This window comes from Enterococcus sp. 2201sp1_2201st1_C11_2201SCRN_220225 (assembly GCF_040925905.1).
GTDB lineage: Bacteria > Bacillota > Bacilli > Lactobacillales > Enterococcaceae > Enterococcus_C > Enterococcus_C asini_A.
Window position 1 is genome coordinate 1 of sequence record NZ_JBCOJC010000015.1, and the last position, 51839, is coordinate 51839.

Annotated in this window: 55 protein-coding genes and 1 riboswitch; of the genes, 22 read left to right on the top strand and 33 right to left on the bottom strand. The window is 42.0% G+C overall.

What is annotated here, in order from left to right; all coding sequences use genetic code 11:
- A partial coding sequence (locus AB5754_RS05655; RefSeq protein ID WP_368259506.1) for a winged helix-turn-helix domain-containing protein occupies positions 1–169 on the top strand: 169 nt, incomplete at its 5' end.
- Between the two features lie 4 nt (positions 170–173).
- Positions 174–1490 carry a sensor histidine kinase gene (locus AB5754_RS05660; protein ID WP_368251653.1) on the top strand — a complete coding sequence of 439 codons (1317 nt, stop codon included), beginning with the start codon at positions 174–176 and terminating at the stop codon, positions 1488–1490.
- 74 nt (positions 1491–1564) lie between these two features.
- Here AB5754_RS05660 and AB5754_RS05665 read toward each other — a convergent pair whose 3' ends face one another.
- From AB5754_RS05665 to gnd, 11 genes are all read right to left on the bottom strand, one after another.
- Positions 1565–2521, bottom strand: coding sequence for a Gfo/Idh/MocA family protein (locus AB5754_RS05665; protein ID WP_368251652.1), 957 nt, complete (start codon positions 2519–2521; stop codon positions 1565–1567).
- 339 nt (positions 2522–2860) lie between these two features.
- The gene (gene uxuA / locus AB5754_RS05670; protein ID WP_368251651.1) at positions 2861–3931 is read right to left on the bottom strand and encodes a mannonate dehydratase; all 1071 of its coding nucleotides are present in this window, start codon (positions 3929–3931) and stop codon (positions 2861–2863) included.
- 158 nt (positions 3932–4089) lie between these two features.
- Positions 4090–4758, bottom strand: a complete 669-nt coding sequence (locus tag AB5754_RS05675; protein WP_368259502.1) for an HAD family hydrolase — start codon at positions 4756–4758, stop codon at positions 4090–4092.
- Positions 4759–4822: 64 nt separating this feature from the next.
- Positions 4823–5269, bottom strand: coding sequence for a PTS sugar transporter subunit IIA (locus tag AB5754_RS05680; protein ID WP_368252304.1), 447 nt, complete (start codon positions 5267–5269; stop codon positions 4823–4825).
- On the bottom strand, positions 5266–6162 hold the full coding sequence (locus AB5754_RS05685) for a hypothetical protein (protein WP_368252305.1): 897 nt from the start codon (positions 6160–6162) through the stop codon (positions 5266–5268). The genes AB5754_RS05680 and AB5754_RS05685 overlap by 4 nt, the downstream gene beginning before the upstream one ends.
- A gap of 129 nt (positions 6163–6291) precedes the next feature.
- Positions 6292–6795 (bottom strand): PTS sugar transporter subunit IIB, encoded by a 504-nt coding sequence (locus tag AB5754_RS05690; RefSeq protein WP_311834039.1) that lies wholly within the window; start codon positions 6793–6795, stop codon positions 6292–6294.
- A 20-nt stretch (positions 6796–6815) separates the two neighbouring features.
- The gene (locus tag AB5754_RS05695) at positions 6816–7679 is read right to left on the bottom strand and encodes a PTS system mannose/fructose/sorbose family transporter subunit IID (protein ID WP_311834038.1); all 864 of its coding nucleotides are present in this window, start codon (positions 7677–7679) and stop codon (positions 6816–6818) included.
- A 21-nt stretch (positions 7680–7700) separates the two neighbouring features.
- On the bottom strand, positions 7701–8528 hold the full coding sequence (locus tag AB5754_RS05700) for a PTS sugar transporter subunit IIC (RefSeq protein WP_311834037.1): 828 nt from the start codon (positions 8526–8528) through the stop codon (positions 7701–7703).
- A gap of 18 nt (positions 8529–8546) precedes the next feature.
- A complete protein-coding gene (locus AB5754_RS05705) occupies positions 8547–9650 on the bottom strand; it encodes an iron-containing alcohol dehydrogenase family protein (protein ID WP_368252306.1) in 1104 nt (367 codons plus the stop codon).
- A gap of 38 nt (positions 9651–9688) precedes the next feature.
- On the bottom strand, positions 9689–10690 hold the full coding sequence (locus tag AB5754_RS05710; RefSeq protein ID WP_368252307.1) for a D-isomer specific 2-hydroxyacid dehydrogenase family protein: 1002 nt from the start codon (positions 10688–10690) through the stop codon (positions 9689–9691).
- 6 nt (positions 10691–10696) lie between these two features.
- Positions 10697–11602 carry a phosphogluconate dehydrogenase (NAD(+)-dependent, decarboxylating) gene (gene gnd, locus AB5754_RS05715; protein WP_368252308.1) on the bottom strand — a complete coding sequence of 302 codons (906 nt, stop codon included), beginning with the start codon at positions 11600–11602 and terminating at the stop codon, positions 10697–10699.
- A gap of 135 nt (positions 11603–11737) precedes the next feature.
- Here gnd and AB5754_RS05720 point away from each other — a divergent pair, with 135 nt between their 5' ends.
- On the top strand, positions 11738–12625 hold the full coding sequence (locus tag AB5754_RS05720; RefSeq protein WP_368252309.1) for a MurR/RpiR family transcriptional regulator: 888 nt from the start codon (positions 11738–11740) through the stop codon (positions 12623–12625).
- A gap of 16 nt (positions 12626–12641) precedes the next feature.
- Positions 12642–13262 (top strand): bifunctional 4-hydroxy-2-oxoglutarate aldolase/2-dehydro-3-deoxy-phosphogluconate aldolase, encoded by a 621-nt coding sequence (locus AB5754_RS05725; protein WP_368252310.1) that lies wholly within the window; start codon positions 12642–12644, stop codon positions 13260–13262.
- 120 nt (positions 13263–13382) lie between these two features.
- Here the strand turns inward: AB5754_RS05725 and udk are convergent, their stop codons facing one another.
- Positions 13383–14012 (bottom strand): uridine kinase, encoded by a 630-nt coding sequence (gene udk, locus AB5754_RS05730; RefSeq protein WP_368252311.1) that lies wholly within the window; start codon positions 14010–14012, stop codon positions 13383–13385.
- 74 nt (positions 14013–14086) lie between these two features.
- Positions 14087–14803, bottom strand: coding sequence for a 16S rRNA pseudouridine(516) synthase (locus AB5754_RS05735; protein WP_368252312.1), 717 nt, complete (start codon positions 14801–14803; stop codon positions 14087–14089).
- A gap of 298 nt (positions 14804–15101) precedes the next feature.
- Here AB5754_RS05735 and AB5754_RS05740 point away from each other — a divergent pair, with 298 nt between their 5' ends.
- Both AB5754_RS05740 and AB5754_RS05745 read left to right on the top strand, forming a co-directional pair.
- Positions 15102–15716, top strand: a complete 615-nt coding sequence (locus tag AB5754_RS05740) for a 50S ribosomal protein L25/general stress protein Ctc (RefSeq protein ID WP_368252313.1) — start codon at positions 15102–15104, stop codon at positions 15714–15716.
- 135 nt (positions 15717–15851) lie between these two features.
- Positions 15852–16169 (top strand): DUF960 domain-containing protein, encoded by a 318-nt coding sequence (locus tag AB5754_RS05745; protein WP_311833969.1) that lies wholly within the window; start codon positions 15852–15854, stop codon positions 16167–16169.
- A 155-nt stretch (positions 16170–16324) separates the two neighbouring features.
- Here the strand turns inward: AB5754_RS05745 and AB5754_RS05750 are convergent, their stop codons facing one another.
- The 4 genes from AB5754_RS05750 to AB5754_RS05765 all read right to left on the bottom strand — a co-directional run bounded on the left by AB5754_RS05750 (position 16325) and on the right by AB5754_RS05765 (position 19643).
- Entirely contained in the window at positions 16325–17719 is a 1395-nt protein-coding gene (locus tag AB5754_RS05750; protein ID WP_368259503.1) for an oxaloacetate decarboxylase subunit alpha, read from the bottom strand.
- Between the two features lie 11 nt (positions 17720–17730).
- On the bottom strand, positions 17731–18135 hold the full coding sequence (locus AB5754_RS05755) for an acetyl-CoA carboxylase biotin carboxyl carrier protein subunit (RefSeq protein WP_368251564.1): 405 nt from the start codon (positions 18133–18135) through the stop codon (positions 17731–17733).
- 14 nt (positions 18136–18149) lie between these two features.
- The gene (locus AB5754_RS05760; protein ID WP_368251565.1) at positions 18150–18485 is read right to left on the bottom strand and encodes a hypothetical protein; all 336 of its coding nucleotides are present in this window, start codon (positions 18483–18485) and stop codon (positions 18150–18152) included.
- A gap of 129 nt (positions 18486–18614) precedes the next feature.
- Positions 18615–19643: a helix-turn-helix domain-containing protein gene (locus tag AB5754_RS05765; RefSeq protein WP_368251566.1), complete on the bottom strand. Its 1029-nt coding sequence runs from the start codon at positions 19641–19643 to the stop codon at positions 18615–18617.
- Positions 19644–20052: 409 nt separating this feature from the next.
- On the opposite strand from AB5754_RS05765, the gene AB5754_RS05770 reads away from it, so the two are divergent.
- A complete protein-coding gene (locus tag AB5754_RS05770; RefSeq protein WP_368251567.1) occupies positions 20053–20511 on the top strand; it encodes a hypothetical protein in 459 nt (152 codons plus the stop codon).
- 183 nt (positions 20512–20694) lie between these two features.
- Here AB5754_RS05770 and pnp read toward each other — a convergent pair whose 3' ends face one another.
- Both pnp and rpsO read right to left on the bottom strand, forming a co-directional pair.
- On the bottom strand, positions 20695–22800 hold the full coding sequence (gene pnp / locus AB5754_RS05775; protein ID WP_368251568.1) for a polyribonucleotide nucleotidyltransferase: 2106 nt from the start codon (positions 22798–22800) through the stop codon (positions 20695–20697).
- Between the two features lie 203 nt (positions 22801–23003).
- Complete coding sequence (rpsO, locus tag AB5754_RS05780) at positions 23004–23273, bottom strand: 30S ribosomal protein S15 (protein WP_010754582.1); 270 nt, start codon at positions 23271–23273, stop codon at positions 23004–23006.
- A 281-nt stretch (positions 23274–23554) separates the two neighbouring features.
- On the opposite strand from rpsO, the gene AB5754_RS05785 reads away from it, so the two are divergent.
- The 3 genes from AB5754_RS05785 to AB5754_RS05795 all read left to right on the top strand — a co-directional run bounded on the left by AB5754_RS05785 (position 23555) and on the right by AB5754_RS05795 (position 24879).
- Positions 23555–23755 carry a CsbD family protein gene (locus AB5754_RS05785; protein WP_311833962.1) on the top strand — a complete coding sequence of 67 codons (201 nt, stop codon included), beginning with the start codon at positions 23555–23557 and terminating at the stop codon, positions 23753–23755.
- 197 nt (positions 23756–23952) lie between these two features.
- Positions 23953–24576: an NAD(P)H-dependent oxidoreductase gene (locus AB5754_RS05790; RefSeq protein WP_368251569.1), complete on the top strand. Its 624-nt coding sequence runs from the start codon at positions 23953–23955 to the stop codon at positions 24574–24576.
- A gap of 132 nt (positions 24577–24708) precedes the next feature.
- Complete coding sequence (locus AB5754_RS05795; protein ID WP_368251570.1) at positions 24709–24879, top strand: hypothetical protein; 171 nt, start codon at positions 24709–24711, stop codon at positions 24877–24879.
- 78 nt (positions 24880–24957) lie between these two features.
- Here the strand turns inward: AB5754_RS05795 and AB5754_RS05800 are convergent, their stop codons facing one another.
- From AB5754_RS05800 to AB5754_RS05820, 5 genes are all read right to left on the bottom strand, one after another.
- The gene (locus AB5754_RS05800) at positions 24958–25107 is read right to left on the bottom strand and encodes a hypothetical protein (protein WP_368251571.1); all 150 of its coding nucleotides are present in this window, start codon (positions 25105–25107) and stop codon (positions 24958–24960) included.
- An 87-nt stretch (positions 25108–25194) separates the two neighbouring features.
- Entirely contained in the window at positions 25195–26586 is a 1392-nt protein-coding gene (locus AB5754_RS05805) for a glycoside hydrolase family 1 protein (protein ID WP_368251572.1), read from the bottom strand.
- A gap of 104 nt (positions 26587–26690) precedes the next feature.
- Positions 26691–27659 (bottom strand): LacI family DNA-binding transcriptional regulator, encoded by a 969-nt coding sequence (locus AB5754_RS05810; protein WP_368251573.1) that lies wholly within the window; start codon positions 27657–27659, stop codon positions 26691–26693.
- 182 nt (positions 27660–27841) lie between these two features.
- Positions 27842–30151: a glycoside hydrolase family 3 C-terminal domain-containing protein gene (locus AB5754_RS05815; protein ID WP_368251574.1), complete on the bottom strand. Its 2310-nt coding sequence runs from the start codon at positions 30149–30151 to the stop codon at positions 27842–27844.
- Complete coding sequence (locus tag AB5754_RS05820) at positions 30144–31478, bottom strand: PTS sugar transporter subunit IIC (protein WP_368259504.1); 1335 nt, start codon at positions 31476–31478, stop codon at positions 30144–30146. Before AB5754_RS05820 ends, AB5754_RS05815 begins: the two co-directional genes overlap by 8 nt.
- Positions 31479–31766: 288 nt before the next feature.
- Between AB5754_RS05820 and def the strand changes: the two genes are divergently transcribed.
- Complete coding sequence (def, locus tag AB5754_RS05825; RefSeq protein WP_311833954.1) at positions 31767–32330, top strand: peptide deformylase; 564 nt, start codon at positions 31767–31769, stop codon at positions 32328–32330.
- A 106-nt stretch (positions 32331–32436) separates the two neighbouring features.
- Here def and AB5754_RS05830 read toward each other — a convergent pair whose 3' ends face one another.
- The 3 genes from AB5754_RS05830 to AB5754_RS05840 are packed head-to-tail and all read right to left on the bottom strand — an operon-like array spanning position 32437 to position 34527.
- Positions 32437–32955, bottom strand: coding sequence for a transcription repressor NadR (locus tag AB5754_RS05830; RefSeq protein ID WP_368251576.1), 519 nt, complete (start codon positions 32953–32955; stop codon positions 32437–32439).
- Between the two features lie 20 nt (positions 32956–32975).
- A complete protein-coding gene (locus AB5754_RS05835; RefSeq protein ID WP_368251577.1) occupies positions 32976–33818 on the bottom strand; it encodes a chorismate mutase in 843 nt (280 codons plus the stop codon).
- Positions 33819–33831: 13 nt separating this feature from the next.
- Complete coding sequence (locus AB5754_RS05840) at positions 33832–34527, bottom strand: NAD-dependent protein deacylase (protein ID WP_368251578.1); 696 nt, start codon at positions 34525–34527, stop codon at positions 33832–33834.
- A gap of 180 nt (positions 34528–34707) precedes the next feature.
- On the opposite strand from AB5754_RS05840, the gene AB5754_RS05845 reads away from it, so the two are divergent.
- From AB5754_RS05845 to AB5754_RS05855, 3 genes are all read left to right on the top strand, one after another.
- On the top strand, positions 34708–36168 hold the full coding sequence (locus AB5754_RS05845; protein WP_368251579.1) for an ABC transporter substrate-binding protein/permease: 1461 nt from the start codon (positions 34708–34710) through the stop codon (positions 36166–36168).
- Positions 36161–36883 carry an amino acid ABC transporter ATP-binding protein gene (locus AB5754_RS05850; RefSeq protein ID WP_368251580.1) on the top strand — a complete coding sequence of 241 codons (723 nt, stop codon included), beginning with the start codon at positions 36161–36163 and terminating at the stop codon, positions 36881–36883. The genes AB5754_RS05845 and AB5754_RS05850 overlap by 8 nt, the downstream gene beginning before the upstream one ends.
- 239 nt (positions 36884–37122) lie before the next feature.
- Complete coding sequence (locus AB5754_RS05855; protein WP_368251581.1) at positions 37123–38397, top strand: MATE family efflux transporter; 1275 nt, start codon at positions 37123–37125, stop codon at positions 38395–38397.
- Positions 38398–38441: 44 nt separating this feature from the next.
- Here AB5754_RS05855 and AB5754_RS05860 read toward each other — a convergent pair whose 3' ends face one another.
- Positions 38442–39359 carry an EamA family transporter gene (locus tag AB5754_RS05860; protein WP_368251582.1) on the bottom strand — a complete coding sequence of 306 codons (918 nt, stop codon included), beginning with the start codon at positions 39357–39359 and terminating at the stop codon, positions 38442–38444.
- Between the two features lie 150 nt (positions 39360–39509).
- On the opposite strand from AB5754_RS05860, the gene AB5754_RS05865 reads away from it, so the two are divergent.
- The 5 genes from AB5754_RS05865 (at position 39510) to AB5754_RS05885 (ending at position 45778) form a co-directional block, all read left to right on the top strand.
- Positions 39510–39806 carry a hypothetical protein gene (locus AB5754_RS05865; RefSeq protein ID WP_311833946.1) on the top strand — a complete coding sequence of 99 codons (297 nt, stop codon included), beginning with the start codon at positions 39510–39512 and terminating at the stop codon, positions 39804–39806.
- Positions 39807–39941: 135 nt separating this feature from the next.
- Positions 39942–40113: riboswitch (Lysine riboswitch) on the top strand.
- A 122-nt stretch (positions 40114–40235) separates the two neighbouring features.
- Positions 40236–41834: an ABC transporter permease subunit gene (locus tag AB5754_RS05870; protein WP_368251583.1), complete on the top strand. Its 1599-nt coding sequence runs from the start codon at positions 40236–40238 to the stop codon at positions 41832–41834.
- A gap of 11 nt (positions 41835–41845) precedes the next feature.
- Complete coding sequence (locus AB5754_RS05875; RefSeq protein ID WP_368251584.1) at positions 41846–42589, top strand: amino acid ABC transporter ATP-binding protein; 744 nt, start codon at positions 41846–41848, stop codon at positions 42587–42589.
- A gap of 171 nt (positions 42590–42760) precedes the next feature.
- Positions 42761–44104 (top strand): branched-chain amino acid transport system II carrier protein, encoded by a 1344-nt coding sequence (gene brnQ / locus AB5754_RS05880; RefSeq protein WP_368251585.1) that lies wholly within the window; start codon positions 42761–42763, stop codon positions 44102–44104.
- Positions 44105–44278: 174 nt separating this feature from the next.
- Positions 44279–45778, top strand: a complete 1500-nt coding sequence (locus AB5754_RS05885; RefSeq protein WP_368251587.1) for a helix-turn-helix domain-containing protein — start codon at positions 44279–44281, stop codon at positions 45776–45778.
- Positions 45779–46174: 396 nt separating this feature from the next.
- Here AB5754_RS05885 and AB5754_RS05890 read toward each other — a convergent pair whose 3' ends face one another.
- Genes AB5754_RS05890 through AB5754_RS05905 form a run of 4 tightly spaced genes read right to left on the bottom strand, consistent with a single transcriptional unit; the run spans position 46175 to position 48402 of the window.
- Positions 46175–46720 carry a cysteine hydrolase family protein gene (locus tag AB5754_RS05890; protein WP_368251588.1) on the bottom strand — a complete coding sequence of 182 codons (546 nt, stop codon included), beginning with the start codon at positions 46718–46720 and terminating at the stop codon, positions 46175–46177.
- A gap of 35 nt (positions 46721–46755) precedes the next feature.
- Entirely contained in the window at positions 46756–47451 is a 696-nt protein-coding gene (locus AB5754_RS05895; RefSeq protein WP_311833940.1) for a 5'-methylthioadenosine/adenosylhomocysteine nucleosidase, read from the bottom strand.
- A 38-nt stretch (positions 47452–47489) separates the two neighbouring features.
- The gene (macP, locus tag AB5754_RS05900) at positions 47490–47831 is read right to left on the bottom strand and encodes a cell wall synthase accessory phosphoprotein MacP (protein WP_368251589.1); all 342 of its coding nucleotides are present in this window, start codon (positions 47829–47831) and stop codon (positions 47490–47492) included.
- On the bottom strand, positions 47824–48402 hold the full coding sequence (locus tag AB5754_RS05905; RefSeq protein WP_311833938.1) for an NUDIX hydrolase: 579 nt from the start codon (positions 48400–48402) through the stop codon (positions 47824–47826). The genes macP and AB5754_RS05905 overlap by 8 nt, the downstream gene beginning before the upstream one ends.
- A gap of 270 nt (positions 48403–48672) precedes the next feature.
- On the opposite strand from AB5754_RS05905, the gene AB5754_RS05910 reads away from it, so the two are divergent.
- The 3 genes from AB5754_RS05910 to AB5754_RS05920 are packed head-to-tail and all read left to right on the top strand — an operon-like array spanning position 48673 to position 50897.
- A complete protein-coding gene (locus AB5754_RS05910) occupies positions 48673–49344 on the top strand; it encodes a 5-bromo-4-chloroindolyl phosphate hydrolysis family protein (RefSeq protein ID WP_311833937.1) in 672 nt (223 codons plus the stop codon).
- Positions 49345–49387: 43 nt separating this feature from the next.
- Positions 49388–50587: a toxic anion resistance protein gene (locus tag AB5754_RS05915; protein WP_368251590.1), complete on the top strand. Its 1200-nt coding sequence runs from the start codon at positions 49388–49390 to the stop codon at positions 50585–50587.
- Between the two features lie 31 nt (positions 50588–50618).
- Positions 50619–50897, top strand: a complete 279-nt coding sequence (locus AB5754_RS05920) for a hypothetical protein (RefSeq protein WP_368251592.1) — start codon at positions 50619–50621, stop codon at positions 50895–50897.
- Between the two features lie 175 nt (positions 50898–51072).
- On the opposite strand, the gene AB5754_RS05925 is transcribed toward AB5754_RS05920, so the two are convergent.
- On the bottom strand, positions 51073–51839 hold a 767-nt coding region (locus AB5754_RS05925), incomplete at its 5' end, for an APC family permease (protein WP_368259505.1).

The following is a 51839-nucleotide window of genomic DNA, read 5'->3' on the forward strand; positions in this document are numbered from 1 at the left end:
TACCAAAGAGCAAATTTTTGATCGCATTTGGGGTTTTGACTCTGAAACTACGATTACGGTGGTAGAAGTCTATATGAGCCACTTGCGAAAACACTTAAAGCCTAGTGGCATGGATCAGCATTTTAAAACCTTGCGCAATGTGGGCTATATTTTACAAGCAGAGGAGTGAGTGGATGAATAATGAGCTTTCTCGACGACAGCGCCTCCGCTTCTTTTTCCTAAATGTGGCCGCCTTTGCCGCAATTTTCTTAGCTTTAGGCTTTATTACCTTGCAAATTTTGCACAGCTCCGCCTACCGCCAAACCGATGAGGACTTAAAACAAATCACCCCCGACAGCCCTAGGATTACTATGGAAATCCAGCGCTATCAAGCCGACGATCCCTTTTTAGGCCAAAATACCCTCAAACCGCCTTTAGATGAAAATGACCGCGGCAATCACTTTAACAGTCAAATCATCCTGTGGTCAAAAGAGGGGCAGATTTTAAATAAAGCTGCATTAGGAGGACGCTTTAATGAGCTGCAATCCTTAAGTTTGGATACGAAAAAACTAAACACTGTAAAAGAAATCAACTTAGCCAGCAGTGACACCAGCGATCAATTGACCTTTCACTCCATTACATTAGCGGTGAGTAGTCAGCTAGATGAAGAAATTGCTTATGTACAAGTTTTGGAAAACACGGACCAAATCAGTCAATCCATGGCTACTGTGCAGACCATTTTGATTCTCTGCATGATTTTCTTCTGGCTTTTATCCATTGGGATCAGCTATCTTCTTTCCAAACAAAATATGAAACCTATTTTTGCCGCTTGGAAAAAACAACAAGAATTTGTGGAAAATGCTTCCCATGAATTGCGAACGCCATTGACCATTATCCAAAACAGCTTGCAAAGACTGTTCACCAAGCCGGAACACACCATTTTAGATGAATCAGAAACCATCGCCCAAGCCTTAAACGAAACTCGGCGACTAACGGGTCTGACCAATGATCTTTTAACCATTGCCCGCAGTGATTCCAACGAGGCCGTCTTAGACAAGCAACCTCTAAATCCAGAGTTGATGATTGCTAATTTGGTCAAGCCTTTCCAAGAAATCGCCCAAATGGATCAAAAGACTTTTATTTTGGAAAACTTTGCCAAACAAACCGTCACCGTAGACGAAAAGAAAGTGCACCAACTTTTGGTGATTCTTTTAGACAACGCCTTAAAATATACCAGTGCTGGGGATAAAATCGTCTTACAATCAGAAATCTCCGGAGACTCTTGGCTCTTAGAAGTCAAAAACTCCGGCCCAAACATCCCTGATGAAGAAAAGAAACAAATCTTTGAACGCTTCCACCGCATGGACCCTTCCCGGACTAAAGAAAGTGGCGGCTACGGCTTAGGTTTAGCCATTGCCAAACAAATTGTCGCGGACCACAAGGGAAAAATTGCCGTCCAAGATTGGCAACCAAAAGGCGTTATCTTCCGGATTAAGTTGCCGGTAAAATAAAAAGAACGAAAACTCGCCGATTTAATGGCAAGTTTTCGCTCTTTTTTTTGACTGTATTCATTTTGGGGATTGCATCAGACCTTTTTATGCCACTCTTTTTGCAAATTTTCCATCCGCTCAATAGTCGAAATGGTCAATTCTGGTGTCACCACAGGACTGGTCAACAATCCTTCACTTAAACACTCATTGACGTGTTCGATTTCATAAACAAACTCACTGGCAAAAGGGAAAAAGAGTTTTTCTTGTCCCCCAGCCGTAATGATTTGCCCTTGGTCGCCCCGCCAGAAATTCGGCACAAAGATTTCTCCTTTAGTACCGTAAATATGAATCCCTCTAGGCAAATCCAACTGCACCGTCAAAAAAATATTTGCCGTGGTAGCTGGACCTAAATTTAGGGCCAGTTCTGCTTGCATATCGCTTTGACCTGCAGGAATCAGCGCAGTGCCTGATAACGCTGTGATTTGTTGTCCCGTGATAAATTCCATATACTGCAATGGATAACTCCCAGAACTGTACAAGACGCCTCCGCCAGCTTTGGGATCGCGAAACCAGTCGATATGGTCAATATTCAAATACGCCGTTTGGGAAACCATTCGCCGCACTTCCCCGATTTTATCGGATTCAATCAACTCTTTAACCGCTAATGTCATCGGCAAAAATAAGGCTTTTTGAGCTTCCATTAAAAAGACCCCTTGCGCTTTTGCCAAATCAAAAAGTTCTCTCGCTTCTACCGACTTCAACGTAAATGGTTTTTCCAAAAGCACGTGTTTGCCTGCTTTGAGAGCTTCTTTAGCCGCAGCATAATGTCCTTTATTGTAAGTGGCGATATAGACAATATCCACTTGAGAATCTTGATACAATTCCTGATAACTACCATAAGCTTGCGGAATTTCCAAATCCTCTGCCATTTTTTGGGCTTTTGCTAAATTACGAGAAGCAATTGCCACCACTTCTCCTGCACTGCTCTCATTGACCCCCGCCACAAAGCGCGGTACCACTTGAGCCGTACTAATAATACCGTAACGAATCATAAAAACACCTCCAAAGCCAGTATAGCAAGACCGACTAAAAGAAGACAAAGAAAAAATCTGGGACTCTTCCTACTTGCACCTTTTCCTTAGCGTGGTGAAAGCAACAATGTAAAAATTCAATCTGATTTTGAAGACAAAAAAAGCAACGAGCACCTAAGTACTCGTTGCCTTACCCAGTATCGTTTCCGATAGAAGAAAAAGTCGTCCACTACTCTTCTTCCGACACCCTGCAAATCCGGCAGGTGATTAAAAACTCTCGTGCCTCTGGTTGATTGACCGAAAAAATTCGGCCCATCGACTCATCGCATGTTGCTTACTATAACAGGATTTTTAAGATTGTCAACTATTCTTTTGTTCCCGCAAGACTGCTTCGTGAAGTCCTTGCATATAGGTTAAGCCTAGCGCCCGGTCGTACAAGCCGTAGCCCGGCATCGCCACTTCACCCCAGATGGTACGCCCATGATCGGGACGAATGACCCCATCAAAACCTGCATCCACTAAAGCTTTCATCATACCGTACATGTCCAATGAACCTTCTGAAGTTGGATGAGCCGTTTCTTCAAATTTCTTCTCACCCATAAAGAGCACATTTCTAAAATGTACAAAATTAATGCGATGGCCCACGGTACGAATGATTTCAATCATATCGTTATTAGGATCAGCACCTAAAGCCCCGGTACACAGGGTTAACCCATTGTAAGGCGAGTCCACGATACTTAAGATTTTTTGCAAATCAGCCAAGTTCTTCGTAATCCGTGGCAAGCCAAAGATTTCCCAAGGTGGATCATCCGGGTGAATTCCCATTTTCACATCGCACTCTTCACATACCGGAATAATGCGTTTTAGAAAATAGCTCAAGTTTTCAAATAAATCTTCTTCGGTAACGCCATCATAGAGAGCCAACAGCTCATCTAATTTTTTCAGACGTTCTGCTTCCCAACCTGGTAAACGAAAACCCTTTGATTGGCTGTGAATCAAAGTGTACATATCTCCCGGTTCCATATTGTCCACCACAGCTTGGTCGTACAATAAAGAGAAACTGCCATCTTTGTTTTCGTAATTCAGTGTGGTTTTTGCCCAACCAAAAATTGGTTTAAAGCTGTAGCAAATCAAATGAACCCCACATTGGGAAAGGTTGCGAATCGTTTGGATGTAATTGTCAATATACTGATCCCGTTCGTCCGTTCCCGCTTTAATGGCATCGTGAATCGCTACACTTTCAATGCCCAACAACTCAAGATTGCCTTTTTCCACGGAATCTTTCAGTTCTTGGATTTCTGAGACTTCCCACACATCCCCGGGAAGCTTGCCTAGGAGGGTACCAACCACTCCTTTAATACCGGGAATTTGTTCCACGTGCTGCAACGGAATTGCATCACTCTCGCCGTACCATCTAAAAGCCCACTTCATTCCATGACCTCCTTGATTTAACTTTCTTCTCCGATAAAAAATATTTTTTCTAACAAACTTATTATAACGAAAAATGTTTTTTATTTCAATAGAAAACGCTATCTTTTTCTAACAAATTACTCTTTTCACATAAAGTGCTCCTTAGTGTACTGCCTGAATCAGCTTTCCTTGAGCCACTCCAGTACAGCTCCTAAACTTTCCATCACTGCTAGTAAATTTGGAAAAGGATTGGGAATAGGTGGGGCACTGGACGCACTTTTATCGGGTACTAAAATAAAAGGAATCCCACCTCTAGAAGCTGCACGTCCCCCTACTACCGAATCTTCCAACACTAAGGTTTTATCTTTTTCAGTCTGTAATTGACTGAGCACTTGCAAATAAATTTCTGCATCTGGTTTGACCCGATTCACTTGATCTCCTGCCACCACCACATCAAATAAATCATGAAACTTATAGTGGTCAAACATTCGTTGAACCCGACCTTGGTAGCTAGACGTGGCTAATCCGGTTTTCACTCCTTCTTGCCGTAAAAAATGAATCAAATCAAAAAAATAGGGTTTAACTGGAATTTCATCTTGATCCAATTGCTCATAAAAATAAGCTTCTCGTTCCTTGCGAATTTGGCTAATCAGTTCGTGATCAAAACCTGCTGTTTTTAAAGCATTAATATTATCATCTACACTGCGACCCGCGGCACTTTCCACAAAGCCTTCAGGTAATTGAATGTTTTTTACAACGGCGCCTTTTTGCCACCCTTCGGAATAAACTCGCTCCGTGTCTAAAATTAAGCCGTCCATATCAAAGATTACTGCCTGCACATTTCTCATAGGTTGCTCCTTTTTAATAGACAAACTCCCCCAAAGAAAGTAATTTGGGGGAGTCAACTATCATTTAAAAATCTTCTTCTTCCTCTTCGTCGCTCCCGCTATCACTAATTTGCCAGCTGGCGATACCATTTTTTCCTTGCTCCATAATCAATGCCACAGCATCGGCAATTTCGGTACCGATTAATTGGGCATTAATGGCTTCTAAAAGCATGGGGAAGCTAATTCCTGAAACCACGTAAACTTGTTGGGCTAACGCTTCAGACAAGCCACTAATGGCAAGGACGGATTGATTATACGGACTTGCACTTAACAAGTCGGTTAAAACAATGACACCCTCGCCTTGGCTGACTTCACCAATAGCGGTGGCAATTTGTTCTCCTAATAAGTCTACAGAGTCCCCTGGGTTTAAATTCACCGTGGCGATATTTTCCGTTTGTCCTACTACCACTTCAGCAGCATCTTTAAAACCATCTGATAGCTTGCCGTGAGTTGCAATTACAATTCCAATCATTTCTTTTTCCCTCTTTCCAAATTTGCCAAATATTCTTTAAGTAACAGGAAATTTTCTTCATTTAATTCATTAGCGGCTAATGCTTCCTTGCTGAGAAACAACTTTTTAGCATCAGCATCACTGTTGGTTGTCACTAAAAACAATTTTGTTTTCGGGCCTAAGTCACTGACTTGCTGGTTGACAATACCTGGCAAACTCGCTTTTTGGCGATTCGGCGTTGCACATAGCAATTGCCCTTTTGCTCCAATACAATCCAATAAAATCAGCTGTTGTCGATTTAAATCCAGCTTGTTGGCAACTTTTTGGATACTGGTTTTTCCTTGCACACCGTTGTCATAAAACACAAAGGCTAGCGTGGAGTTGGGATTATCTTTTAAATAATCCAAAACCAATAACAAGGAAGAAGTATTGCGTATCAAGGTTTTGCCACTGGGCCAGCCTTTGGTCATGCGACCAAAAATTAAAAAGTAAATAAAATATCCCAGTGCAATGAAAACTAAGCGCCAAGTCAAACCTTGTGCTAGAAAAGGAATGGTGAAAAAGTAAGTCACCAAAAGTCCTATTACTAAAAGCAAGCCGCCTAATGCCAAAATGGGGACGGTAATGGCTTTTTTTTGTTTTTCAAGATCGAAATAGCAGTAATCACCAGTGGTAACAGCGGAAGTATCATAGTAAGTGGCTACTACAGTGTGGGCTTTTTTCAAGTCCCCTACTACCACATGAAGACTATCTTTATCCGCTTTGTCTTTACGCAATGATACTTCATGGCCTAATGCCGAAAGATCTGCGGCCAAACTGTTTAAAAAGCGTTTCTTCTGATTTTTGCTATACCGTTTTTTGAGCATATGGCCATAGCGCAATACCCAATCTTCAAACAATTCCGAGTCCATCATGAGCCTTCCCCCTCAACCAAGCTGTCAAAGTTGCTACAGCGATTCTTTAACTAAAAACACAGCTTTTCGTCTATAAATAATTCTGAGCCCTATAGAGGACTCAGAATCACTCAGCCTGATAAAGACTGCTTATTTAAATTTTGCTAGTACATCATCTAGAGAAGATTTTGGTGCCGAAGGAGTTGCTTGGAAGTAAATATCTGTCACACCATAATCATCTCGTAATTCTTTTAATTTCAGCGCATCTTCTTTGTTCATGTAGACCGATTTAGTAACTAAAACATCTTTTTCAGGATCTTTTTGGGCAATACCCCCTACATTGACTTCTTTCATGGGAATCCCGTATTTCACTAAGTCATAAATCACGTCAATGGTTTTAGTAACCAAGATACAGCTGTATTCTTTAAATTTAAATTCATCCCAATAATATTTACATTTGTCTTTGGTCATGACGATGGTTTTTTGACCTGTCCGGCCCCCGGCGCTCTTGTACAAATCCTTCATAAATTTGTCTTTGGCTACCACATCATCCACCACAAAGATGGAGTTAACTCCTGATCGTTGTGATAAGGTCAACATTACTTGTCCGTGAATCAGACGTTCATCTACTCTGGCTAAATTAACTACTCCCATGTTACTTCCTCACTTTCTTTTTACAGAATTCCAATAGCTGCTAAGACGATTAGGATGCCGGTTAACCAAAGCAATGCTCGGGTAACTTTTAATCCCTTCTTAACAAAGTATAAATAAACACCCATTACTGTGGCAAGTGGCAAGATTCCTGGTACGATCTTGTCCAGTATTTCTTGAATGACGAATTCTTTTCCAGAAATCGTAAAGGCCAGTGACGAGGTAACGGTAATGTAGTTGCCGGCTAAAACCCCCATCATAAACAGCCCCAAAATGGACATCATGTCAATCATGTTCTTAATTCCAGAGCTTTCCATTAAACTAGTAGCATTGCGCCCCATGGAGAACCCTTGGCGAGCAAAGAACAATCCGATGGCAAATTGATACAAAGCAAAACCGATGAATGGGAACAATGCCCCCATAGCGTTTCCTTCTTGGGCCCAAGGGACCGCAATGGCAATAAAGATATATTGAATCGTCCCTGAGTCAATGGCATCCCCAATCCCGGCTAGAGCACCCATTAAACCGGCTTTGGTATTGTACATCAAGTCGTCGGTCATGGTGATTTCTTCCCCGGCATATTCTTGACGGGCCCGTTCTTGTTCCATGGAAGCCATCAAACCAGTGATGATCCCACCACCCCAAGTTAACTGAGTGTTGAAGAACAACAATTGACGTTTGTAAGCTGCTTTTAAGCGATCTGGATCTTTGTATAGTTTCCGCAAAATTGGCATCATCCCATAGAGCAATGCAGGGGCGATATAACGTTCAAAGGAATGCGGAATTTCATTGGCAAAATGCCATTTTAAATAAGAACTACGGACATCTTTTTGCGTAATTTCTTCCGGTTGTCCCGGCATAGTAGTATTTACTTGATTCTCAGCCATTTCTTACTCCTCCATTCACTATTAAAAATCATCATCGTCATCATCATCAAATGTGGCTCCATCAGATGAGGACACTTGTGGTTTATCAGCAGCTTGACCTTTGGCTAAAACAAACATCGCTGCAATCAATGTACCTAAGATTGCATAAGTTACCATGGTCACGCCTAAAGTCTTGAAAATCACACTTAAGAAATAAGCTAAGAAGAAGAAGACCAAGTAATCTTTCCGACCAATTACATAAATGGTTGTGGCAATCCCGATAGCAGCTAGCCCACCGCCCACAACTTCCAAGATGTGGATAACAACGGTTCCTTCTAAAGCTGCAATTACATCTGCGATTACCGGAGCGCCCCAGTATAATGCGATGAAAATTAATGGCACGAATAATACAAAGGAGGCAATGGTTGGCAACGTGATAATCGAACGTTTAATTGCTCGGTCATCCATAGACTCAACTGCTCGGTCTGTATATTTCCCTAAGAAGGTATTAATAAAGAATCTAAATTGGTATAAATAGCTACCTAGCAAACCAACTGGCACAGCTACCGAAATTGCAGCTTCGGGTTTCAGGCCGCCTAATAAGGCTACGGGTACAGCCACGGCTGCGGCTACAGCGGGTTCAGATGGCATGGAACCTCCGGGAGAGAAAACCCCCATGTAAATCAATTGAATCGCGGCGGTTACGATCATGGCTTGTTTCACGTCTCCCATGACAATCCCACAGACTAAACCGGTCATTAATGGGGAGAAGCGCAATGTCAGTGTCGCCCCCCCACCTAACCAACGGGACATGACAGCAGCGACCCATAGTGCAATGATTAGACTTTGTACCACTGTTAGTGTATCCAAAATAATTCCTCCTTACTCCTATTTGACTAGAATATAATTTTCAAGATCCTCCATTGCTCGTCCTAATTTTTCAGGACTGATCTCAATGGGAATCAAATGAACCTTGTCCTTGCTGTTGATAAAAGCGACAATCTCCTCTTTTTCAGCTGGTGTTGGCGCTAAGCCCATATCGGCTAATGTACGAGGCAAATGTAATTCTTCATAAAACGGTAGCAAGTCATCAATCATGTTCCAGCGTTCTTCTAAAGCCAACTGGTACAAAATTCCGTAAGCCACTTTTTCACCGTGAAGGTATTCATGGCTCTTTGGTAAATACTTAGAAATGGCATCGTGCATGGCGTGAGCCGCAGCGTTTCTGGCGTATTTATCACCTAAGCCCCCCACCAAACCGGCAATGGCAAAGACGATTTCTGAAAGATTGACAAAAGCATCAGTAACTTGACCTGCTTCCATATCTTTAATGGCTTGACTGCTAGCGGATAAAATTGAGTCTTTACATAAAATCGTCGTTTCTTTTGCTAGTTTTAAAAATGGATAATCCAAAAGCTCTGGTTGGTTCAAAATCAAATCTGATTCGTACCATTTGGCAATGGTGTCCGCAAGTCCAGCGATAAAGTATTCTACTGGGGAATCAATCACCAAGTAAGGATCTGTGATGAAAAAGGCTGCTTGGCGTAAGTAGTGTTCACTTTTTCCTTCTGATTCACCACTTTCTTTGTACATCACAGATAAAGGAGTCCAGGGCGCACAGTTGCTCGCCATGGTCGGAATCACTCCGCAAGGCACATTGTTTACATGAGCAGCGTATTCTACCAAGTCAACTAATTTTCCACCACCAACACCGATGATAAAATCAATACCTTCTGCTTGAACAATGTCTGTGATTAAATCCGTTCCATAATAGCTGCATTCTCCGGTGTATTGATGATAGAAAAATTGTTCTGGACCATCCTTTACAAACCCTAAATAAGGTTTTGCTTTTTCCCAAGAAACTTTTCCGTGAACAATTAAGACTTTTTGCGCCCGGTATTCTTTTAAAAGCTGAGGCACATAGCGGTCAATCGCCCCCTTGTCATAGACATAAAACTGAGGTCCGACTTTGACCTTCAAATCTGCCAACATAATGAATCTCCTCCTTTTCTACTTGTTTCAAATAAATTTTAAGCTGTTACAAAGATGCTTTCCGCCTGTACCGCCCGTCCCGGTAACAAACCTTCTGCTATTCTTTCACAGTCAGTCACACATTTATTGCCCATCTCTTCCAAACATTCCATGGTGTAAGCGGAAGTGTGTGGGGTTACTAAGGCGTTATCAAAGGCTAGATAAGGATGATCTTTGCGCCCTGGTTCCACTTCCAAAACATCAGTGGCAAACCCAGCAATCTTGCCAGAGGCTAATCCTTCCACAATGGCTTCTTCTACGACTAAGGCTCCTCGGGCACTATTGGAAAGATAAACATGGTCTTTCATCTTGGCCACTTGTTCTTTATCAATCATGTGCAAGCTGGAATCCGTTAGACTCGCGCAAAGACAAATCACATCAGCTTTTTCTAACAGCTCATCTAGTTCCACTTTTTTAGCCCCAAATTGGGCCAATTCCATGGCGCTCTTATTAGGATCACAGCCAAGAACTTGGCAGCGGAAGCCTTGACGTAAGGTTTCTGCTACGCCACTGCCGGTATTTCCTACCCCAATGACGCCCACGGTTTTCCCATAAAGAGTGTGGCCGACAAACTCTGCTCGGTCTTCCCAACGATCGGCTTTCACCCGGTCTTGGGATTGGACGGTCATGCGCATGACACTTAGTAAGTTGGTGATGTTGTTTTCTGCCACGGCATCTCGTTCTACTAAAGCGGGCACGATACTGACTAAGGTATTGTGTTTTTTAGCCGCTGCTAAGTCGATATTGTTATACCCGATGCCGTGGCGGGTGATTAAGCGCAGTTCATCTTTGTGTTCAAAGAATTCTTCCGTGAAAAATGGTGTGACACTGGCTACGATTAAATTGTAACCTTGTAATTCTTGGGCTAGTTCTTTGCCTCCAATCTCACTATCAAAAGTGAAATGAGCCACTTCGCCTAACTTTTCTAAGCGTTCTATGTGTTTAGGAAATACTTGACCAAAACTACTGGAATTCACAATCGCAATTCGAAACTCATTCATAGTTGCTTACTCTCCTTTTTGTTTCACTGCATGACCACCAAAGCCGTGACGCAGTGTTGCTACCACTTTATTGGAAAAACTATCTTCAATTTGACTGGTGTTTCTCACGAAGAGGGAATTGGCAATAATCGGAACCGGCACGTCAAGCTTGAGTGCTTCTTCTACTGTCCATTTGGCTTCTCCGCTGGCTTGAATTTCCCCTTTAATCTTTTCTAAGTTAGGATCTTGGGCAAAGCCTTCTTGCAACAATTCCATTAACCAAGAGCGAACCACAGATCCGTGATTCCAAACTTTGGCTACCGCTTCATTGTCGAACCGATATTCTGGAGACGCTTCCAAAATGTCGAAACCTTCACCGATGGCTTGCATCATGCCATACTCAATTCCGTTGTGGACCATCTTTAGATAATGCCCTGCTCCCGGTTTACCCGCATAGAGGCAACCATCTTCTGTGGCAATGGCTTTAAAGAAAGGTGCGACTTTTTCAAAGACCTCTGCTTCTCCGCCAATCATCAAACAAGCTCCATGACGCGCGCCTTCCATCCCACCGGAAGTACCACAGTCTAAGAAATGAATGTTCTTTTCTTTTAAAGAAGCAAAATTTTTCTTGCTTTCGTGGTAGTTGGCATTGCCCGCATCAATCACAATGGATTCAGCTGGAAGCAACTCTTTTAGTTGAGCAATTAAGTCATTGGTAATCTTCCCTGCTGGTGCACTGATCATCACCGTTTTCGGCTCTGACAAGCTTTCCACTAGCTGTTCCAGTGATTCGGCTGTTTTAATTCCTGATTCGTTGGCCCTTTGGCGTACTTCAGGACTAATGTCAAAGCCTTTAATCGTAAAGCCGTGATCTGTTCCGTTCAAGGCCAAGTTAAGCCCCATCTTCCCTAAACCAATCAACCCGATTTCCATGAGAACACCTCTTTATCTTTTTGCTATCCTCAGTATAAACAAATTTTATTTATTTGTAAAGGCTTGCAAGAATAAATTTTATTTTTATAGAAAAACATGGTAAACTATATTCACAAGCAGATTGGAGGGAAAAAAATGTCAAATCGTTATTTGGAAAGTACGATAAAACGGAATTATCGATTTTTTAGTGATACTGAAAAAAAAGTGGCAGATTATCTTATGAAAAATCCTGATGACTTAGTCAATAAGACCATTGCCAATTTAGCCGATGAAACTGGCGTCTCTCAAGCCACCATTTTCAAATTGGTTAAAAAATTAGGTTTTAAAGGCTTTCAAGATTTTAAAATAAGCATTGCCACGAACTCTTCTCCTGACAATGAACCTGCCCTAATCGCTTATAACGACATCACCCCTAAAGACAATAGCTATGAGGTGGCCGTAAAAGTGATCAATTCTAATATCTTGGCCTTGCAAAACTTGCCACCACAGCTAGACCATGAGAAATTGGACAATACATTGAAACGAATCTATCAAAGTAAATTTCTGCACTTTTTTGGTATCGGCGGCTCTTCGGTGATTGCCTATGATGCCTATCAGAAATTCACCCGCACCGAGTATCGCTGCGACTATATGAGCGATTACCACCTACAGCTGATGAGTGCCACCAAGTTTACCAAAGAGGATACTGCCTTTGTCTTTTCCCATTCAGGGCAATCCATAGAAACACTAAAACTAGCCAAAATCATTGCGAAATCCGATGCTAATTTGATTTTTCTCACTGGCAATCCTTATTCTGAAATCGCCAGTTTAGCCGATGAGACTTTAACCGTCTACTCGGAAGAATCCAAATACCGCACAGAATCCTTGACTTCAAGAATTTTGTATTTAACATTGATGGACGCCCTTTACATCAATGTCATGCTTCACGATGAGAAAAAAGGCCAAAAAGCGATGAAAAAAATTCGCAATGCTTTATCCGAATCAAAGACTAATGGTCCTTATTCTGAGGATTCATTTGAATAAAAAATGGAGGAATGAAATGATGAGTAACACAATGCTAGATCAATTGGAACAAGAACGCTTTTTACCACTGTACACCGCAACGGATATGGACTACTTAAAACCCGCTGCCGAAATTCTTTTGAAACACGGCTTACATTTTATCGAAGTGACGTACCGCAGTGACCTCGCTTCAAAAGCCATTGAAGAATTGTCAAAATACCCGGATTTAATCGTCGGAGCTGGTACTGTCCGAAATGTGGAAACCGCCAAAGAAGCCGTGAGAAGCGGCGCAAAATTTATCGTCACTCCTGGTTTAGATGAAAAAATCGTAAACTACTGCCAAGAACAAAATATTCCTGTCGTGCCCGGTGCAGTTACTCCAACAGAAATCATGAAAGCCAATGAATTAGGCTTGGATGTGGTGAAATTCTTCCCCGCAAATATTTACGGCGGACTAAAAGCCATTAAAGCCTTAAGCGGTCCTTTTGGCGATGTGCGATTTGTGCCAACAGGTGGTGTTAATTTGGATAACTATCCTGAATTTCTAGCGGATCCTCATATTTTAGCCGTAGGGGGTTCTTTCATTCTTTCAGAAGACACGTTAATAAACGACAGTGAAAAAGCCAACGCAACATTGGCTAAATTGACTGGAAAATAAAACCATAAAAACAGCGCGTAAAGCACCTTTTCACAAGGAACTTTACGCGCTGTTTTTATGTTAAAATTGGCTGCTTTCCACATCTGGTCTCCCAGTAATTAGGCGAAAGTTTTCCCGCTGCTAATCATGATTCAAAAACGTACCTACTTTAGTTGCTAAAAGGTCAATGGCGACATGATTTTCGCCACCTTCTGGCACGATGATGTCGGCATAGCGTTTCGTCGGTTCGATAAACTGGTGGTACATAGGTTTCACCACGGATAAATATTGCTCGATTACCGAATCCAAGGTGCGGCCTCGTTCTTCCATGTCTCGCTTGATCCGGCGAATAATCCGAATGTCATCATCGGTGTCCACGTAAATTTTAATGTCCATTAAATCCCGCAGGCGCTCGTCTTCTAAAATCAAGATGCCTTCTAAAATAATCACTTCTTTAGGTTCTTGCAAAATGGTGGCGACACTTCTAGTGTGGGCCACGTAATCGTAAACTGGCTTTTCAATGGCTTCGTATTGTTGCAGTTTTTGGATATGTTCAATTAACAAATCCGTGTCAAAGGCAAAGGGGTGGTCGTAGTTGGTGTTCAGGCGTTCTTCAAAGCTCAAGTGACTTTGATCCTTATAATAGGAATCTTGCTCCACCATCATGATGGAATGGTCGGGAAAATGATTAAAAATTGCCCGACTAACGCTGGTTTTCCCGCTTCCGGAGCCACCGGTGACACCGATTAAGATGGGTTTGTTCTTTGGCATAGGGATTCTCCTCTTTTATGTACTAGGTTTATTATAATGAAAATTACAGAAAATGCCACGGATTTCCGCTTCCCTCAGCGAAAATAGTCTTGCAAACTTTGCAATTCACTTAAGGTCAACTCACGATACTCTTTTGGCAATAAATCATTAGGCAAAACTAAGGGACCCATGGCTACTCGCCGCAAATACAAGACTTTAATCCCTCGGGCTAGAAACATCTTTTTCACTTGATGGAACTTGCCTTCTTGAATGGTTAAACGAATTTTGGTAGGTCCCGGTGTGACTTCTAAAATCTCCAAGACAGCCGGCTGACAAGTCACCCCACCGTAAAACGTAATCCCTTGTTCAAAAGCGGTGACGTCTTCACTGGTCACTGGCTCTTTCACCCACGCTTCATAGACCTTGGCAACTTTGCGATTCGGTTGCAAAAGTTCATAGCCTAATTGTCCATTGTCCGTCACCAATAACAACCCTTCCGTATCTCGATCCAAGCGTCCCACGGTATATAGGCCTTTTTTGCGATCAACTGGCGCTATTAAATCCAAAACGGTCTCGTGTTCTGAATCACGATTGGCACAAACCACTCCTTTTGGTTTATGCAGTAAAAAATAATTTTCACCAGTTTCCAGCCCTTTTCCGGCAACTTCAATTTTGTGCAACCGAGAATCCACATTGCGATTTTCTTGGCGTTCTACTTTGCCATCTACTTTGACTTGTCCCGTTAAAAACAAACGCTTTTGGGCTTTGCGATTGGTCTGTAAACTCGCTTCAATCAGCTTATCTAAGCGCACAATAATCCCTTCTTTCTCATTTTTTCTCACTAGAAAAACAGTTTTCATTTTAACTCAAAGTCCGCTTTCCTTGACTTCCCTTAAGATAAGGCCTATGGTTAATTAGTAAAGTAAATGCAGTTTCTCACACAGCGTTACGACCTGGTGGCGAAGTTGAACAATGACTTTAGCTGGGTAGTTGTGTCTTCAACTACCTTTTTTGCGTAGATTTTTACGCACCACTTTGATGTGCAGAGTTAACGAATTTGCTTTTAAAAAAGAATGTCGTTTGACAAACAATTTTAGGAGGAATTTAGTTATGGCAGTATCATTATCAGTAGAAAAGAGAGCAACCCGTCCCCGTTCCTTGCGCAATCAATTGCGTCATGAAGGAAAAGTTCCAGCAATCATCAATGGTTACCAAGTGGAAAGCACACCGGTTTCAGTCAGTGCTGCTGAGTTGGAAAAAATTTTACGGGACCATGGTGCCAATACCGTTATCACTATGAATGTTGACGGCAAAAAAGTCAACACACTTATCCGTGAAACGCAATCCGACACTTTCACCAAAGCTTTCACTCACGTGGAATTCTTGTCAGTAAACATGACAGAAGAAACAGAAGTTGAAGCCGAAGTCTTGTTAGTCGGTGAATCTGTAGGGGCTAAATCCGGTGGGGTTGTGGCACAAAACTTGTACAGCTTAGTTGTTTCTGCAACACCAGACAACTTGCCTGAACGTATCGAAGTGGACATTACCAACTTAAACATTGGCGATTCTCTAACAGTCGCTGACCTTGCTAAAGATGGGGACTACACCGTGGTAACCGATCCAGAAGAACAAATCGTAGCGATTATGGAACCACAAGCAGAAGAACCAGCTGAAGCTGAAGCTGCCGCTGAACCTGAAGTAATCGGGGAAAAACCAGCAGAATAATGCTTTGACTCACAAAACAGGTCGTCGGATATTCCGGCGGCCTGTTTGTCTTTCTTAAAGTAAGAGCAGTTTCTTTTATTTTCTGCTGTTTTTGAAGTATCATAGCCATAGAGATCACAAAGGAGGTCGAAAAGGATGTATGAAGTATTTGATAGTCACCGTAGCCGCTATGCCTCCGTGGGGGTTGTGTCCAGTATGCCTGGAGAATTGATTGACAGCATTTGGTTGATCATTGATATGGATTTAAAAGGGGTTATCCCTTTAAACAACCTGATTGTCTTTGATTTACTCAATAACAACGGACAAGTTACCATGCACTTTTCTCAAGAAGACAGTGCGGTGGAAATGGCCATTGATTTACCTTTTGCCTACACTGAAGACTTGCCAAAAGAAATCTTTGCCTATGATGATGGCACTCGCCAAACGATTCTTTTACCTGCAGAAACCAATTAAGTATTTATACACAAGGCTTTGACCGTAATCAAGCCTTCACTCGGAACTCACCTGAGACGCAACCAAAAAACGACTAACTTCCATTAAAATCGTGGAAGCTAGTCGTTTTTTCATCCTTAAAACTTTAAATTCTATAAGGTGTTTTCCTTTTATTTTCAATCCACTGCCAAACTCACGGTAACTTCTTGGAGCGGCACGTCGTAAAAGGGATCTTCTCGTCGGCCTAAAAAGTCTTCTGCTTGTTTCGGGAAGACGGCATAGCTCAACACGTCTTCTGTGCTTTTAGCGTATTTGGCAATCGCTGTTTCAAAGCCTGGCATTTCCGGTGCTAAAAGATCCGCCGGGCGCAGGGTGGATACCGGTTCATCCCCGATAATTAACGTCACGATTTCTGGCTCAATGGCTACCGGTGGCTTCCCATACAAGCCTTTTACATAATCTTTAATCTCTTTAGGCACCATTTTATAGCGTTCACCGGAAATCACATTCATCAATGCTTGGGTTCCTACCATTTGGGAGAGCGGTGTGACTAATGGCGGATAACCCAAATCTGCCCGCACTTTGGGCACTTCTTGTAAAACTTCATCATAGCGATCAGCTAAACCTTGCTCGGTTAACTGGCTCAACAAATTAGAAAGCATGCCCCCGGGAACTTGATAAATCAAAGTTTTTGGCTCGGTGTCCTTGACCTTGGGATTTAATAATCCCTCCTTGCGAAAACGATCCCGCACTGGATTGAAGTGATTGGCAATCTTTTCCAGCTTGTCCAAGTCCAAGCCAGTTTCATAGCCTAGCCCCGCCAATGCAATTGCCACTGATTCTGTGGCTGGTTGGCTAGTTCCTCCGGCAAAAGAAGAAATCGCCGTATCAATAATATCTGCACCAGCTTCTGCCACTTTCAAATAAGTCATTTCACTGATGCCACTGGTGGCGTGCGTATGAACTTGCAATGGCAAATCCACTGCATCTTTCATGCGGCTGACCAACTCAAAGCCGGTTCCCGGGGTTAAGACCCCTGCCATGTCTTTAATACAAATGGAGTCCGCACCGAGATTGGCCATTTCTTTGGTCAATTGGACAAAATAATCCACAGTGTGAAAGTCGCTGGTAGTATAACAAATTGCCGTCTGACAATGCCCCCCTGCTTCTTTACAGGCCTCAACAGAAGTTCGCAAATTGCGCACATCATTTAGCGCGTCAAAAACCCGCACCACATCAATGCCATTGGCCACCGATTTTTTGACAAACTCTGCCACTACATCGTCCGCATAGTTTTTATAGCCTAAGAGGTTTTGCCCCCGTAAGAGCATTTGCAATTTGGCATTTTTGATTTCACTACGAATCAACCGCAGACGTTCCCAGGGGTCTTCATTTAAAAAACGCAGACAAGAATCAAAGGTCGCCCCGCCCCACATCTCCAAAGCGTAATACCCCGCCTCGTCCATGGTCTTTAAAATCGGTAACATATCACTAGTGGGCATGCGAGTGGCGATTTGGCTCTGTTGACCGTCTCGCAAGACTGTCTCCATAAATTGAATTTTCTTCGTCATCACACTTCCTCCTAGTCAATGGTAATCAGTGGTTGCCCCGGATTCACCATCTCCCCGGCAGTCACATGAATCGCCGTAACCACACCGTCTTTAGGGGCCACGATTTCATTTTCCATCTTCATCGCTTCTAAAATTAATACCGGCTGATTGGCGGTCACTTGATCCCCCACATTGGCTAAGACTTTTAAAATCGTCCCCGGCATCGGCGCATCAATCCCCTCTCCAGCGGTTGCGTTAGCTTTCGGGGCGGGTTTTGGTTCTGGTGTGACCGGTGCAGGCTCTGGTGTAGGGTGGGCAACGGGTTGGACTACTTGTTGTGCAGGTGGTGCCACAGGTGCCGCTAGTCCTTCTGTCAGCTCCTCCATTTCCACTAAGTATTCTTTCCCATCAATGGCAATTTTGAATTTTCGTAACATACTAATACCCCCGTCTATTTCTTTTGATAGATTTTTTTCACTTGAAACTGACTGTTTGGTGCATCACCGGCAGCAATGGCCGTGGCAATTAACGCTACTTTTTTTGCTTCAGGATTTTTACTCAAGACTTTTTTCACCTGAAACTCGCTTTTAGGTGACTCTCCAGCAGCAATGGCCGTGGCAATTAAGGCCACCAACTCCCGCTCTGAAGGTTCACTTTCCACATAAAAGGGCACTTCTTCCCAATCTGCGTACTCTTCTACTGCTACAGCCGGCGTAGGCGTAAGACGTGTTATTTCTGGTTCTGTCTCTGCTGGCTTTTTTCCAAACAAGCGTTGGAATAACCCCATGGCACTCCCTCCAATGATATCGGTTTCATTTTTACTTATTCCTTCTTTTATTTTACCTTACCACTAGAAAAAAGTCTTGAAATACTGTAAAGAAATCCTAGAGCAGCAAAGCAATTTCGCTTTGCTACTCTAGGAGAGACCGTATATTTCCAAAGGAGAAACGTGGCGCTGGCGATATTTTTGAACCAACATTTCATAGCAGTAAGACAATTCCGGATGTCGGTTAGCTAATTTTTCATAGTCTGGTAAAAAATCATGAAAGAGCCGTTCCAAGCGTTTGGTTGCACTGGTAATCACTACTCTTGGCTCAAAGTCCAAAGTCAAACTTCCTTGAAATAACATAGCTAAAAGCAATAAGCGATACAAGTCTGCAGAAAATTCCTGTCGGTACAAGCCTAATCCCGCCTCAAAAAGAAAATAACGCTGCAATGCTTGTTCTAATTTGCCGCTGACCCACACCTTCTCCAAACCTAAAAGCTGTTGCCATAAAAAGCGATAACTCCGCTCATTAATCACATAATCTGCCAAACCTAAGACTTCTTGAATCCATCGACGGTCAAACCAAGCTTCTTTGATTAAATATTGGTGATGTATGCGCTCTTCTGCTAACTGATACACTATTTTCAAAAGCCGCTGGGGGTGTTTGGCCGTTGTATTTCCTTTCAATAAAGTTGCCAAGTGTAAATAAAAAAACCGAATCTGGGCTTCATTGCCCTGTAACATAGGACGTTTTTGAAAGTCCCAGCTTAAACCATAACTGACTAATAAAGGCTGAATTCTGCGCAGGCGTCGCCGTACCGTTTGAGGACTATGAAAAGCCGCTGTCGCTAATTCCGAAATACCATAACTAGGGTGTTGCCACAGTTGTTGAAGCAAATCTATCATGACACTGTCTGCTACCAAAGTGGCAAATAAATTCCGCTGACAAAACTGATTGTTTTTTAAGAGAAACAACTTTCCCTCGTCTTTGACAATATCCAAACCTACCTGCAAATGCCGACCTTTGACTTGCCATTGGTGGATTCCTTGTAAAATCCGCCCAGAAGAGGTTTTTAAATCCGTGGCTACCTGTAACAGAGATAGTTTATTTTCAAGAAGCAAGCGCTGAACCAATTGAAAAAATAACTGTTCCTCCCGTTCTAAAAGTAAGTCGTACATCTGATCACCTCAAGAAAAATGTACACTATTTTCGAGGACTCGGTTTCCCAAAATGTGGGCTTGCTTCCTGACTTTTTGGGAAATAGAAAACTTGACTTCCTAATTAAAATAGCAATCGTTGTCTTAATCGCTATTCTTTCAAGAAATGAATCAAAAATAACTTATGGTTCTAAAAAAATTGAACACAATATAGACACGCCTTTAAATAAGTTCGCAAAAAAAGGAATATTCGTTTTAAAAAAAAAGCCATTCAAAAGAGGAATGACTTTCCTAGTTTTTCATAATGCAAATCCATCAACGCCCTCAATAAATAACCTTCGTTAAAATTCAAAAAAGAGGTATGATAAGGATAAGAAAACGCCTTCTGATTCTTTTCCCGTCCCTTTTGGCAAATGGAAAGGAGCTATCTATGAAATTCCTTTTGACAATGAACCAAATCGCTTATTTTAAACCTGAAACCACCGCTCGCCGTCTGAAAAATGATTACTACCATGGTTCCGGCAATCCTGTGCATTTTCTCGGTTATTTGCGCTTGATTCGGCTCTTGCCTCGTTTGGCCAGTCGCGCCAAGGAATTCCAACCTGAACTTTATCGAAAAGAAGTTCGAGAAATCTTTCTGGATACCCCCTGGGAACATTCGGAAAATCCTTGGTTTGCCCTGTTCTTACCAGAATTTCGTACGTTTTTCAGCCCAGAAGAATGGCGGCAACTAAAAAAACGCTCCCAAAAGATGTACCCTTTCTTAAACAACCACTTAATAAAAGCCTTGAAACAAGCTTACTCCCAACTCCTACTAGAGCAATTTCTACACATCACCACATTTTTAGATAAAAATTGGAGAATTCACTCAACCAAATTGCGTTGTTAATTAAACCAGCCTTCCGCACTAAAAAAATAACTCCTGTCATACTAGGACAGGCTATTTGTTATGCTCTTTTTAAGATGACAGGCTTACTTCTCTATTGAAAATCCCACAGAGCCAACATACCACTTCCCTCTAGCCACAAAAAAAGCGACACTCTCCATTGAGAATGCCGCTTGTTTGCAATGCTTATTTTTTATCGTCTTCCAATAAAACTTTACGAGACAAGTTGACCCGACCTTGGCGATCGATTTCAGTGACTTTCACTAAGACTTCATCTCCAAGTTTCACCACGTCTTCTACTTTATTGACCCGTTCGTTGGCCAATTGAGAGATGTGAACCAATCCGTCTTTGCCTTTGATTAAGTTTACGAATGCGCCGAATTTTTCAATGCGGACAACTTTTCCTAAGTAAACTTCGCCGACTTTGATTTCTTTGGTTAATTCTTCAATAATCTTAATGGCTTTTTGGATCATTTCCGCATCAGAAGAAGCAATGGAGACTTTTCCATCTTGGTCGATGTCGATCTTCACGCCAGTTTCTTCAATGATGCTGTTAATGGTGTCGCCACCTTTGCCAATAACCACTTTGATTTTTTCAGGGTCGATTTGAATCATTTCAATCTTCGGTGCATATGGGCTCAACTCTTTGCGAGGCTCTGCCAGTGTGCTTTCCAATTGATCCAAGATTTCAAAACGAGCTTTCTTCGCTTGGCTTAGCGCTTCTTTTAAGATTTGTTCGGTAATCCCTTGAATCTTAATATCCATTTGCAAAGCAGTGATTCCTTCACGAGTACCGGCAACTTTAAAGTCCATATCCCCTAGGTGGTCTTCTAAACCTTGGATATCGGTTAAGATGGTGTAGTTTTCTCCGTCAGATACTAGACCCATGGCAATTCCGGCAACCGGTGCTTTAATTGGCACACCGGCATCCATTAATGCCAACGTTCCGGCACAGATAGAAGCTTGAGAAGAAGAACCATTGGATTCTAAGACTTCTGCAACCAAACGAATGGTGTAAGGGAAGGTTTCTTCATCAGGAATTACTTGGAACAACGCCCGTTCCCCTAATGCCCCGTGACCGATTTCCCGGCGACCAGGAGAACCTGCCCGACCTGTGGAACCTACAGAGAATTGTGGGAAGTTGTAGTGATGGATGAAACGTTTGGACTCTTCCACCCCAAGACCATCGATGATTTGATGTTCCCCTAATGGTGCCAACGTACAAGCAGACAAGGCTTGGGTTTGTCCCCGAGTAAAGAGACCAGAACCATGCACCCGTGGCAAAATACCCACTTCTGAAGCCAATGGACGGATTTCGTCTAATTTACGGCCATCAGGACGGATTTTGTCAATGGTGATCAATTCCCGTACGACATCTTTTTCTAAATCTTCGGCTACTTGTTTGATTTCTTTGGTGATTTGTTCAATGTTTACATCTTCGGCATATTTTTCACCGTAGACTTCTTTAACGGTTTCTTTGACCTTTTCGATTTCATCTTCCCGGGCCAATTTTTCTTCTGTCATAACCGCAGTTTTCATAACAGAGTAGTAATTGTCGTAAATGTCTTGTTTCAAAGCAGGGTCCACTTGTAATAAAGTGATTGCCATTTTTTCTTTGCCCACTGCTGCGACGATTTCTTCTTGGAAGGCCACCATTTCTTTAATGGCATCAAAACCAAATAACAAAGCTCCCAGCATATCTTCTTCAGAGACTTCTTTGGCACCGGATTCTACCATGTTAATGGCGTGTTTGGTTCCGGCTACGGTTAATTCAATATCCGTTTGTCCAGCTTGTTCCACCGTTGGGTTCAACACGTATTCCCCATTGACCCGACCGACTTCGACACCGGCAATTGGGCCGTCAAAAGGAATATCAGAAATCGCCAAAGCAAGAGAAGAACCAAACATCGCTGCCATAGAAGGCGCACAATCTTGTTCCACACTCATGACGATGTTGGTTACTTGCACTTCATTACGGAACCCTTCCGCAAACATTGGCCGAATCGGACGGTCAATTAATCGTGCTGTTAAAGTGGCATCGGTGGAAGGACGGCCTTCTCGTTTAATAAAACCACCTGGGATTTTCCCAACGGCATACATTTTTTCTTCATAGTTAATCGTCAATGGGAAAAAGTCTGTGTCTTTGGCTTCTTTTGAGGCTACTGCCGCACTTAAAACTACGGTGTCCCCATAACGTACCAAAACGGCACCATTGGCTTGTTTTGCCAATTGACCGACTTCAACTTTTAAGGGACGTCCGCCCCAAGTCGTTTCAAATACTTGTTTTGTCATTTTCTACTCCATTTCCCTGTGAGTTGCGGGTCTGCGCTACTAAACAAATGAAAAATCCTTTGGGGAAAGTGAGCTTTCATTTGGTTAGTAGTGGATTAACACCGCGCCTCACAGCCGTCTAAATTAGTATCCAGTCTCACCAAACTGGTAGTTGATTACAAAAAGAAAAGTGAGATTCAATGTGAACCTCACTTTTGCAAACATTAACGACGTAAGCCTAATGCTTTGATTAATTCGCGGTAACGAGGTACATCTTTGTTACGCAAGTATGCTAACAAATTACGACGATGACCGACTTTTTTCATCAAACCACGTTGAGAATGGTGGTCTTTTTTATGCACACGGATGTGAGCATTCAATTCGTTGATTTCTTCTGTTAAAACAGCGATTTGAACTTCTGGAGAACCAGTATCTCCTTCAGTACGAGCGAATTGTTTGATGATTTCGTTTTTACGTTCTTTTGAAATTGCCATTTCTTTCACCTCTTTCGTTTGTCCCCTGCAACTGAGTAGGGCGTTGGTGAATCGCCGAACCAAGTAACAGTTGGTGTGTTTACACACAGTAACATTGTACCCGAAAGAGATAAAAATGCAAGTTTTTTTGATTGAGTTTGCGTGCAGTTGACCTCAAAATTGGCATTTTCTTTAAACTACTCCTGCGCTTCTTTCCCTTAAGCAAATTACTTCTCTATTCCCATCACTCATGGTAACGTAATTCTTGTAAGGGTTCACAAAACAAAAAAGGAGGCTTCTTTATGGTAGACAAAGAGGAAGTAAAGGGCAAAGCTACGGAAATCAAAGGTAAAGTAACCCAAGATGAATCTGAAGAATTAAAGGGCAAGCTGCAACAGGAGTTCGGCAAAGCAAAAGACAAAGTCAAAGACGTAGCCGATGATGTGGCTGAGAAAGTCAATGAGTTTGTAGATGATTTGAAAGACAAAGATAAAAAAGAATAGCCTTAATAGTGAAAAGAGGACCGTGACAATAGCCGTGTCACAGTCCTCTTTCTGCCTTTACCAATCAAAAGCAAACTTATTAAACCATTTTTGTGAAGGCTTCCACAAGCAGAAACATTGTCTCTTTTCTCACGCCCCGTTAAGATAAGCTTACTTACGTTTTACAAGTAAGACAAAGAATCTTAAGGAGTGTTCTCATGAGCAATGTATTAGTGATTAAAGCCCATCCGCTATCTAATGAAACTTCCCGGTCTATTCAAATTTTGAAGTCCTTTTTAACTGCCTATGAAACCCATCACCCAGAAGATAAAATCACGATTTTAGATCTTTACGGAAAAGATCAAGTACCAGAAATCGATGGGGAAATTCTCGATGCTTGGCAAAAATTGCGCACCGGCACACCACTTGCTGAGCTGACCGTCAACCAACAAGCCAAAGTCGCAGCTTTTGATGCTTCCATTGAACAATTTTTAGCCGCAGATAAAATCATTATCGCCAACGCTTTGTGGAATTTAAACGTCCCAACTCGCTTAAAAGCTTGGTTTGACACCATTAACGTAGCTGGTAAAACCTTCCGCTATACTGAAAATGGTCCCATGGGTATGACAGAAGGCAAAAAAGCCCTCCACATCCAGTCCAACGGCGGCTTTTACCAAGGCCAAGACCCCGCTTCCCAATACGTGAAATTGATTTTGAATTTCGTTGGGGTGGAATCTGTGGATCAAATCTTTATTGAAGGCATTGATTATGCTCCTGAAAAAGCAGATGAAATTCTTGCTCAAGCAACTGAAGAAGCAGAAAATTTAGCGGCAACATTTTAAACCTTACCCCAACCACCAGTCGAAATTTTTCGGCTGGTGGTTTTTTTCTTCTCCTCAGTAAAAACCGTTTTCAATTGATTTTATCCATGCTAAACTAAAGTCATTCAAAGGTTTCAAGAAAGGCGGTAGCTTATGACAGTAGGACACGCAATTTACTTAAACATTCTTTTTACGCTCATCCCTTTTATTGCCATTATTTTCGCCTTAGTGCTTGGATTTAAGATTTTGAAACAACTAACCGTCATCGCCACCGAATTAAAAAAGATGAACAAAACAAAATCAGAGGATGAGGTGCCCCGCTGAGTTCTTCTCTTTAGAATTAAAAAAACACCACGAGAAATCAGATTCTCGTGGTGTTTACGTATGGAAATAATAAAAAAATTAGCTAGCTCGTCTTTTCTTCACCACAGCAACACCAGCATATAGCACTACCGAAAAAAGAAACAACACCACAAAAGGACCACCTAAATAGATACTGGTAAAGCCTGAAAAAGCCAGTAAACCACTTGCAAGTTTTTCTACTTTTCCCATGAAATCCCTCCTGATTGCTATGTCCTACACCTAATTTCAGACTACTACTTCCCGATTTTGTTGTAAACAATTACACAGACTGTTTTTCTAGACGTGTTCCCGTTCAAAACCATTTTGGGCAATCACATCTGCCATCCAAAAGCTGGATTTTTTCGGCGTCCGTTTGAAATCATCGGCTAAGTCCACCCGATAATAACCGTAGCGATTCTTATAAGCATTTAACCAACTCCAACAGTCTGCAAACGTCCACAAATGATAACCGAAACATGGCGAACCGGCTTCAATGGCCCGGTGAAGTTCTGCCAAATGATCTTCAATAAACTCAATGCGATAGTCGTCTTCAATAATGCCATCTAGGTTTTCAAAGCGTTCTTCTTCCGATACCCCCATGCCGTTTTCTGAGATATACCAAGGAATATTGTGGTAACTTTCTTTCAAACGCATGGCAATGTCATAAATTCCTTTAGGATAGATTTCCCAGCCCCGGTGAGGATTGATCCGTTTTTCTGGCCAATCATAAGGAGCAAATAAATCATGGGGATCTGAGATTGGGCGTTTTGCTTCTTTTGGTGCTTGTACCCGCATTGGTTGGTAATAATTACAGCCCACAAAATCCACAGTATTATTTAAAAAGATTTCTCGATCACCAACTTCGGTCACAGGAGCCAAATTGGCTTCTTTTAACAACGCCACAAATTCTTCATCAAAAGCCCCCTTCACCGCACAATCCAAGAAACTGCGAATATAAATATGATCCGCCCATTTGGCCGCTTCTAAATCAGCTGGCGCTTGGCTTTTTGGATAGACTGGCGACAAGTTTAAAATAATCGAGATTTGACCATCATTGTATTTAGACTGACGAAACGCCGCCACTGCTTTGGCATGGGCTAAAAGAGTGTGATAGCCCACTTGAAGAGCCCGCTTAAAGTCATGAACTTTTGGCCAATGGGCATCCCCATAATAACCACACTCAATGTGGACTAAAGGTTCATTAAACGTAGCCCATTTCTTCACGATATCGCCGAATTGTTCAAAGGCGACACTGGCATAGTAAGCAAAGTGATCCACGGATTCACGCGCTTCCCAGCCCCCTTTTTCCATCAGCCACCAAGGCATATCAAAGTGGAACAAATTAATAATCGGCTCCACCCCATTGTCCACTAATTCTTGGAAGTAATCCCGGTAAAAGGCCACGGCTTTCGGATTTAGAGTCTTTCCGTCAGGCAAAAGCCGGCTCCAAGCAATGGAAGTCCGGAAAGAATTTAAGTTCATGGCTTTCATATTAGCCACATCTTCTTTGTAACGCTCGTAAGTATTGGACGTATTCTCTGGGCCCACTTGGTCGTAAAACAACTCTGGCTCCATTTCAAACCATTTGTCCCAAGTCGTAGCACTCTTACCATCTTTTAAGGCTGCCCCTTCTGATTGTGGCGCACTGGTTGCCGCTCCCCACAGGAAGTTCTTTGGAAATTGATACATGTTGTTGTCCTCCTTGTTTTTAATAGAACATTATTTTACATTTTAGCTTTCTCTAACTCACATGATTAAGAAAAAATACGTTAACAAAGAAATCAGTCTGGATTTTACAGACCAAATATTTCATTTTCTACAATTATTTGCTCTTCTACTAGAATGGCTTTATCATTCATCCGCGACAACAATTGATTGGCACAAAGTTGTCCAATTTTCCTTGTGGGTGCTTTGATGACAATTCGATCCTCCAAAAGTTCGGCCATTTCACTTGTGTAATCATAGTGAGCCAACACAATTTTTTTGTCTTTTGAATTTTTATCTTGATGTAAAAACTCTAAGGCTCCCATTGCCATATTATAGTTTGTTACCAAAAGTGCTGAGATATCATGTTGCAACAAGGTTTCTGCTCCTCGGTAACCACTTAATCGTGAATAATCACCAATAACCGTTGTTAATTCAATCTCAGGATGATCTTGTAACACGCTTTGGGCCCCAATTAACCGCTCCCGAGCGACAAAATCATTTTGCGGTGCCGCTAAAACACCAATTTTTTGATGATTTGTTTTTACAAAATGTTGGACAACTTGGGCGACACTTTCTCGATCAGCCACATGAATTTGATCAATTCCCAAAACTTGTACCGGGCTATTAATCGCCACTACCGGAATGGGCAACTCGGCTAAACGTTCCATACCATCCCAGTCCTGCTCGGAAACAAAAACAACCAAACCATCTACGGCATGCTTCATCAAGTAATCTATTTTACGATCAATATTGGAAAGGTCACCTTTAAATCCACTTAGTAAAATGGAATAGCCGCTTTCCTCCATCACTTCTTCAATGGCACTGATGATTTCTGCTCCAAATTGACTAGAAATACTATTCATTAGTAAGCCTACTGAAAAACTACGATTATTTTTCAATCCTTTGGCGATAATATTTTCTTTGTAATCTAAAGCTTGAATCGCGGCGGCTATCTTCTCCATATTCTGTGATTTTAATTGTTGGCCATTTAAATAGCGGGAAACACTGCCCACAGATACTCCAGCTAATTTTGCAACTTCACGAATGGATGACATCTAACTCGATTCCTTTCCTTTAAGTTCTCTAATGAAACCATTTTACCATTTTTCAGACAAAGGTTCACAAGTAATCCGTGGACAATAGAGACGAAAATCCGAACAACATAATTCATCTCTGCCAGATTAACTCATCTAGAAAGGAATTATTTGCTCGGATAGCGTCATTTCATTCAAGAAACTTAGAGGTTTTCTTCCACTGAACAACCCACTGTCAAGTTGCCAAGCATAACAGTAAAGTTACTGGCTACCTTTTGACGTCGGTCCTGGTCTGTGTAAAGTAGTTGCTCAGGCGACAGATAGAACGAAATATTTGTGGATTCGCCAGGCTGTAATCCCACCTTTGTAAAATCCTTTAGCATTTTGTATCTTTGAATCACTCGCCCACCCTGTAACCGAACAAATAACAAAACTGACTCTTGACCAGCCCGCTTTCCTTGATTAGTCAAAGTAACTGTAACCTTGAATTGGTCTGAGTCTTTTTGAACTTGTAAGTTTTCATAAACAAATGCGGTATAACTTAGCCCATACCCAAATTCATGGAGCGGGGTACCGGGTTCATCATAATAATTGTCTTGCTTAGAGGCCGCTCGCTGATAGTAATAAACTGGCAGTTGTTGGCTATTGCGCGGATAGCTCAAAGGCAAGCGTCCACTGGGATTGCTTTTTCCTGCCAATACTTCTGCAATAGCAACTGCTCCTTGTTGTCCAGGGAACCAGCCCAATAACACAGCATTGGAAACTGTCTCTACTTCTTGAATGTCATAAGGTCGTCCTTGAATCAAAATAGTAACAAGGCGTTTTCCTAGTGCTTGAATGGCAGAGAGCAATTCCAACTGCCGCCCCCCTAATGTTAAGGAAGCTACATCCACATTTTCTCCAGAATCCATGTTGATTCCCTTGGAAGAAACCGCACCGTTGTTCAGAAATTCCATATCAAAATTCCGAGCACTACTCCCCCCTAAAACTAAAACGACCACATCGGCTTCTTGACAAGCTGCTACCGCCTCAGCAATCTTATCTGCTTGATTTTCTAAATTGCGAACTTCACAACCTTCTTTGTAAACAACTTCAGTTTCTGAGAATTCTGCTTGAATTTGGCGATAGATTGTCTGAGCGGACAAAGAAGCACTTTGAGGTGCGGTATAGTCACCTAGCAACTCATAAAAGCCATTTGCATTTGGCCCGATAACCGCAATTTTGTTCAAATCTAATGGTAAAGGTAAAATTCCATCATTTTTTACTAGCGTTACAGACTCTTTTGCCATTTGCAGATTCATTTTTTGCGAGTCATCGATGATTTTTTCAAATTTAGTTTTTGGATCTTTAACAAACGGTTCATCAAAGATTCCTAATAAAAATTTGATCCCTAAAACTCGGGCACAAGCCGCATCTAAGTCCTTTAAGGCGACAATGTTTTCATTAAGGCCAGCTTCAATGTGCAAATAAGTTTCATCCCACAAGCTCAAATCAACACCTGCGGCTAAAGCACTGGCAGCACTTTCCACCTTTGTTTCAAAAACATCACCTAAACGATCCAAAGCCACGCCATCAGCCATGACTAAGCCTTGATACCCCAGTTCTTGGCGTAAAATTCGCTGAAATAGTTCTCCATTGATATGACAAGGCACACCATCAACATCATTATAGGCTGCCATTACGCCTACTGCATTGCGAGTACTTTTTAAGAGCGGACGATAAATATCATTAAATTCTCGACCACCAATCGTAACAGTCCCAGAGTTATGTCCCCCTAGCGCTTCTCCTTGGGCGATACAGTGCTTTAAGACGACGCCTATCGTTCCTGGAGTTCTCTGAATTTCTGCTACAGTTTGATCTAAATAACTATGCTGATCATTTAAAAGGTTCCCCTGAAATCCGGCTACCACCGCTTCACTCATCTTCGCTGACAAAATAGGATCTTCTCCAAAACACTCTTCCGAACGACCCCAACGTGGATCTTTTACTAAGTCTAAAGTAGAAACCAAAGCGAGATGGACGCCTTTTGCCGCTAATTCATTTGCCATTAAGCGACTGGATTGCTCCATTAATTCTATGTTGAAAGAATTTCCTCGACCCAAATTGGTTGGATAAGATACCCCGCCAAGGCCTTGGTGACCATGGGGACATTCCTCTACAATTAAAGCCGGAATCTTCCAGCGAGATTGGCTCATCACATACTCTTGTACTTGATTTACCACTTTCCAACTGTCTTCTGGGGCAATGCCGTTTTCAAAACCGACTTTTGACCAAGGATCAGCCCGAAATAGACCATAAAGAGCGCCCAGCCCACCTCCCCAACGAACATGTTCTTTTAATTTATCCGTCAACGATACTGAGCCATCGGCGTTCTTCTCATAACACTCCCAGCCATAAAGGTGTTGATTGACCTGACCAACTTTTTCTTGAACCGTCAACCGCTTCAGTAAATCGGTCACCCGTTCTCCAATGGTCAGTGCGGGATTTTGATAAGGGTACTCGTACTTACCCAATTAATTCGTCTCCTCTCATTTGAGCCGCTTTATTCGAAGCCAGCACAAAAGGCATAAATAAAAATATATCTAAGACGATTAAAGCGATGGTCAACACGCCCGCTTTCAAATCGCCCCCTGTAGCAATCACCGATTGGATAACCGGTGGGGTAATCCAAGGAGCTGCTGCTACCGTCTTACCAATTAAACCAACACTCGTAGCAAAATAAGCAATGATCAAGTTAATTGAAGGAATTAAGGCACAAGGAATCATGAAAATTGGATTCATAACCACAGGTAAGCCAAACATCACGGGTTCTGTAATATTAAATAGGCAAGTGGTCAAACCCATTTTAGCAATTTGGCGTTCATCTCTTCGACGTGAAACCCATAAAATAGCAATTACTAACGGCAAGATACATCCGCCACCGCCAATCAGGCCAAAGGCATTTGCAAATGGTTCTGTAATAATATTAGGAATCACTTCATGATTTTGAAAGGCAGTCATATTTTCTTCAATAGATTGCAGCATAGGTGCTTGTTTAATAGGTGCTAAAATACTGGATCCATGCATCCCGAAGACCCACAAAAAGTCTGAGAAAAATTGTAAAAACAACATCCCTGGAATGGATAATACAAAACCTTTCAATGGGGTTTGAATGGCTAAGTTAATCAAATCTGGAACATTTAAGCCCGTTGTCTTCTTCAAAACAAAAACAAAAATCCCAAAAATTAAGACAACAATTACTTCTGGAACCAAAGAGTTAAAAGAAGTCGCAACTGCTGGCGGAACTCCATCAGGCATTTTAATCTTTAACTTTTTAAATTTCGCTAAATGAACAAATAATTCAGTACTTAACAAGGCACAAATCATAGCAGTAGCTAATCCCGAACTAGAGGTCAACGCTTGAGGAAAAATCCCTGTAGCTTCAGCAGATGTCCCATCCACCAAGCTCACCATCGTATTAACCGGCATCAAAATAAACATAGTCGCCAAACTTAAAACACCAGCATGAACCGCATTAAAAGATGGATCATCAATCGACTTCGATTTAATATAATAATTTGCTAGATTCACGCCGATATTGTAACAAACAATAATTGCCAAAATACTCATGGTTCCATTGTTCACAATTACGGCCAACTCTGACAAAAAACTCAAATCAACAAATTTTTGAACAACAGCATTGGAAAAAATCAGTGCATTTAACAAGATCATAAAAGACGCTGCCATAACCAGAGGCATAGTAATAATAAATGCATCGCGAATCGCCAATAGGTGCCGTTGTCCGTTGATTTTTGACACAATTGGCAGTAATTTTTCAGACATTTTGTCCACAAATTTCATAAGATACTCCTCATTCCATTTTTCGTTTTTTGAACCGGTTCAAAAGGATAATAGCAAACGATTTCAAAATATGCAATAGTTATTCGCTATTTTTTTGAACCGGTTCATATAAAAGCCTTCTTTTTTGATTTTCTTTTACTTAATCTTTAAGAGATTGAAAGAAAAGTAATTCCTACAGCTATTCTAACAAAATCTATGGTAAACTGTATAAACGAGCTTATCCTTTTATGAGAGCTTTATGAATCATTTCTTGAAAGGAATAGCTAAATTTTTATTGAGGTGAACAACATGATTACGATGGAGGATATTATCCGGGAAGGACATCCCACTTTGCGGAAAGTTGCAGAAGAAGTCCAATTTCCCTTATCCCAAGCAGACATCGATTTAGGCCATGAAATGTTGGAGTTCTTGCAAAATAGCCAAGACCCGGAAAAAGCCGAAGAATTACATTTACGCGGAGGCGTCGGCCTAGCTGCCCCTCAGCTAGATATTTCAAAACGCATTATTGCCCTCCACGTGCCAAGTAACGATCCGGAAAATCCCGAACCAACTTTGAGTACCGTAATGTATAATCCTAAAATCTTGAGCCACTCCGTTCAAGATGCTTGCCTTGGCGAAGGAGAAGGCTGTCTTTCCGTAGATCGAGAAGTCCCCGGCTACGTGGTTCGTCATGCTCGGATTACGTTGACCTACTACGATGAATTTGGTAAAAAACAAAAGAAACGCCTGAAAAACTACGAAGCCATTGTAGTTCAACACGAAATCGACCATTTAAATGGCGTGATGTTTTACGATCATATTAATGAAGGCAATCCTTTTGCACTAAAAGAAGGCGTCTTGGTGATAGAATAGAAATAAGCCCTGGCAAATCGCCGGGGCTTATTTTTTTAGTTCACAAAAAAATTACTAATAGTTTACAGGCGGAAATCTTTAGAGTAAAAACCTTAGCCACCCTTACTTATTCCCGATACAAAATCCCAGCTGCCAATAAAGCTGCTTCAATCTTTTCCAGGTCCTCAGCTTTTTGGTAACGAATGGTGTGCAAATGAATACCATTGGTTAAATCAGACAACAAATTAGCGTTAGTATTGCGGTATTCCTTCAAAAAGGCTTCAATATCCGCTTGGGTCTTAATATGCAAGCCTCCGACTAATTCCCCATACAAAGCGTGTTCCACAATCACATCTACTACTTCACCGCCGTATTTGACGATAGTTTCCAACTCAATGCGAGTATCTTTTGCTTCATGTTGTACTGCAATTTTTTTTAACAAGCCGTCTGTGTGACCAGTCTCTAAAAGATAGCCTCGAGCCGTGGCAATGATTTCTTCTCCCGCAGCTCTCAGTAGTGCTACGTCCCCTACAATAATCTGACGGCTGACGCCAAATTCCTTAGCAAAACGAGTAGCACTAATTGGTTTTTCACTTTGTCCTAGCTGGTTTAAAATCGCTTGTCGTCGTTTGATGCCATCTGTCATAGCCCTCTTTCCTTTCTGTCTTAGTCTTGTCGTGTGTTTTGGTAATGGCGCGAATGCTTCATCACATCTTTAAAAGTTTCCACAATGGTCTCTTCAAACTCTTTTTGCTGAACATTTCCTGCCACTTTTTCCAAAACTTGATCTTCTCTGGAAGAGTCTAACACATTGATCTGGTTGGCTTTTTTAAGATCCGCAATCTGACTGACCGCTTCCATTCGTTCTTCTAATAATCGCACTAATTCCCGATCTATCCGGTCAATGGTCTGTCGTGGTTTTGCCAATGGGTCCTGGGTAGTGACTGTAGTCTCTTCTAAGTCAATGGTTTTAATCACGCGGGCTGGATTACCGCCTAGAACCACATTGTCGCCAAATGATTTCGTCACCACGGCTCCTGCGGCAACCACCACGTTATCCCCTAAAGTTACCCCGGGAATAATAATCACGCCACCACCTAACCACGCATTGTCCCCAATGGTGATGGGTTTGCCTGCTTCTAAGCCACTGTTGCGTTTTGCCGGATGCAAAGGATGAGTGGCAGTCAAAATCTGCACGCCGGGGCCCAACATACAATTATCCCCAAAAGTAATGGGACAAATATCCAAAAAAGTACAGTCAAAATTGGCATAAAACTGTTTGCCTACGTGAATATTATAGCCATAGTCAAAGCGGATATTCGGTTCCGCATAAGGGTGTCCATTACTTGAGCCGAACGCTTCAGCTAATAAGGTCATCCGTTCTTTGGCATCCGTAGCTTCATTGATTTTTTGTAAACGCAAGCGGGCATCTTTACGATCAGCCACAAGTTCAGGATCAGCGGAAAAATACAATTCTCCGGCAATCATTTTTTCTTTTTCTGTCTTCATAGTTGGCTCCTTTTTACAATAATGAAAATACTTCTTCTCCGGAACATTGTACCATGGCAAAAGCCCTCGGCAAAGTTAAGGAAGTTTGATTAATCGCCAAAATTTCGGCGTCCGGCCCGTAATGAATCAAATCGCAAAAAGGATGTACTTGAAAAGAAGTTCCCACAATTACGATTAAGTCAGCTTGACTAACCGCCTTCACTGCTAAATCCAACGTTTCTTGGCTAAAGCCCTCCCCATACAAGACGATTTCTGGTCGAATTTGTCCTCCACAAACTTCGTGGCGATCACTTTGTAAATAGTCTTGCCAAGGGATTTTTTCACCACATTTTTGACAGTGACAGTGGTACAAACTGCCATGAAAATTGACTAAATTTTGACTGCCCGCCTGTTGATGAAGGCCATCAATATTTTGGGAGACCGTCCAAACCTTTTTACACTTTTCCAACGCCGCAATCTTTTTATGAATCACATTAGGCTTGGCCTCAGCGTGGTATATATGCTTAACAAACTGATAGAATTTTCCTGGTTCTGCCAAGAGACAATCACGACTTAAGAGATATTCTGGAGCCTCAATACCGTGATAGACTCCTTGCAAGGAACGATAATCGGGAATACCAGAAGCCGTTGAAACCCCAGCTCCTGTTAAAAAAGTAATAGCTGATGCTCCTTTGATTTTTTGGGCTGCTTGAACTGGTGTCATTTCCATCTTTTTCACCTCATCTTTAGTATACCCGTTTTTGTCAGCGTCAAAAGTGATAAAAAAATTTATCCTAGGTTTTTTACTCAAGCTCTTTTCTTTTTAATAATTATATGCTAGTATAAGCCTCGTTGATATGAATTTTTATTCATTTTTCATTAACTTAGTGTATAAAAAGGAGCTAGAAATATGAAAAAAAGAGTTGGTTTACTTGCCATCTTGCCGATTATTGCATTATTCATTAATCTCTTGCCTTTGCAAGTGACTGCTGCAGAAACCGATCCGGTTTTAGATCGAGTGCAAGCAAATAAAGAGTTAGTAGTGGGGCTTTCCGCTGACTATGCCCCCTTTGAATTTCACGCCACAGTGAAGGGCAAAGACACGATTGTAGGCTTTGACGTAGCCATTGCGGAAAAAATTGCCGAAGACTTAGGCGTCAAATTAAAAGTCGAGGAATTAGGCTTTGATGCGCTACTAGGTGCGTTACAAACAGGCAAAGTTGATATGGTCATCTCTGGGATGAACCCCACACCAGAGCGGGAAAAAGAAGTTAATTTTACCGATGGCTATATGACCGTCACTCAAAAAGTGGTGGTCAGAAAAGCAGATGAAGATAAATTCAGCTCTTTAGAAAAATTAAACGGCGCAACCGTGGGCGTGCAAAAACAAAGTTACCAAGAAGAATTAGCCGCCAGTGAACTGCCGGATTCTGATGTGACCTCTTTGCAAAAAGTTCCCGACTTAATCACCAACTTAACCAATGAAAAAATCGATGGTGTGATTTTAGAAGGGCCGGTGGCAGATGCCTATGCCCAAGTCAATAAAAGCTTAGCCGTGGCGGATAATGTGGTCTTCAAAGAAGGTTCCAAGGAAATGGCCGCCGCAGTTTCCAAAGAAGCTCCTGCCTTTTTAGCTGCTGTCAATGCTTCCATTGCCGACATCCGTAGCCAAGATTTACTCACCGGCTATCAAAAAGAAGCCAATGATTTGATGTTTGCCGAAGAAGAACAAAGCTTTTTAGGCAAATACTTGCCCTACTATTTATCTGGTGCGGGTTATACCGTCTTTCTAGCCTTTATCGGGGTACTCTTTGGGGCAGTCTTTGGTGGCCTTTTAGCTTTGATGAAGCTGGCCAAAAACAAATTCTTAAAAGTAATTGCCACTGTCTATATTGAATACGTACGGGGTACACCACTTTTAGTTCAAATCTTTATCGTGTACTTTGGTACCGGGGTCTTAGGTTTTGATATGTCTAAACTAGCGGCGGGCTGTATCGCCCTAGCTTTAAACAGTGCCGCCTATGTAGCCGAAATCATTCGGGCTGGTATCAACGCAGTGAATAAAGGCCAAGTGGAAGCCGCTCGTTCACTAGGCATGAGTCAAGGGCAGTCCATGCGCTTTATCATCTTGCCTCAAGCTGTGAAAAATATCTTACCCGCCTTAGGAAATGAATTTGTAACGGTTATTAAAGAATCTTCCGTGGTGTCGGTCATCGGTGTTTCCGAGTTGATTTTCCAAACCGGTGTCGTCCAAGGAGCCAGCTTTAAGCCCTTCATTCCCTACGTAATTGTCTCATTGATTTACTTTGTATTAACCTTTACCATTTCCCGTCTATTAGGGGTAGCTGAAAGGAGAATGGCCAATGATTAAAGTTCATGATTTGCATAAAACATACGGGGAAAATGAAGTCCTCAAAGGCATCGATTTAGAAGTGGCAAAAGGAGAAGTGGTCGTGATTATCGGCCCTTCCGGTAGCGGAAAATCCACCTTCCTCCGCTGTCTCAACCTTTTGGAACAACCCACTGGTGGCACCATTGAGTTTGAAGGCCACAATATTTTAGCAAAAGGTACCAATATCAACCAACTGCGGGAAAAAATGGGCATGGTTTTTCAAAGCTTTAACCTCTTTCCCCATATGACCGTTTTAGAAAACTTGACCATTAGCCCCATCCAAGTCAAAAAAGAAAATCCCGGAACAGCTAAGGAACTTTCTTTAGAGTTGTTAAATCAAGTGGGACTTGCTGATAAAGCTTCTGCCTATCCTGCGAGCCTTTCTGGCGGACAACAACAACGGGTCGCCATCGCCCGAGCACTAGCGATGAAGCCGGATGTGATGCTTTTTGATGAACCAACCTCTGCTCTAGATCCTGAAATGGTGGGAGAAGTTTTAGCCGTGATGCAAGACTTGGCAGAAAAAGGCATGACCATGGTGGTGGTCACCCATGAAATGGGCTTTGCCAAAGAAGTAGCGGATCGAGTAATTTTTATGGATCAAGGGATTATCCAAGAACAAGGCACGCCAGAAGCAGTCTTTGACCATCCTCAAAATCCACGAACCCAAGACTTTTTGCGCAAAGTGCTGTAAAACAAAGGATTATCGTTCTCCTCACATAAGTCTTTCTATCATTTATCTACTCTTTTATTTCTAAAAAACAGGTTATCCGGAAAATTCTTCATCCGGGTAACCTGTTTCTTTGTAATCGCCTTGTACTTCTTATAGTCCCGTGCTAGAATGGGCGGAACTACACTTAAAAGCGACATAAATAATACAGAGCAGACTTGGCCTTTAGGACAAGCCAGCTCTTTTTTTGGAGGGAACAGAAGATGAAAGAAGTTCGCAGTTATGTACTGCGCAGTGTTTTAAGCACATTAGGCTTATCTGTGTACATTTTAGCGGATACCTTGTTTATCGCTAAAGGCGTGGGCAATCTTGGTTTAACTGCTTTAAATATCGCCTTGCCCTTATTCAATCTATTAAACAGTCTCGGCCTGCTTTTAGGGATGGGAGGCGCTACTTTATTTAGCCTGCGGGGAGCAAAGGATAATTATTTTTCCCAATTACTTCTAGTCGCCTTGTCAGTGGGCGTACTGTTTACCTTGTCCGGGATTTTTTTCGTGGAACCTATCGCTCAAGGATTAGGCGCTAGTGCGGCTACTTTAAATCTGACAGTCTTATACTTGCGCTTCATTTTGATTATGGCGCCCTTTTTTATCTTAAACAATCTAGTCTTGGCTTTTGTGCGCAATGACGGTAACCCTCAGCTTGCCATGATGGCCATGTTATCTTCCAGTTTGTTTAATATTATTTTTGATTATCTCTTTGTCTTTCCTATGAATATGGGCATGGCGGGAGCAGCTTTGGCCACGGTGCTTTCGCCAGTAGTGAGTTTGGCTATTTTAAGCCTTCACCGGAAAAGGCCTCAGCGGAAACTACACTTACAACTAACACGGCCTACGTGGGATGTCTTATCCCACAGTGTCCAACTAGGGACAGCTTCTTTTCTAACGGAGATGAGTACCGGAATTTGTATTTTAATCTTTAACCAATTGCTCCTATCCCTTCAAGGTGATGTGGCTGTGGCGGCTTACGGCGTGTTAGCCAATGTGGTTTTAGTGGGACTAGCATTATTTACTGGGGTAGCTCAAGGGGTACAACCCTTAATCAGTCGCGCTGCCAGTAAAGCCGATGATGCCGCTGTCCGTCTTTATTTACGCTATGGTATGAAAGTAAGCTTGATTTTAGCCAGCTTGCTTTACGTGGGACTGCTAGTCTTTAAATATCCCATCACCGGCTTTTTCAATACCGATCAAGATCCAATACTGACTAAACTAGCGGTGGTAGGTATTCCCATTTACTTTTTGGCCTTCTTTGCTTCCAGTCAAAATATTCTTTTGTCCATCTTCTTTGCCGCAGTGGGCCGTGCTCGCCAAGCCTTTGCCATTGCCCTGTTTCGTGGCTATCTCTTTATCATCCCCGCGGCGCTTTTCTTTAGTCGACTGTGGGGGATTGCCGGCGTTTGGAGCAGTTTACCCTTTGCAGAATTTGCTACTTTGATAATTGGCGCTAGCTTTTTAATTCGTTATCGCAAAAGACAATAAAAAATGTCTTGGTCTGAGCTAGTTGCTGGACCAAGGCATTTTTCTCACCCATCATAAAACCCTAAAATAGCAATCCCAATCATAATTGCAGCAATCACCACGTAATGTTTGGCTTTTAAGCGTTCCTTTAAGAAAATCCGTCCTAATAAGACGGAGACAATCGCATAAGAAGAAATCAATGGTGCGGTAATCACTGCTTCTTTACTGGAAATTGCTCCGATATAAAAGAACTGTCCCAGTGTCTCAAAGATTGCTGCTAAGGCTTTGTCACGTTCTTTTAAAAGAGCAAAGCGTTCTTTTTTCACGAAAGTTAGATAAACCCATAAAATCAGAGCAACGATTAAGAAAGTTAGTTCATAACTCATATTAGCCTGATCTTCTGGCATGATGTTCTTATACTCTAAATAATAACTGTCTAAAAAGGTTCCCAGACCGTCAATGACCATGTACAAAATCGGAAATAAAATTGCGACAGCACCGACCCGATACTTAGCCTCGATTTTGACCCCTTCTTTTTTCAGCTCCAAATCATCTGCTTCTTTTTCAAAGATAGATAAGAGTAAAATCCCCACTAAAATCAAAGCAATGGCGACAAATTGCAAGCCTTTCAACGAGTTGCCCAATAATAAGAAGCCCAACAAGGCAGTCACCGCTCCAGAGGAATTGCTAATAGGCGATGAAATCGAAACTTCAATGTAGCGTAAGCCAAAATAGCCAATGGCCATGGATAATATGTACATCCCTGAAACAGGCAAATACAATAAGAGATTGTGCCAGTCATACTGGACTCCTTCATACAACCAATAATAACCAATGGCGTGAAGCCCCATCACGAGCCCTACCATGATTGTGGTCTTCATAGCCGAATGAGGGTCTTTAATGTTATTGCCTTTTTTATAAAATAAGTCCGCGGTACCCCAAGCTAAAATCGTGATTAATGCCGACGCAAACCACATTCCCATCACTTCCTTTTTTCATTTTCTTTTTAAAAATATCTTAAACTTTTCCTAAGGTCAAATGATTGGGTATTTTTTTCACAATAAACCATCATTTCATGACACTTTAAAGGAAACATGGTAAAATGACTAAGGAATAAAGTGAGGTGAAACATCATGGTACCATTTATTATTTACTGGGCTGCAATTATTGTTTGTATCGCTTGGGCAGCATTGAGCATTTTCTTCTCTATCTTCTATTTAGCAAGAAAAGAAAACGGCAATTTGTGGGCTTTTGCGTTGTTTAATGTCATCGCTGCCATCGCTTTGGCAATCGTCTTGGCTATTTATCGTACGTGGGGTTGGGGCATCACCCAATACTCTAGTTTGATTTATTTGATCCTTGGCGTATTAGTTGGGCTTTCGGTTCTTCAAGCCATCCTTGGCCGGGAACCAAAACCAAAAGCAGCTTAATCTCGTTTCATACCGAAAACCAGTCTGTTAGCTCAGATTGGTTTTTTTGATTTTCAGAAAAAATTGACATTATCTTTCATATCTAGTAAACTCCATTATGTAAAAAGCACTATTATTAAAATCGAGATACCGACTTCACCGAGTAGAGGTTGCGAAGGTCATTAATCCTGCAGAGCATAGCATTGCCTTGAAGCAGGCCTAGGGACATTCGCCGAAACGAGACTGAGATGCTAATCTTTCTTCGTTGGGCTGCAAATGAATAATTTGCAGACTGTCTTGGCATTTGCCAAGGTGCGCTATGTTTTGTGAGTGGTTTGTCAACGAATTTTGTTAACAGCCGTTTCCTAACATAGGAACGGCTGTTTTTTTGTCCTCCAAAACGGACAGAAACTTCACCGATTGCAAGCGGTTCTCAAGAAGGAGCAGAATATGAAAAAGAAGTTCACCCTGTTTGTCTTGTTAAGTTTCTTAGTTCCCTTTATTACGTTAGGCATGACACAATCGGTCAGCGCCGATGAACAAACTCCAGCCGACACTTTCCGCGTAGGGATGGAAGCCGGATACGCCCCCTTTAACTGGACTCAAACCAGTGACAGCCACGGTGCCGTTCCCATTGGTGACAGCAACAATAGCTGGGCTGGAGGCTATGATGTGCAAATCGCCAAAAAAATCGCAGACGGTTTAGGCAAAAAATTAGAAATTGTTAAAACCGACTGGGATGGCCTGCCGGTGGCCTTACAATCTGGCCGTATTGATGCTGTAATTGCCGGGATGTCTCCCACTGCGGAACGGAAAAAAGAAATCGACTTTAGCGATCCTTACTACGAATCTGATTTGGTAGTAGTGGTCAAAGCCGATAGTAAATACGCCAATGCCACGTCACTAAAGGATTTCACCGGTGCCAAAATCACCGCCCAACAATCTACCTTCCACTATACGGTAATTGATCAAATTCCTGAAGTGGACAAACGGCAAGCTTCGAAAAGTTTCTCGCAAATGAGGGCAGCTTTACTTGCTGGGGATATCGATGGCTATGTCAGTGAGCGACCAGAAGGCGTTACCGCAGAAACCGCCGACAAGAAATACAAAATGGTGGAATTTGCAGAAGGACAAGGTTTTGAAACCAATCCTGAAGACGTGCAAGTAGCCATTGGCATGCGTAAAGGCGATGCTGACATTGCCAAAGTCAATCAGATTTTAGCGGGAATTTCCGCTGATGAGCGGATTAAACTAATGGATCAAGCCATTGAAGATCAACCGGTAACTAGCGATGCCCAAGAAGAAGGCGGACTTCTTCACGACTTTAAAAACATTTGGAACAATTACGGCAAACTCTTCTTACAAGGCGCAGGCTTAACCTTATTTATCGCGTTGTTTTCCACGGTGGTAGGAACCGGGATTGGCCTCTTAATCGGGGTTTTCCGTACGTTGCCAAAAGCCGGCAGTAAACTAGGTACTCTCATTCAAAAACTTTGCAACGGCTTATTGACCATTTATATTGAAGTTTTCCGAGGTACGCCAATGATGGTACAAGCTATGGTCATCTTTTACGGGCTAGGTATGGCTTTTGGCATTAACTTGGATCGAACCTTTGCCGCCCTCTTGATTGTTTCCATTAATACCGGCGCCTATATGTCAGAAATCGTTCGAGGTGGGATTTTCGCCGTGGATGCGGGGCAATTTGAAGCGGCCCAAGCCATTGGGATGACCCATGGCCAAACCATGCGCAAAGTTGTCTTGCCTCAAGTCTTGCGGAATATCTTGCCGGCTACCGGGAATGAATTTGTAATCAACATTAAAGATACCGCAGTTTTAAGCGTAATTTCCGTAGCGGACCTCTTCTTCCAAGGAAATTCCGCAGCTGGTACCAACTACCAATACTTCCAAACCTTTGCCATTATCGGCTTGATGTATTTGGTGATGACTATCACCGTTTCCCGCCTTTTGCGCTTTGTAGAAAGCCGCTTAGACGGTCCTGCTTCCTATGAAAAAACCGATACAGCCACCTCTGGGGAATTGAAAGAATAGGAGAAGAATCCATGACAGAATCTATTATTGAAATCAAACATTTAAAGAAAAGCTTCGGCGATAACGAAGTCTTAAAAGATATCGATTTTACCGTCAAAAAAGGCGAAGTGGTCTCGATTATTGGTTCTTCTGGTTCCGGTAAATCCACTTTGTTGCGCTGTATTAATCTACTGGAAACCCCCACTAGTGGCGAAATTTATTTCCAAGGCGACAATGTTCTTTCAAAAGGATACAGCCTGACCAAATACCGCACGCACTTAGGGATGGTTTTCCAATCCTTTAACCTGTTTAACAATTTAAATGTCTTGGACAACTGCACCACTGGCCAAATTACCGTCTTAAAACGCAACAAAGAAGAAGCCAAAAAAACTGCCCTTATCAACTTGGAAAAAGTCGGTATGGCTAGTTTCCAAAAGGCCATGCCTGCCCAACTTTCCGGAGGGCAAAAACAACGGGTAGCACTCGCCCGGGCATTGTCCATGGATCCTGATGTGATGCTCTTTGACGAACCAACTTCTGCTTTGGATCCTGAAATGGTAGGAGAAGTCTTAAAAGCCATGAAAGATTTAGCTCACACTGGCTTGACCATGGTGATTGTCACCCATGAAATGGCTTTTGCCAAAGATGTTTCTGACCGAGTGATTTTCATGGACAAAGGCGTTATCGCCGAAGAAGGCAGCCCAGAAGAAATCTTCGGGGCACCAAAAGAAGCCCGGACCAAAGAATTTTTGCACCGGGTGTTGGAAAGCGAGTAACGTAAAACTTAAGTAGTAAATGGGCAAGGATTTTCCTTAAGAGGGAATCCTTGCTTTTTGATTTTGTCGCTAATTTTTGCTTTTACTGGTCAAAAATGATTGTCATCTGCTTTTGTATCTGTTATTTTGTTATAGATTCTTTACTTAAAATCCCCTTATAAGGAGTTCTCTATGGAAAAAAAATTACGCTTTAGTGATTATTTATTTGTTGGCTCCATGCTCTTTGGCTTATTTTTCGGTGCAGGTAATTTAATTTTCCCTGTGCACATGGGGCAAGAAGCTGGCAGTAATGTGTTTATGGCTAATTTAGGCTTTTTAGTAACCGGCATTGGCTTGCCTTTTTTAGGGGTGATAGCCATTGGTGTCTCTCGCAGTAACGGTCTCTATGATTTAGCCACCCGCATTCATAAGACTTATGCGCTGATTTTTACCGTCCTTTTGTATTTAGTTATTGGGCCCTTCTTCGCACTGCCTCGGCTGGCTACCACTTCTTTTGAAATTGGTCTGGCACCTTTTTTACCAAAGGAAAATCATCCCCTCTTTTTGGCCTTATTCAGTCTCTTATTCTTTGTGGCTGCTTGGGCTTTTTCCCGAAAGCCTTCGAAACTCTTGGTGTATGTGGGCAAGTTTTTAAATCCCGTCTTTCTCGTATTACTAGGTGTACTCTTAGCCTTTGCTTTTTTCAAACCACTGGGAAGCATTAGCGGGGCTACTGTTCAGCCCGCTTATCAGCAAGACGTCTTTATCACTGGCTTTACCCAAGGCTACAATACTTTAGATGCTTTGGCTTCTTTAGCCTTTGGGATTATTATCATCAATACGCTAAAAGGCATGGGCGTGCAAAAACCGGCAACCTTAGCGATTGATACAGTTAAATCTGGCTTTATCAGTATCTTACTGATGGGAATCATCTATTCTTTACTTGCCTTTATGGGCACCATGAGTTTAGGGCGTTTTGATTTAAGTGAAAATGGTGGCATTGCCCTAGCCCAAATTGCCAAGCACTACTTAGGCACTGCTGGCAGTCTCTTATTGGCTTTAATCGTGATTATCGCGTGTTTAAAAACGGCTATTGGCTTGATTAGCGCTTTTGCAGAAACCTTCGTGGAGTTATTTCCCCGCCGTAGCTATTCTTTGTTTGTGGCAATCGCCAGCATTTTACCTTGCTTATTTGCCAATATAGGTTTGACCAAAATCATTGAATTTTCCACACCAGTTTTAATGTTTGTTTATCCTTTAGCCATTACTTTGATTTTATTGGCATTGTTTGGTCCTTTATTCAAACAACGAGCTAGCGTCTATCGCATGACTACCTTTTTCACTTTGATTGCGGCCATTTTTGACGGACTAAATGCCAGCCCGGCGATTATTCGTGACACTTCCCTGGTGCAAAATTTATTGGGACTAGCAGAAAATTATTTACCTTTCTTTGCTATCGGCATGGGTTGGATTTTACCGGCTTCAGTGGGCTTTATTCTAGGCCTTGTTTGGAGTGTATTCAAAAAAACTGCATAAACGAAACTTAGGCGCTTCTGATTGAGGCGCCTTTTTTATGTCTTGAGAGCAAAATCCCATTGTAACGCACTTGAACATTGCCCAGTCACTTTTGATAAAGGATGTTATCAACTGACAGTTTTTACAAAAAACGATACAATAAGGAAGACGAGGACTGGATTGGAGGCTGTTTTTATGCATTATGAAGAATTACTCATGGATTCGTCTACTTTATTAAAATATCAACTATTTAAAAAAATTATGTACTTGGCAAGTCCTAGTTATCCGATTGCCCAAATTGCTTCAGAAATGAATCTGAATTATCAACAAACTGTTATTGACTTGACTGAAATCGACCGGGAATTAGCCCAACTAAACCCTGAACATCAGTCTATTTTGTTGCGTGCTGGAAAAATCAACAGTCAAAATCTTTCTTGCACCATTGATGACTACCGTTATCATTTGCTGAAATCTTCAGTGCCGTTTCAATTTGTTTTGTATTTCTTAAACGAAGAGCATCCCACGATTGATGATTTTTGCATTCGCTACAATTCCAGCCGCTCCACTGTTTCTCGCAAAATCGAAAACTTAAAACGTTACTTAAAGCAATTCAACTTGCGCTTTACTTATACCGAAGCCGGCATGGCTGGGGATGAACGCTTGATTCGCCTGGCTCTCTTTAATATTACTTGGCTAGGGGTAAAAGGAGTAGTCTGGCCATTTCCTGCTATGGAGGAAAGAATCGCTGAAGAATTGGTGGATCGTTTTGCTCCCCACTTTCCTCTAGCCAGAACCTATATCGGGCGCCACGAATTAAAGTTTTTAGCCGCCGTTTCTTACTTGCGCATAAAAAAAGGCAATTATGTACGCTTCGATAAGGCCTATACTTTCTTAATAAAGGACAATCCTTATTACGATCCTGATATTTTAGACGACTGGGATCACTTTGAGTTGAACTCTCGCCAGAAACGATTAGAGACTTATTTCGGCTATTTTCTGTCTCATATGATTCCTTTTTACACCATTGCTGACGATCCGGCATTGCTTCACACTTTACAGGATTTTGCTGAAAGACCAAACCCGGTATATCTATTAGCCCAAGACTATTTAGCTTGGGCCAAAGAACACTTTTTCCAAGGATACGAAGAAGTGTTGGATCAACCTACGATTTTAGGAAACTTGCTAAACATCGGCTTTGGCTTTTACACAATTAAACATCCTTTCCCTAATATTCCACATATTCTAGGGCGAGAACAAGCTCCTTTGCAAAGTTTACGAGAACTCCGGAAAAGTGGGCAGGAATTTTTAACGGAAATTAGCAATCGGGCTGACTATCAGTCCTTCTTAACGCCAGAAACGATTCCCTTAATCGCCAGCTCCTTTACCGAAATTTTGGAGCCTTTCTTTGATTGGAAAAAAGTCGCCACCAAGGTAAATGTCGGCATTGCCTTAGAACACAACTATTTGTTGATTACCAACTTGCAACGCTTTTTGGCAGACTTGAAATACGCGACTTGGGAAACCTTTAATAGTGAGCATTTGCCAGAATACGATTTGGTGATTACCTCTTCACTGATTCTCACTCGCCAATTTCCTGATGCCAAGGTCTTTTTCTGGGATCATACCGGGAGCGATCCTCAATCCATCGCTCTCTTCCAAACTTTAAATAATTTAGTCCGCCAGAAAAACAGCTAATTCTAACTGTGTAATCTTATACAGATGGTTACCTTTTGTTCATATATCCTTCACATTTTCTGGCTATAGTATATTCATACCAACAAACAACCCTAACACTTTTTCATTTTTTAACTCCTTGCCTGCCAGCCTCCAACTGGCAGGCTCTTTTTTATTTCAGCATTACTCAGACACCGTATCTTTTTCCTGAGAATTTCTTTACACTTTTGGCTTTTTCCCATCACAAAATCTTCAAATTTCTTGGCTATTCTATATACATACCAACAAACAACCCTAACACTTTTTCATTTTCTCCTCCCTCTCGCCGCCTGACCAGCGGCGAGTTTTTTTTATGCCTGAATGATCAACTCAATGACAAAAAAAGACCTCCAGCCGCAACTGAAGGTCTTTGTGAGACTAAATCATTCTCGCCCCTAATGTATTTTGAAAATGACGTAACGCCCACTCATGTCCCGCTTCATCAAAGCTAGCCACACATTTTTCGGGAATCACCAGCTGATAACCTAAATTATAGGCATCTACTGCTGTGTGTAAGACACAAATATCGGTACAGACTCCCGTTAAGTACAACTCCTTAATGCCTCGCTCTCGCAAGCGAATATCCAAATCCGTGCCACTAAAAGCGGAGTAATGGCGCTTGTCAATCCAGTAAACATTTTCCGCTTGTTCATTTTCTTGATACAAAGTGGCGAGACTACCGTAAAGGTCACGGCCCTTGGTACCAATCACATTGTGAGCGGGAAAAAGTTTATTTTCAGGATGATAGCGATCATTAGGATCATGGGCATCAATGGCAAAAACCACGTATTCTCCTGCTGTAATAAATTCTTTGGTCAATGCGACTAACTCCGTTTCAATGGCTTGGCCGGCTGCTCCAGTAGTTAATTTACCATCCGTAGCGACAAAATCATAGGTGTAATCAATGGAAATCAAGGCTTTCATCGGTTATTCCTCTTTTCTGATTTTTATTGGGCGTTTTAGACAAGATGAGTGACAAATTCTAAGACCATTTGAGCAGAACGTTTTCCTGCTTCATCGATAAATTCATCAAAGGTTTGGGCAGCTTCGTGGTCAGCAGTATCACTGATGGCCCGTACCACTAAGAAAGGAATTTGGAACAACATGGCCGTTTGAGCCACGGCAGCTCCTTCCATTTCATTGGCTAAAGCATCTGGGAAATGGTGCAAGATTTCTTTTACTTTTTCAGGGCTGTTGACAAAAGTATCCCCTGTGACGATCAGCCCTTTATGCACATTATGATTAGTAGCAGCGGCGGCTTTTTCCATTTCGCTAAGCAAATAACGACTAGCTTCAAAGTATAACGGCATTCCCGCTGGCAGCTGACCATATTGGTAGCCAAAGCCTGTCACATCCACATCAAAATAAGCCAGTTTATCTGAAAGCACGATATCGCCAACTTTTAGGCCGGCACCAATACCACCGGCTGAACCGGTGTTAATCACCATATTAACCCCATATTTTTGAATCAATAAGCTGGTAATGGTGCTAGCCGCCACTTTACCGATACCAGAGCGGACTAAAATCACTTCATGAGCGCCAATTCCTCCTGAGATAAACAAGGCGTTGGCCCGCTCCCAAGAAACGGGATGGTCTAGATTTTCTTTCAAGACTTTAATTTCTTGATCCATAGCGCCGATAATTCCAATTTTCATTTTACTATCTCCTGTCCGTTCAAATTCAATTATTATTTTTAAAGGAAGAAAGTAGCCAACATCACTACCACAATCAATAAGGAAACCACTACAATGGAACCCATTAAAAAGCCGTTTAACTCCCGAGATTTTTGATTTTCCACACTACGGGATTTTGTCAAAGGCTTTACCGTCTTTTCTTTCCGGCAAAAATTCTTTTTGACCTTTTTTTCTTCCCTTTCTGGGACTACTTCTTGTGTCAAAGGCTGTTTTTGAGTTAAGCGAGCTTTATTGGGAATCCGTGTCACATTTCTCACTGGGGGTGTTTCGGTGTTCTGACTTTCTTGCCCTTGGCGATGCTGACGCAAGGAGCTGCGGGTCACTAAGGGTTTTCTAGCCATGGTCTTCCCGTCCTTTCTTTAAAGCCAACTGCCAGTATTGCAAAGCATAAATCGTCTTCGCATCACAGATTTCTCCTTTGGCTAGGGCTTCTTGGGCTTCTTCTAAAGTCAATTCATAGACTTCAATCACTTCATCTTCATCCATGGGCTTGGGATTTTCCACTTTGACCAGCCCTTCTGCCAAATACAAATGAAGCATTTCATTGGCAAAGCCCGGCGACAAATACATAGAATCCAAATGCGTCATCTTTTCAGGACGGTAACCCGTTTCCTCTTCTAACTCTCGAGCTCCGGTGACTTCTGGACGATCTCCTTCACCAGGGTCGATTTTCCCTGCTGGAATCTCTAAAATCACTCGCTCTAAAGGTTTGCGGAATTGACGGACAAAAAGCATCTTATCCTCTGGGGTAATCGCCACAATTCCCACCCCGCCAGGATGGAAGACCAATTCCCGTTTCGCCACTCCTCCATTAGGCAAAGCTACTTCGTCTAAAGCGACTTCAATAATTTTTCCTTGAAAGAGCATTTCTCGTTTAATGGTTTTTTCTTCAAAGTTTTCAAAAGAAAGCATTTCTCTCCCACTTTCATTTTAGATTCTCACGACTTTCAATTCACACGTCGTTACTTACTAGTAGTATACACGTTTTCTAAAATTGGGGGAGTTAAAAATCCCTTGAGAACCTTATGTTTTTCCTAAATTAAAAAAATCAACCCTTAGTCTGATTTTTTTTGCCTAGCCTGCGTGCTAAAATGGTTTCGTAGACATCTCCCGGGTCCTTTGCCCGGCATTTAAGATACTTACTAATTTACTTCACTTACCTACTTTTAGGAGGATAAACTTATGAAAAAAATCATCCTGACCACGATTGGAGGACTAATCGTACTGGGACTGTTCATCGGTGCCGCCAACTCCGATTTCAGTCTTTTCCCGCTCTTGCTAGTCGCTTTTGGCATTTTTCTCGTAGTCACCGGCTTAAAGGGAAATGCAAAAAAAGGCACTACTAAGCAAGGCTTACCTCTGTTGTCCAAGGAACGAGAAGAGCATTACCGCAATACCGGCATGAGCCAAAGTGAAATTGAATATTTCCGGGATACCATGGGCATGGCCAAAGAACAAATCGAGCAATTACAAAAAAATATTAACAAAAATGCCAAGTTAAAAGCCATTGACTTACGGCGAGATACATTGCGAGCAGCAAAAGCACTGTTTAAGGAATTGGTGAAAGAACCACAAAAGCTCCATTGCGCCAATCACTTTCTCTACACTCACTTACCGAACATGGTGGATTTAACCGATAAATTTATCGAAATCAATGACCATGAAATCAAGAGTCGCGAAACTTATGAAAAAATTGAAGAAAGTGCTCAAATTATCGATCAAATGGCCTCTTTAATCGCCCAAGACTACCAACAGTTTGTGGCGGATGATTTTGAAGAGATGGATGTGGAGCTTTCCATTGCCAAACAAAGCCTAAAACGGGATAATATAAATAGTACAGCCGAAAAAATCTAGCGGTGACGCTAGATTTTTTTCGAAACAAACGGGAGGAATAACCATGACTGAAAACAATCGACCTCAGCAAAATGTGGATTCTGCATTAGAAGACTTACTAGGTACCCCTTTTTCTACACCGGTGGGCGCCTTAACTGAAACCCAACAAAATGAAATCAATGCGCTAAAAGAGCAGCAACAAGCCGATCGATTAGTGGACAAACTGCCACCGGAGCGACAAGAACAAGCCAAAGAATTAGCCGAAAAAATCGATGTTACCGACCAACAAGGAGTCATCACTTATGGCGCCGTGGCCCAACAAAAATTAAGCGAGTTTTCCCAGTCCATGTTAAATCATGTACAGGCCAATGATATCGGTCCTGTAGGCGATAGCTTAACCGAGCTGATGTATCGCTTAAACGAAGCCAATCCAGATGATTTACGGGCAGGAGAAGGCAGTTTATTTAAACGGATGTTTGGCAAAGTGAAACAATCCATTTATGAAATCACTGCTAAATACCAAAAAATTGGGGCCCAAATCGATAAAATCGCCGTTAAACTGGACAAAGAAAAAAATGGCCTCTTAAAAGACAACTTAATGCTTGAACAGCTTTACCATAAAAACAAAGACTACTTTGAAGCGTTGAATATCTATATTGCCGCCGGGGAATTAAAAGCAGAAGAATTAAAAACTACCATCATCCCCGAAGCAATGGCAAAAGCCCAAGCCAGTGGCGATCAAATGGATGTTCAAATCGTCAATGACTACAGCCAGTTTTTGGATCGCTTAGACAAACGGACCCATGATTTGCGCCTTGCTCGCCAAATCACCATCCAACAAGCGCCCCAAATTCGCTTGATTCAAAATACCAACCAAGCCTTAGCTGAAAAAATCCAAGCATCTATTAACACCGCCATTCCATTGTGGAAAAACCAAGTGGTGATTGCCTTAACCCTCCTTCGTCAAAAAGATGCGGTAACGGCACAACGGCAAGTTTCTGAAACCACTAATGACTTATTGAAGAAAAACTCTGAAATGCTAAAAGTTTCTGCCATTGAAACAGCTAAAGAAAACGAACGAGGCATTGTGGATATTGAAACCTTGCAAAAAACGCAAAACGACTTGGTAGAAACCATCCAAGAAACCTTGCGCATCCAACAAGAAGGTAAGGAAAAACGCCGAGCTGCCGAAATCGAATTAGGCAACATGGAAGAAGATTTGAAGAACAAACTGTTAGAAATGACAACCGGTCCAAAACGCTAAACTGACTTTTCCATCAGGGGGGGGATGGGGCATGGAAAAAGAACGAAATCAAAAAAGCGTCCCGAAAGCTATCAAGGCAGAATATACATCCGGCATTTTGAAAGTTCGATTTGACAATCAGGTGGAACGCTACCTTAAAATAAAAGTGGATCCACCTACTAAAATCAGAATTAATCCCTTAAAAAACCTGCCCGAACCGGTGACAATTGAAACAGATGGCTCGATTACTTTTGATGAAAATAATCATTTTACGCCTCAAGAGCTGTGGGAAAAAGGCCAAGTTAGTTTAAATATTCGACCTTATGTTTAAGACAGAAGTCCATGAAAGACGAACACTCGTCTTTTTTGGACTTCTTTTAATTTGCATTGCTTATTTTAGCTGTTTTTCTGCTATGATAAAATTGGCTCTTTACCAACACTAGTTGTTAAAGAGCGTAAATAAAAAACGACAATCTTCTTCAACCATGAAGAAGATTGTCGTTTCTTTATTTTTGATTTAAAGCACTGTGCTGATACCCGTAAAAAACATAAATCAATAAACCGATTAAGACGGTAATACCAAAGACAATCCAGGTAATCCCCTGAAGCTGCAACATTAAAAAAACACAACTAGCCACAGACAGCAATGGTAAAACAGGCACAAAAGGTACTTTGAATTCCCCTTTTCGAGGTGGGCCCATGGTTTTTCGCAGTTTCAACAAGCCCAAGCCCATTAGCGCCAAATAAGACAACGCCACAATATTGGTCAATTCTGCTAAAATTTCTAAAGGAAAAGCTGCAGCAAAAAATAATGAAACCACACCGGCTACAAAGGTCGCTTTTTTGGGAGTTCGATGTTTAGGATCAATCTCTTGCATAAAGCGAGGCAACAGGCCGTCTTTACTCATAGTGTAAAGCAGCCGCGCTAAGGAATACATCATAGAAATCGTCACTGTCAGCAAGGTTAAAATCGCCCCAATGGCAATCACACTACCGAGAAAATCATGACCTACGTACCGCATGGCAAAGGCCACAGGATCGGTGACGTTTAATTTTTCGTAAGGGACGATTCCCGACATGATTAACGTCACCACAATATAAAGCACGGTAGCGATGGCAATGGAACCGATAATCCCCCGGGGTACATCTCGCTGAGGATTTTTTACTTCTTCAGCAGCCATGGAAACCGCATCGAAGCCTAAAAAGGCAAAGAAAACTAACGCTGCCCCATCAAAAATTCCTTTAGCACCAAACGGCGTGAAAGGCTGCCAAT

Bases quoted from the DNA above. Each gene is read 5' to 3' on its own strand.
- AB5754_RS05660 (WP_368251653.1), top strand. From the start codon at position 174: ATGAATAATGAGCTTTCTCGACGACAGCGCCTCCGCTTCTTTTTCCTA.
- AB5754_RS05665 (WP_368251652.1), bottom strand. From the start codon at position 2,521: ATGATTCGTTACGGTATTATTAGTACGGCTCAAGTGGTACCGCGCTTT.
- uxuA (WP_368251651.1), bottom strand. From the start codon at position 3,931: ATGAAGTGGGCTTTTAGATGGTACGGCGAGAGTGATGCAATTCCGTTG.
- AB5754_RS05675 (WP_368259502.1), bottom strand. From the start codon at position 4,758: ATGAGAAATGTGCAGGCAGTAATCTTTGATATGGACGGCTTAATTTTA.
- AB5754_RS05680 (WP_368252304.1), bottom strand. From the start codon at position 5,269: ATGATTGGAATTGTAATTGCAACTCACGGCAAGCTATCAGATGGTTTT.
- AB5754_RS05685 (WP_368252305.1), bottom strand. From the start codon at position 6,162: ATGATGGACTCGGAATTGTTTGAAGATTGGGTATTGCGCTATGGCCAT.
- AB5754_RS05690 (WP_311834039.1), bottom strand. From the start codon at position 6,795: ATGGGAGTAGTTAATTTAGCCAGAGTAGATGAACGTCTGATTCACGGA.
- AB5754_RS05695 (WP_311834038.1), bottom strand. From the start codon at position 7,679: ATGGCTGAGAATCAAGTAAATACTACTATGCCGGGACAACCGGAAGAA.
- AB5754_RS05705 (WP_368252306.1), bottom strand. From the start codon at position 9,650: ATGTTGGCAGATTTGAAGGTCAAAGTCGGACCTCAGTTTTATGTCTAT.
- AB5754_RS05710 (WP_368252307.1), bottom strand. From the start codon at position 10,690: ATGAATGAGTTTCGAATTGCGATTGTGAATTCCAGTAGTTTTGGTCAA.
- gnd (WP_368252308.1), bottom strand. From the start codon at position 11,602: ATGGAAATCGGGTTGATTGGTTTAGGGAAGATGGGGCTTAACTTGGCC.
- AB5754_RS05720 (WP_368252309.1), top strand. From the start codon at position 11,738: ATGTCAAATCGTTATTTGGAAAGTACGATAAAACGGAATTATCGATTT.
- AB5754_RS05725 (WP_368252310.1), top strand. From the start codon at position 12,642: ATGATGAGTAACACAATGCTAGATCAATTGGAACAAGAACGCTTTTTA.
- udk (WP_368252311.1), bottom strand. From the start codon at position 14,012: ATGCCAAAGAACAAACCCATCTTAATCGGTGTCACCGGTGGCTCCGGA.
- AB5754_RS05740 (WP_368252313.1), top strand. From the start codon at position 15,102: ATGGCAGTATCATTATCAGTAGAAAAGAGAGCAACCCGTCCCCGTTCC.
- AB5754_RS05745 (WP_311833969.1), top strand. From the start codon at position 15,852: ATGTATGAAGTATTTGATAGTCACCGTAGCCGCTATGCCTCCGTGGGG.
- AB5754_RS05750 (WP_368259503.1), bottom strand. From the start codon at position 17,719: ATGACGAAGAAAATTCAATTTATGGAGACAGTCTTGCGAGACGGTCAA.
- AB5754_RS05755 (WP_368251564.1), bottom strand. From the start codon at position 18,135: ATGTTACGAAAATTCAAAATTGCCATTGATGGGAAAGAATACTTAGTG.
- AB5754_RS05760 (WP_368251565.1), bottom strand. From the start codon at position 18,485: ATGGGGTTATTCCAACGCTTGTTTGGAAAAAAGCCAGCAGAGACAGAA.
- AB5754_RS05765 (WP_368251566.1), bottom strand. From the start codon at position 19,643: ATGTACGACTTACTTTTAGAACGGGAGGAACAGTTATTTTTTCAATTG.
- AB5754_RS05770 (WP_368251567.1), top strand. From the start codon at position 20,053: ATGAAATTCCTTTTGACAATGAACCAAATCGCTTATTTTAAACCTGAA.
- pnp (WP_368251568.1), bottom strand. From the start codon at position 22,800: ATGACAAAACAAGTATTTGAAACGACTTGGGGCGGACGTCCCTTAAAA.
- rpsO (WP_010754582.1), bottom strand. From the start codon at position 23,273: ATGGCAATTTCAAAAGAACGTAAAAACGAAATCATCAAACAATTCGCT.
- AB5754_RS05785 (WP_311833962.1), top strand. From the start codon at position 23,555: ATGGTAGACAAAGAGGAAGTAAAGGGCAAAGCTACGGAAATCAAAGGT.
- AB5754_RS05790 (WP_368251569.1), top strand. From the start codon at position 23,953: ATGAGCAATGTATTAGTGATTAAAGCCCATCCGCTATCTAATGAAACT.
- AB5754_RS05795 (WP_368251570.1), top strand. From the start codon at position 24,709: ATGACAGTAGGACACGCAATTTACTTAAACATTCTTTTTACGCTCATC.
- AB5754_RS05800 (WP_368251571.1), bottom strand. From the start codon at position 25,107: ATGGGAAAAGTAGAAAAACTTGCAAGTGGTTTACTGGCTTTTTCAGGC.
- AB5754_RS05805 (WP_368251572.1), bottom strand. From the start codon at position 26,586: ATGTATCAATTTCCAAAGAACTTCCTGTGGGGAGCGGCAACCAGTGCG.
- AB5754_RS05810 (WP_368251573.1), bottom strand. From the start codon at position 27,659: ATGTCATCCATTCGTGAAGTTGCAAAATTAGCTGGAGTATCTGTGGGC.
- AB5754_RS05820 (WP_368259504.1), bottom strand. From the start codon at position 31,478: ATGAAATTTGTGGACAAAATGTCTGAAAAATTACTGCCAATTGTGTCA.
- def (WP_311833954.1), top strand. From the start codon at position 31,767: ATGATTACGATGGAGGATATTATCCGGGAAGGACATCCCACTTTGCGG.
- AB5754_RS05830 (WP_368251576.1), bottom strand. From the start codon at position 32,955: ATGACAGATGGCATCAAACGACGACAAGCGATTTTAAACCAGCTAGGA.
- AB5754_RS05835 (WP_368251577.1), bottom strand. From the start codon at position 33,818: ATGAAGACAGAAAAAGAAAAAATGATTGCCGGAGAATTGTATTTTTCC.
- AB5754_RS05840 (WP_368251578.1), bottom strand. From the start codon at position 34,527: ATGGAAATGACACCAGTTCAAGCAGCCCAAAAAATCAAAGGAGCATCA.
- AB5754_RS05845 (WP_368251579.1), top strand. From the start codon at position 34,708: ATGAAAAAAAGAGTTGGTTTACTTGCCATCTTGCCGATTATTGCATTA.
- AB5754_RS05850 (WP_368251580.1), top strand. From the start codon at position 36,161: ATGATTAAAGTTCATGATTTGCATAAAACATACGGGGAAAATGAAGTC.
- AB5754_RS05855 (WP_368251581.1), top strand. From the start codon at position 37,123: ATGAAAGAAGTTCGCAGTTATGTACTGCGCAGTGTTTTAAGCACATTA.
- AB5754_RS05860 (WP_368251582.1), bottom strand. From the start codon at position 39,359: ATGGGAATGTGGTTTGCGTCGGCATTAATCACGATTTTAGCTTGGGGT.
- AB5754_RS05865 (WP_311833946.1), top strand. From the start codon at position 39,510: ATGGTACCATTTATTATTTACTGGGCTGCAATTATTGTTTGTATCGCT.
- AB5754_RS05870 (WP_368251583.1), top strand. From the start codon at position 40,236: ATGAAAAAGAAGTTCACCCTGTTTGTCTTGTTAAGTTTCTTAGTTCCC.
- AB5754_RS05875 (WP_368251584.1), top strand. From the start codon at position 41,846: ATGACAGAATCTATTATTGAAATCAAACATTTAAAGAAAAGCTTCGGC.
- brnQ (WP_368251585.1), top strand. From the start codon at position 42,761: ATGGAAAAAAAATTACGCTTTAGTGATTATTTATTTGTTGGCTCCATG.
- AB5754_RS05885 (WP_368251587.1), top strand. From the start codon at position 44,279: ATGCATTATGAAGAATTACTCATGGATTCGTCTACTTTATTAAAATAT.
- AB5754_RS05890 (WP_368251588.1), bottom strand. From the start codon at position 46,720: ATGAAAGCCTTGATTTCCATTGATTACACCTATGATTTTGTCGCTACG.
- AB5754_RS05895 (WP_311833940.1), bottom strand. From the start codon at position 47,451: ATGAAAATTGGAATTATCGGCGCTATGGATCAAGAAATTAAAGTCTTG.
- macP (WP_368251589.1), bottom strand. From the start codon at position 47,831: ATGGCTAGAAAACCCTTAGTGACCCGCAGCTCCTTGCGTCAGCATCGC.
- AB5754_RS05905 (WP_311833938.1), bottom strand. From the start codon at position 48,402: ATGCTTTCTTTTGAAAACTTTGAAGAAAAAACCATTAAACGAGAAATG.
- AB5754_RS05910 (WP_311833937.1), top strand. From the start codon at position 48,673: ATGAAAAAAATCATCCTGACCACGATTGGAGGACTAATCGTACTGGGA.
- AB5754_RS05915 (WP_368251590.1), top strand. From the start codon at position 49,388: ATGACTGAAAACAATCGACCTCAGCAAAATGTGGATTCTGCATTAGAA.
- AB5754_RS05920 (WP_368251592.1), top strand. From the start codon at position 50,619: ATGGAAAAAGAACGAAATCAAAAAAGCGTCCCGAAAGCTATCAAGGCA.